42 protein-coding genes and 2 tRNA genes (2 of these 44 cut by a window edge) are annotated in these 57,671 nt (G+C 40.8%); 21 read left to right on the top strand and 23 right to left on the bottom strand.

The genetic code is table 11. The features are described from left to right. Positions 1-532 carry the 5' portion of an FFLEELY motif protein gene (locus PSYCG_RS03490; RefSeq protein WP_020442955.1) on the bottom strand. 179 nt of this gene lie to the left of the window's left edge, so only the first 532 of its 711 coding nucleotides appear in the window; it begins with the start codon at positions 530-532; the stop codon falls past the left edge of the window. A gap of 341 nt (positions 533-873) precedes the next feature. Here PSYCG_RS03490 and PSYCG_RS03495 point away from each other — a divergent pair, with 341 nt between their 5' ends. Beyond that, positions 874-2,544, top strand: coding sequence for an ATPase (locus PSYCG_RS03495; RefSeq protein ID WP_020442956.1), 1,671 nt, complete (start codon positions 874-876; stop codon positions 2,542-2,544). Positions 2,545-3,291: 747 nt separating this feature from the next. After that, the gene (locus PSYCG_RS03500; protein ID WP_020442957.1) at positions 3,292-4,899 is read left to right on the top strand and encodes an inorganic phosphate transporter; all 1,608 of its coding nucleotides are present in this window, start codon (positions 3,292-3,294) and stop codon (positions 4,897-4,899) included. A 109-nt stretch (positions 4,900-5,008) separates the two neighbouring features. On the opposite strand, the gene PSYCG_RS03505 is transcribed toward PSYCG_RS03500, so the two are convergent. Continuing rightward, positions 5,009-6,646, bottom strand: a complete 1,638-nt coding sequence (locus tag PSYCG_RS03505; RefSeq protein WP_020442958.1) for an aminotransferase class I/II-fold pyridoxal phosphate-dependent enzyme — start codon at positions 6,644-6,646, stop codon at positions 5,009-5,011. 461 nt (positions 6,647-7,107) lie between these two features. Here PSYCG_RS03505 and msrB point away from each other — a divergent pair, with 461 nt between their 5' ends. The 4 genes from msrB (at position 7,108) to PSYCG_RS03525 (ending at position 9,136) form a co-directional block, all read left to right on the top strand. Continuing rightward, the gene (gene msrB, locus PSYCG_RS03510) at positions 7,108-7,533 is read left to right on the top strand and encodes a peptide-methionine (R)-S-oxide reductase MsrB (RefSeq protein ID WP_020442960.1); all 426 of its coding nucleotides are present in this window, start codon (positions 7,108-7,110) and stop codon (positions 7,531-7,533) included. Between the two features lie 242 nt (positions 7,534-7,775). Beyond that, positions 7,776-8,702, top strand: coding sequence for an IS30 family transposase (locus PSYCG_RS03515; RefSeq protein WP_020442961.1), 927 nt, complete (start codon positions 7,776-7,778; stop codon positions 8,700-8,702). Between the two features lie 216 nt (positions 8,703-8,918). Beyond that, positions 8,919-8,994 (top strand) — tRNA-Val (locus PSYCG_RS03520). A 65-nt stretch (positions 8,995-9,059) separates the two neighbouring features. Then, positions 9,060-9,136 (top strand) — tRNA-Asp (locus tag PSYCG_RS03525). Between the two features lie 906 nt (positions 9,137-10,042). Here PSYCG_RS03525 and PSYCG_RS03530 read toward each other — a convergent pair. The 3 genes from PSYCG_RS03530 to PSYCG_RS03540 form a co-directional block, all read right to left on the bottom strand. Further along, positions 10,043-10,786 (bottom strand): siderophore-interacting protein, encoded by a 744-nt coding sequence (locus tag PSYCG_RS03530; RefSeq protein WP_020442962.1) that lies wholly within the window; start codon positions 10,784-10,786, stop codon positions 10,043-10,045. Positions 10,787-10,878: 92 nt separating this feature from the next. Next, a complete protein-coding gene (locus PSYCG_RS03535) occupies positions 10,879-12,141 on the bottom strand; it encodes an HmuY family protein (protein ID WP_020442963.1) in 1,263 nt (420 codons plus the stop codon). A gap of 90 nt (positions 12,142-12,231) precedes the next feature. Beyond that, the gene (locus PSYCG_RS03540; RefSeq protein WP_020442964.1) at positions 12,232-14,412 is read right to left on the bottom strand and encodes a TonB-dependent receptor plug domain-containing protein; all 2,181 of its coding nucleotides are present in this window, start codon (positions 14,410-14,412) and stop codon (positions 12,232-12,234) included. A 466-nt stretch (positions 14,413-14,878) separates the two neighbouring features. Here PSYCG_RS03540 and PSYCG_RS03545 point away from each other — a divergent pair, with 466 nt between their 5' ends. The 4 genes from PSYCG_RS03545 to PSYCG_RS03560 all read left to right on the top strand — a co-directional run bounded on the left by PSYCG_RS03545 (position 14,879) and on the right by PSYCG_RS03560 (position 18,963). Continuing rightward, positions 14,879-16,024 carry a ChuX/HutX family heme-like substrate-binding protein gene (locus tag PSYCG_RS03545; protein WP_020442965.1) on the top strand — a complete coding sequence of 382 codons (1,146 nt, stop codon included), beginning with the start codon at positions 14,879-14,881 and terminating at the stop codon, positions 16,022-16,024. A 270-nt stretch (positions 16,025-16,294) separates the two neighbouring features. Then, positions 16,295-17,050, top strand: a complete 756-nt coding sequence (locus PSYCG_RS03550; protein ID WP_227500755.1) for a heme/hemin ABC transporter substrate-binding protein — start codon at positions 16,295-16,297, stop codon at positions 17,048-17,050. 53 nt (positions 17,051-17,103) lie between these two features. Further along, positions 17,104-18,090 carry a FecCD family ABC transporter permease gene (locus tag PSYCG_RS03555; RefSeq protein WP_020442967.1) on the top strand — a complete coding sequence of 329 codons (987 nt, stop codon included), beginning with the start codon at positions 17,104-17,106 and terminating at the stop codon, positions 18,088-18,090. 15 nt (positions 18,091-18,105) lie between these two features. Then, on the top strand, positions 18,106-18,963 hold the full coding sequence (locus tag PSYCG_RS03560) for an ABC transporter ATP-binding protein (protein WP_020442968.1): 858 nt from the start codon (positions 18,106-18,108) through the stop codon (positions 18,961-18,963). A 929-nt stretch (positions 18,964-19,892) separates the two neighbouring features. Here the strand turns inward: PSYCG_RS03560 and PSYCG_RS03565 are convergent. The 6 genes from PSYCG_RS03565 to PSYCG_RS03590 form a co-directional block, all read right to left on the bottom strand. Then, positions 19,893-21,605: a multidrug ABC transporter permease/ATP-binding protein gene (locus tag PSYCG_RS03565; protein WP_020442970.1), complete on the bottom strand. Its 1,713-nt coding sequence runs from the start codon at positions 21,603-21,605 to the stop codon at positions 19,893-19,895. A 112-nt stretch (positions 21,606-21,717) separates the two neighbouring features. Beyond that, on the bottom strand, positions 21,718-23,910 hold the full coding sequence (locus PSYCG_RS03570; RefSeq protein ID WP_041772451.1) for a TonB-dependent receptor: 2,193 nt from the start codon (positions 23,908-23,910) through the stop codon (positions 21,718-21,720). 297 nt (positions 23,911-24,207) lie between these two features. Beyond that, positions 24,208-26,181: a Fe(3+)-hydroxamate ABC transporter permease FhuB gene (gene fhuB / locus PSYCG_RS03575; protein WP_020442972.1), complete on the bottom strand. Its 1,974-nt coding sequence runs from the start codon at positions 26,179-26,181 to the stop codon at positions 24,208-24,210. Beyond that, the gene (locus PSYCG_RS03580) at positions 26,178-27,143 is read right to left on the bottom strand and encodes an ABC transporter substrate-binding protein (RefSeq protein ID WP_020442973.1); all 966 of its coding nucleotides are present in this window, start codon (positions 27,141-27,143) and stop codon (positions 26,178-26,180) included. Before PSYCG_RS03580 ends, fhuB begins: the two co-directional genes overlap by 4 nt. Next, positions 27,140-27,904, bottom strand: a complete 765-nt coding sequence (locus PSYCG_RS03585) for an ABC transporter ATP-binding protein (RefSeq protein WP_020442974.1) — start codon at positions 27,902-27,904, stop codon at positions 27,140-27,142. Before PSYCG_RS03585 ends, PSYCG_RS03580 begins: the two co-directional genes overlap by 4 nt. A gap of 91 nt (positions 27,905-27,995) precedes the next feature. Next, on the bottom strand, positions 27,996-29,162 hold the full coding sequence (locus PSYCG_RS03590; RefSeq protein ID WP_020442975.1) for a siderophore-interacting protein: 1,167 nt from the start codon (positions 29,160-29,162) through the stop codon (positions 27,996-27,998). 367 nt (positions 29,163-29,529) lie between these two features. Here PSYCG_RS03590 and PSYCG_RS13515 point away from each other — a divergent pair, with 367 nt between their 5' ends. From PSYCG_RS13515 to PSYCG_RS13400, 3 genes are all read left to right on the top strand, one after another. Continuing rightward, positions 29,530-29,880 (top strand): IS630 transposase-related protein, encoded by a 351-nt coding sequence (locus tag PSYCG_RS13515; RefSeq protein ID WP_020442976.1) that lies wholly within the window; start codon positions 29,530-29,532, stop codon positions 29,878-29,880. A 40-nt stretch (positions 29,881-29,920) separates the two neighbouring features. Continuing rightward, positions 29,921-30,310, top strand: coding sequence for a transposase (locus PSYCG_RS13520; protein WP_020442977.1), 390 nt, complete (start codon positions 29,921-29,923; stop codon positions 30,308-30,310). 270 nt (positions 30,311-30,580) lie between these two features. After that, positions 30,581-30,757: a hypothetical protein gene (locus tag PSYCG_RS13400; RefSeq protein WP_020442979.1), complete on the top strand. Its 177-nt coding sequence runs from the start codon at positions 30,581-30,583 to the stop codon at positions 30,755-30,757. A 92-nt stretch (positions 30,758-30,849) separates the two neighbouring features. Here the strand turns inward: PSYCG_RS13400 and PSYCG_RS03605 are convergent, their stop codons facing one another. The 3 genes from PSYCG_RS03605 to PSYCG_RS03615 are packed head-to-tail and all read right to left on the bottom strand — an operon-like array spanning position 30,850 to position 34,415. After that, positions 30,850-32,472 (bottom strand): SAVED domain-containing protein, encoded by a 1,623-nt coding sequence (locus PSYCG_RS03605; protein ID WP_020442980.1) that lies wholly within the window; start codon positions 32,470-32,472, stop codon positions 30,850-30,852. Positions 32,473-32,475: 3 nt separating this feature from the next. Then, complete coding sequence (locus PSYCG_RS03610) at positions 32,476-32,988, bottom strand: Mov34/MPN/PAD-1 family protein (protein ID WP_020442981.1); 513 nt, start codon at positions 32,986-32,988, stop codon at positions 32,476-32,478. After that, positions 32,973-34,415, bottom strand: coding sequence for a ThiF family adenylyltransferase (locus PSYCG_RS03615; RefSeq protein WP_020442982.1), 1,443 nt, complete (start codon positions 34,413-34,415; stop codon positions 32,973-32,975). Before PSYCG_RS03615 ends, PSYCG_RS03610 begins: the two co-directional genes overlap by 16 nt. A 39-nt stretch (positions 34,416-34,454) precedes the next feature. Between PSYCG_RS03615 and PSYCG_RS03625 the strand changes: the two genes are divergently transcribed. Continuing rightward, positions 34,455-35,620 (top strand): IS3 family transposase gene (locus PSYCG_RS03625; RefSeq protein WP_144061748.1). Its coding sequence is split into 2 segments (ribosomal slippage): positions 34,455-34,713 and positions 34,713-35,620, totalling 1,167 coding nucleotides; the frame shifts between segments, so codons are not numbered across the junction. Here the strand turns inward: PSYCG_RS03625 and PSYCG_RS03630 are convergent. Next, positions 35,564-36,271 (bottom strand): nucleotidyltransferase, encoded by a 708-nt coding sequence (locus tag PSYCG_RS03630; protein ID WP_020442985.1) that lies wholly within the window; start codon positions 36,269-36,271, stop codon positions 35,564-35,566. The two genes, PSYCG_RS03625 and PSYCG_RS03630, sit on opposite strands and share 57 nt — an antisense overlap. A gap of 301 nt (positions 36,272-36,572) precedes the next feature. Between PSYCG_RS03630 and PSYCG_RS03635 the strand changes: the two genes are divergently transcribed. Beyond that, complete coding sequence (locus PSYCG_RS03635) at positions 36,573-38,111, top strand: site-specific DNA-methyltransferase (RefSeq protein ID WP_020442986.1); 1,539 nt, start codon at positions 36,573-36,575, stop codon at positions 38,109-38,111. Between the two features lie 3 nt (positions 38,112-38,114). Further along, positions 38,115-40,796, top strand: coding sequence for a DEAD/DEAH box helicase (locus PSYCG_RS03640; RefSeq protein ID WP_020442987.1), 2,682 nt, complete (start codon positions 38,115-38,117; stop codon positions 40,794-40,796). 490 nt (positions 40,797-41,286) lie between these two features. On the opposite strand, the gene PSYCG_RS03650 is transcribed toward PSYCG_RS03640, so the two are convergent. Next, positions 41,287-41,565 carry a hypothetical protein gene (locus tag PSYCG_RS03650; RefSeq protein WP_020442989.1) on the bottom strand — a complete coding sequence of 93 codons (279 nt, stop codon included), beginning with the start codon at positions 41,563-41,565 and terminating at the stop codon, positions 41,287-41,289. A gap of 227 nt (positions 41,566-41,792) precedes the next feature. Then, on the bottom strand, positions 41,793-42,002 hold the full coding sequence (locus tag PSYCG_RS03655) for a helix-turn-helix domain-containing protein (protein ID WP_020442990.1): 210 nt from the start codon (positions 42,000-42,002) through the stop codon (positions 41,793-41,795). Positions 42,003-42,138: 136 nt separating this feature from the next. On the opposite strand from PSYCG_RS03655, the gene PSYCG_RS03660 reads away from it, so the two are divergent. From PSYCG_RS03660 to PSYCG_RS03680, 5 genes are all read left to right on the top strand, one after another. Then, complete coding sequence (locus PSYCG_RS03660) at positions 42,139-42,354, top strand: hypothetical protein (RefSeq protein WP_020442991.1); 216 nt, start codon at positions 42,139-42,141, stop codon at positions 42,352-42,354. Positions 42,355-42,356: 2 nt separating this feature from the next. Then, positions 42,357-43,532, top strand: coding sequence for a site-specific integrase (locus PSYCG_RS03665; protein ID WP_020442992.1), 1,176 nt, complete (start codon positions 42,357-42,359; stop codon positions 43,530-43,532). A 118-nt stretch (positions 43,533-43,650) separates the two neighbouring features. After that, the gene (locus PSYCG_RS03670; RefSeq protein WP_020442993.1) at positions 43,651-46,200 is read left to right on the top strand and encodes a hypothetical protein; all 2,550 of its coding nucleotides are present in this window, start codon (positions 43,651-43,653) and stop codon (positions 46,198-46,200) included. Between the two features lie 2 nt (positions 46,201-46,202). Continuing rightward, on the top strand, positions 46,203-49,283 hold the full coding sequence (locus tag PSYCG_RS03675; protein WP_020442994.1) for a tyrosine-type recombinase/integrase: 3,081 nt from the start codon (positions 46,203-46,205) through the stop codon (positions 49,281-49,283). Position 49,284: 1 nt separating this feature from the next. Further along, positions 49,285-49,932, top strand: coding sequence for a hypothetical protein (locus tag PSYCG_RS03680; protein WP_020442995.1), 648 nt, complete (start codon positions 49,285-49,287; stop codon positions 49,930-49,932). A gap of 230 nt (positions 49,933-50,162) precedes the next feature. On the opposite strand, the gene PSYCG_RS03685 is transcribed toward PSYCG_RS03680, so the two are convergent. The 6 genes from PSYCG_RS03685 to kdpA all read right to left on the bottom strand — a co-directional run. Beyond that, positions 50,163-50,705 (bottom strand): DUF3124 domain-containing protein, encoded by a 543-nt coding sequence (locus PSYCG_RS03685; RefSeq protein WP_020442996.1) that lies wholly within the window; start codon positions 50,703-50,705, stop codon positions 50,163-50,165. Between the two features lie 75 nt (positions 50,706-50,780). Next, a complete protein-coding gene (locus tag PSYCG_RS03690; protein ID WP_020442997.1) occupies positions 50,781-51,467 on the bottom strand; it encodes a response regulator in 687 nt (228 codons plus the stop codon). A 43-nt stretch (positions 51,468-51,510) separates the two neighbouring features. Next, positions 51,511-54,261 (bottom strand): DUF4118 domain-containing protein, encoded by a 2,751-nt coding sequence (locus PSYCG_RS03695; protein ID WP_020442998.1) that lies wholly within the window; start codon positions 54,259-54,261, stop codon positions 51,511-51,513. A gap of 88 nt (positions 54,262-54,349) precedes the next feature. Beyond that, positions 54,350-55,024, bottom strand: a complete 675-nt coding sequence (gene kdpC, locus PSYCG_RS03700; protein WP_020442999.1) for a potassium-transporting ATPase subunit KdpC — start codon at positions 55,022-55,024, stop codon at positions 54,350-54,352. A gap of 21 nt (positions 55,025-55,045) precedes the next feature. Beyond that, positions 55,046-57,184, bottom strand: a complete 2,139-nt coding sequence (gene kdpB, locus PSYCG_RS03705; RefSeq protein WP_020443000.1) for a potassium-transporting ATPase subunit KdpB — start codon at positions 57,182-57,184, stop codon at positions 55,046-55,048. Positions 57,185-57,304: 120 nt separating this feature from the next. Next, positions 57,305-57,671, bottom strand: partial view of a potassium-transporting ATPase subunit KdpA gene (kdpA, locus tag PSYCG_RS03710; protein ID WP_020443001.1) — the 3' portion only. It continues 1,346 nt past the right edge of the window; 367 of the gene's 1,713 nt are visible here — the last part of the coding sequence; its start codon lies off the right edge, out of view; its stop codon occupies positions 57,305-57,307.

Raw genomic sequence — 57,671 nt, forward strand, 5'->3', positions numbered from 1 at the left:
TGCCTTTAGCCATCGCAAAAGCTTTTTTGAGCATAAATGAATTCAAGTCTTTGTCAGTACGATAGCAAACGTCTTTTAAGTTATTAATCTGTACACGGCGTTCATCAGCTTCATCAACCGTACGGTAAGCGAGTAGCATATTTTCTTCATTCACAGCTAACTCTTGTTCGAGTAACCACTGCGCCAAATGCAAGTCGAGCTCAATCGCCAATATAGACGCTTGAATGCCCATACTACCAGCTTCTAAAGATGACTCTTTGGCAAGACGCTCAAGTTTCTTGGCTTTCGGGAGAATGCGTCCCAATTGCTCTGCCAATACTTTAAATTCATCACCACCATACAGCTGCGTTAAAAAATAATCTGCCATTAGCTGGTTTTTTGGTTGCTCAAACAGCGTGCTATGCGTACGCTTGATACGGGCTTGTTGCCATGATTGCACTTCATTAAGCTTCTTATTCAATGCAGCGTCTTCATGATGTGGCAGCGCCCAAAAGCGGTCAAGGTGCTGTTGTAAGTTGGCTAAAGCAGACATGGCAAGTCATCCTATAAAAATAATAATAGTCATCAAGTTGATAATAAAAGCTGGATAATAAGGGGCTGGTTAGCGCTAAGTTTTCTACTTATAGGCAGCTATTAAACCATGCTCTTAAGATTTTGTTCACCTTAAAAGAAAATAAGACAGAATACAAATGCCAAACTGTTACATATAAAGATTGCACAGCGCTTTCAGGTAGTCAATTTCTAAGACTTTATAACACAAATTACATAGCCACGTTATTTACTAAAAGAGCGCAGTGCTATGATAAAACAACTTAGCTATTTTAGACGATTATTTTAAACCAATTATTTGATAAGACCATAGCGAGCATAAACATGAGCAAGAAAAAGAATAAAACAGATAAGTCAGCTGAAAATGTGAGCGCGCCATTTAACGAGCAAGTCGTCGAGCAGCGTCTTATGCCCAATCCTTTGAGCAAATTTTCAATGGATGAAGATGCGCTGCGATTGGCATTGGTTACAGCCCAGTTCGCTCTGCTTGCGACGCGCCAGCCAGAATCACCGAGTACTGATAAAGCCATTGGGTTATTAGTATTAGTCAATGGTATGGAGCAGGCAGGTAAGGGGACGGCGGTAACGCAATTGCGCCAGTGGGTCGATCCGCGCCTGCTTAAGGTAGAAGCGACCATTGGTTATTGTCCTTTAGCACACCAACCGATTTGGCAGACGCATACCAAAGCCATGCCGCGCCATGGTGATGTGATGGTATATTTTGGCAACTGGTATGCAGATTTATTGTATAACGTGATGCGCATGGCAAGTGCAGAGAGCGAAAAGTCAGAAAAAAATAAGAAGAATAGGGATATTGAAGCGTTACCAATTGGTCAATGGCAAGACTATTTACGCCAGCAGCTAACGGAATTGCAAGATTTTGAGCAAGACTTTGTGGCAAATCAAACGCAGCTACTAAAGTGCTGGTTTCATGTCGATATCGAGACTTTGCAGGCGAGGCTTAATGATGACGAGCCAGATCCAAAATTTCTATACCAAATTGATTGGCATGATATGACGATAGTGGCTAAGTTCAATGAAGTTGCTGCCGAATTATTACGCCAGCAAGGGGATTGGATTATCATCGATGGCGCGGATAAATCGCAAGCAGCCATACATTTTTGTCATGAAGTCTTACATGCGATGCAAAAAGCCTTAGTTAGCAGCCGAGGAGAAAACAGTGCAGAATCAGATCAAGCACAAGATTCAAAGGATACTCATAATAGTCAAGTAGAGTATCAGTCAATAAAGTTTGAGCGAGTAAAAATACCTAAGGTACTTACTGATATCGAAGATTCAGATATTGATAAATCTGACTACAATGGTGCATTGGCTAAGAAGCAGGCACGCTTGGCAGAACTGTTACGTGCGCGTCAAGGTCAGCATGTGGTGTTTGCCTTTGAAGGTATGGATGCAGCAGGAAAGGGCGGCGCTATCAAAAGACTGGTGGCACCACTTGATCCACGCGAATATCAAATTTATAATATTGGCGCGCCCATGTTATATGAGCTACAGCATCCTTATTTGTGGCGTTTTTGGCAAAAGCTTCCGAACGAGCAGACAGACCGCATCAGCCGTGTTGGTATTTTTGATCGTACTTGGTATGGGCGTGTCTTGGTAGAGCGTATCGAAGGCTTTGCGACGGATGATGAATGGCAGCGCGCCTATGATGAAATCAATCGCTTTGAAGCTGCCTTGGCAGCGTCAGGTACTTTGGTTATCAAGTACTGGCTGGCAATCGATAAAAAAGAGCAGCTTAAGCGTTTTGAGGAACGTGAAGAAACTGCATACAAACAATTTAAATTGACCGACGACGATTGGCGTAACCGTGATAAATGGTCAGATTATGTACAATCGGCGGCTGATATGCTGGCACGTACGGATACTAAGAACGCCCCTTGGTGTGTGATCGCTAATAATGACAAGCGCCAAGCGCGTTTAGAGGTGTTAGACCACGCTATCGAGCAGCTATCCGCGTTGCTTGCTGCCAGCTAAGTCATAAAGTGCTACATAGATAAGTTTTCTTAAAGCCTTGGAATGCGTAGCAAATGCTAAGCGGAAATTATTTATCTTATAGAGGTACTTTTAATCCTATTCTTAAGCAGCTACCTATTCATTTATAGCTATTAATGTCCGCTGTTATCACTTGAATTGACTATGGCAATTCAAGTGTATGTTGGCTAAAAATAACCCTATAACGTCTGATCTAAAGTGTATATTTCTTAAATCTTATATTCACAGTTACAAATCTTGTAATATCATCATGCATTATGCGTCTATATTTAATATAATAGGCGCGTAATGAGCGTTGCTATCTATTAAAATAGCTTGGTCTTCTGTTTATTTGTCTTTAATATCAATGTATTATTCACGATAAATAGCTTGTATAGACGAACGCTATTATCATAAAAACGTAAGCCGCAAGATGCTTTAATCAGACGATTTGGCAATACCACTTGCGGCTTTATGACATTTTACTTAGGCGTTTTATCTTAGTTTCTGATTGTCGTTAAGCTCAATTGCTTATTTGCAAATGGCTATAACCGCTAAGATAAGATAATGAAGAAGGTGTCAAAGCATTGAGGCAGCTGTCTCAACAAAGTATTCTAAAATTGTATTTCAAATAACCACGTTGCGCGCATGTTATTGTATTTTTGGGTGGTAATAATCACATCATTAATAGCCGCGTAATGTCATCATTTGTCAATAATTTCAATCAGCTTACGCAGGACGTATCAACGTATGGGTATTAGCAGCAGCTCTACAGAACCAACAAAATCAGTCGGCTCTATGAGAATTAATCTATTTTTTGCCATTTTAATGATTGGAATGACCGCCTACTTTTTGTGGTGGGGTCTAGATTACACCATGCACCAGCAGACGACGCTATTTATTGTCGCCACTGCTTTTGGTGTTTTTATGGCATTCAATATCGGCGGTAATGATGTCGCCAACTCTTTTGGTACCTCAGTCGGTGCAGGGACCTTAACCATCCCGCAAGCGCTAGGTATCGCGGCGATATTTGAAGTATCAGGCGCCGTGCTGGCAGGCGGTGAAGTGACCGATACGATTCGAAGCGGCATTGTCGATTTAGATGGTCTTTCAGTAACGCCCAACCAGTTCATTTATGTCATGCTGTCAGCGCTCATCGCTGCTGCATTTTGGCTGTTGTTTGCCACCAAAAAAGGTCTGCCGGTTTCGACCACACACGCGATTATTGGCGGCGTAGTTGGTAGCTCAATTGTATTGGGTATCACCTTAGGTGGTACTGAAATGGCATTGTCGACAGTGAATTGGGGCAAGATTGGCACGATCGCCATCTCTTGGGTTTTGTCACCGCTACTAGGCGGCGTTTTGTCTTATCTGTTATATGGACAGATTAAGAAAAACATCATCGAGTATAATGATAAAACAGAGACGCATATTGCTACTCTGAAAGACAGTAAAAAGACGTTAAAGCTGACGCATAAAGAGTACTTGGATGGTTTAACCGAGTCTGAGCAGTTGTCTTATACGTCAGCGATGTTGCGTGACCAAGAAATCTATAAAGATGATGATTGCGTCGTTGAAGATTTAGAGACGAACTATTACAAAGAACTTTATGAGATTGAAAACGAGCGCAGCAACCTTGATACCTTAAAAGCACTCAAGCAATGGGTGCCTATTATTGCGGCTGCAGGCGGCGCAGTCATGGCCTCTTTGGTCATCTTCAAAGGTCTGAAAAACGTCAATAATGGTATGACGACGTTGCAAGGCTTTTTAATTATGGGGATGATCGCAGCATTAGTATGGCTTGCGACCTATATTTATACTAAGAGTATCCGCGGTAAGCACAAAGAAGATTTGACCAAAGCCACGTTTATTATGTTTAGCTGGATGCAAGTCTTTACTGCATCAGCGTTTGCCTTTAGTCATGGTTCTAACGATATTGCCAACGCTGTTGGTCCATTTGCAGCGATTATGGATGTTATCCGCACCAATAGTATTTCAACAGAAGCAGCAGTACCACCTGCTGTGATGTTAACTTTTGGTGTGGCATTGATTGTCGGTCTTTGGTTCATCGGTAAAGAAGTGATTCAGACTGTCGGTACCAATTTGGCAAAAATGCATCCTGCTTCTGGTTTCTCAGCTGAGTTGGCTGCGGCTGCGGTTGTGATGGGTGCGTCGACGATGGGTCTACCAGTATCGAGTACGCATACCTTGGTCGGTGCTGTACTTGGCATTGGTATCGTCAATAGAGATACCAACTGGGCACTGATGAAACCAATTGGTTTGGCATGGATTATTACCCTTCCTGCAGCAGCAAGTATGTCTGCAATCAGTTATATAGTGCTGATAAATATCTTTTAAAAGTTGAAATCAAAGTCATTTAATTTTTGATTAATACAAATAGAAAACGCTTATCGATATCATATCGGTAAGCGTTTTTTTATAGAAAAATATAGGTGTCATCTATATATTAGTCAGTACCAAACTGCTTACGCTTCTTAGCAAAAAAGCGGTCTAAGCGATCCATGGCGTCTTCTAAATCGTGTAAATTGGGTAAAAATACCAAGCGGAAATGGTCGTTTTTGTCCCAGTTAAACCCCGTTCCTTGTACCATCAGTACGTTTTCTTCGAGCAATAAATCCATCATAAACTGCATGTCATCTTTGATAGGGTAAACCTCAGGGTCCATCTTTGGAAAGCAGTAAAACGCGCCTTGTGGCATGGTACAAGAGATGCCCTTAATTGCATTAAGACGGGTTACTGCCAACTCACGCTGCTTATATAAGCGCCCTTTTTGAGACGTCAAATCCTTCATGCTTTGATAACCGCCCATGGCTGTCTGAATCGCATACTGCCCTTGGACGTTAGAACACAAACGCATAGACGCAAGCATATCCAAACCTTCGATAAAGTCAGCCGCATGCTCTTTACGACCTGAAACCATCATCCAACCGGCACGAAAGCCTGCGATACGATGCGATTTTGATAAACCATTATAGGACAGTACCAGTACTTCGTCAGTTAAGGTGCTCATCGGCGTATGCTGCATATCATCATAAAGAATACGATCATAAATCTCATCCGCCATGATGATTAAATCATGCTCCTTTGCAACCTCAACGATTTGCATCAGTACTTCATCACTATATAGCGCGCCTGTTGGATTATTAGGGTTGATAACCACAATGCCTTTGGTTTTGCTGGTGATTTTGGATTTGATATCTTCAATATCGGGATGCCAGTTGTCTTCTTCATTACAGCGATAATGTACCGCTGTACCGCCTGCGAGATTGGCTGCTGCTGTCCATAGCGGATAGTCGGGCATGGGAACCAGTACTTCATCGCCATCGTTCATCAGCGCCTGCATGGTCATCACAATCAGCTCAGAGACGCCATTGCCGAGATAAACATCACGGACATCAACTGCTGATAGTAGTCCCTTTGATTGGTAATATTGCAGCACTGCTTTACGTGCTGAAAAAATCCCTTGTGAATCTGAGTAGCCCGTTGCTTCTGGCAAATTCATCGCCACATCACGTAAAATCTCATGCGGGGCTTCTAATCCAAAAGGAGCAGGGTTACCGATATTAAGCTTTAAGATACGCTTGCCTTCGGCTTCCATTTTATTGGCAGTTTGTAGCAGAGGACCGCGAATATCATAGCAAACGTTTTGTAATTTATCGGATTTTTTTATTGGGTTCATAGCGTGACTACTCAGCAGGTTATTTGGTAAATTTGTATGGGGGGTAGAAGAGGTTATAGCGATTGGTGTGATTTGACTGATGCTAGGAGCTTGCTCGCCTACCTTGACAGCTTTATGATTATCAGACGATATACTGTCAAAATCGACATCTGATTTGCTGTCGCGTTCAAGCTCGCCGCGTAACAAATATCCTTCACTGCAGCCTAAAATACGCGCAAGGGTGGGCAGCTTAGAGGAAACAATCCCATTCGTCCCGCGCTCCCAGTTAGAGATAGCACCGCGGCTAACTTTAGCGCCAGCAGCAGTCATCGCTTGTGCTAGCTGTTCTGCTGTTAAGCCTTTGTCACGGCGCAGCTGTACCAGTCGTTCAGCTTGTGTGCTCTTAATTCTATCGTCAGCCGTCATTGTATAAGCCCTTTTTATATTTTATAAATCTGTTATCACTAAGATAACGAAAGCAGCGCTTTTTGATGATTATCAAACCCGTACTTAAAAGAGAGCTGTTTTTAATAGATTGCTAATGCAAGATATTATTGCATATAAAAATTAAATGCAAGTTTTTTATATATCACGACTCCATCAATGCAAGATATACTTGCATTGATGGAGTCGTGATACTGTTCTTGAACAATTCAACTGAAACAGGGCTATTTAACTTGTTATTTTTTATATCAGCTGGCTGCTCATGTATGACACTGCCAATCAATGCCATTTAAGGCGCTAATTATTCTTATTAGCAGTATCTTGAATAATAAGACGCTCGCCAACAGATAAAGCGTATCGTTTTTATAAAAAATAGCGATAAAGCCTCGATAAACCATTGCTCAAGATAGAGTAGACAATCAGTTATTTCATAAGGATACGTTATGCAAGACAATCAACTGAGTAAAGAAGAAATCAGCCAATTGACCGAAGCTGACTGGAAAGAGCGCTTAAGTGCTGAGGAATATCATGTGCTGCGCGAGAAGGGCACAGAGCGACCATTTACGGGCGTTTATAACGATATAAATGACAAGGGTATTTATCGCTGTAAGGGCTGCGGTGCAAGCTTATTTGAATCAGACAATAAGTTCGATGCAGGATGCGGCTGGCCAAGCTTTGATCAAGGGATCGATAATAGCGCTATTGATGAGCACATCGATGATTCGCTAGGCATGCGCCGTACAGAAGTGACGTGTAGTAATTGCGGCGCGCATTTGGGTCATGTATTCCCTGATGGACCGCGTGAGACCACAGGCTTGCGCTATTGCATCAATTCTTTGTCTATTGATTTAGATAAGTCGGAAGAATAGCTAAAACGGCGAATATGTCATTAATCAGAGCGTATAAAGTAAGGGTAGGGAGTATTAAAGGCTTCCTACTCCTCATTTATCTTGTTACCTTCATTAATAGCTACATGGCTTTTGATTAATGATAGAATTTATTTAAAACTTAGATTAACACATGAAGTGCAATACCAAACGCGAGGTGAAAAAAAGACCTAGATGCGCTAGCATCAAAGTCTTTATCCACCGACCAAAGTGAGATTGCAACCATGAACTATACACATCTAAGCCTAGGGGAACGATACCAGATTTATGCCCTGATAGGGGCAGAACATAGTATTAAATTTATAGCTGATGCATTAGGCAGAAGTCCTAGCACCATATCAAGAGAGATCAGACGCAATAAAAGCCTTCGAGGTTATCGGGTTAATCATGCTCATAACAAGGCTTGTGCAAGACGAGCAAACAACGCCGTCACTATTATTACTGATATCTGGTGTTGGGTTACAGACAAGCTAAAAGACAGCTGGAGTCCCCAGCAGATAGCCGGAGTTCATGGTGGTATCAGCCACATGAGCATCTATCGCTATATCTGGAGTGATAAGAGTCAAGGCGGCACGTTATGGCAGTACCTCAGACGCAAAGCCAAACCTTACCGTAAGCGACTAACCGCTGAGACTCGTGGTCGTATCAATGACAGAGTCTCGATTCATGAACGCCCTTGTATTGTTGAAGAACGCTCACGTATTGGTGACTGGGAAGCGGATACCGTTATCGGTCAGCATCACAAGCAAGCGATTGTAACGCTCGTTGAACGTAAAACAGGGCTACTGAAGATGAAGCGTGTGGGTCATAAAACGGCACAGCAAGTATCAGAGGCAATGATAGGTATCCTAAAGCCTGTGAGGTTACAGGTTAAGACCATTACCTCTGACAATGGTAAAGAGTTTGCAGAACACAAAAAAGTGAAACGAAAGCTCTTTACTTCCTTCTTCTTTGCCGATGCTTATGCGTCATGGCAGCGAGGAACCAACGAGAATACCAACGGCTTAATCAGAGAGTTCTTGCCTAAGGGTTGTGACTTTAGACAAGTCTCTGATAATGAGATACAGGACATTGAGAATAAACTAAACAACAGACCAAGAAAACGCTTAGGGTTTAAGACGCCCAATCAAGTCTTCTATAATATTAATTAGCGTTGCACTTGGTGTGTTAATCTAAGAAATATAAGATGAATAAAAACAATTGCTTATAGTTTTAATGAAGAAAATTAGCAAAAATCTGTATTAAATCTTCAAATAGTGTTTGACAGCCATGTGTAAATCTATATAATACACACCCACAGCAGCAGAGCTTAGTGACAAACTTAGAGCTCAGTTGATGTTGAATAAATTGCCTAGCAATTGTTCGAAGGGTGATTAGCTCAGTTGGTAGAGCGTCTGCCTTACACGCAGAATGTCGGCGGTTCGAATCCGTCATCACCCACCACTATTTAGTATGGCATTACTCTCAAGTAGTAGGCTAAGTGGTTAAATAAACTAAGTACGACCTAAGCAGCGGTAGTTCAGTTGGTTAGAATACCGGCCTGTCACGCCGGGGGTCGCGGGTTCGAGTCCCGTCCGCTGCGCCATATTTAAAACGAATTTAAACTCTCGGGTTTAAGCAAGTTTCGCCTCAAGTATTCGTTTACTTGAGGTTTTTTTGTGTCTGTAATTCTCCTTAAAGCCTTTATCCGTAAGAGTTGGTTATTCTGTCTTTATTAACTCTTAAGAAGCAATCTACTCTTTAATAATATATTCTCTATAAGTCTGCGTGCATGTACTTTACCTTTTGAAAATCGGTGGCCAAGTGCTCGGTGACCAAACGGTGACCATTTTGTGACCAAGGTTGTTGAAAGTTGCTGACGGTAACTGATCCCCAATTTTTTATGCTTATCGATAAGTTCGGGAGCTTAAAGGATTAGCCTCAAACTAATTTTGAGATAAAGACTACAGTGTTGAATAGACGTTTTTTTAGGAGCTAGCAGCTATGCTTGCCCCTATCTGGTTCACGTTTGATATGAACTTATCATTAAATATATTCTGATTTTCTAAAGGTTGCCACGGCAGCACAATGACAAATGGCGCACCGTGTGGTTATACGTTGCTCGTGCTTAGCATGCCGCGTAAATGACTGACTAGATCTTCTATTGAGCGCTAGTCCTAATCCTGTTGGATTACTTTCACTATCATCGCCGGTACAACGTTCAGCTCCCAGTTTTGACAATATCACCTGAGTAAAGCACACCATGCAAGGAAGGTTGTTAAGACTATATTATGTATACCTCTGGCAACCTTTTGCACCAATATCAGAATTGAGTTGCTAATAATATTTAGAGGCTAAATTGATATTTACATTACCGTATTAATAAAATAATCGACGTCTAAGAGATTATAATCTAGCCTACGAATGAGTTGATGACAACGTCAGAAGCTTAATATTAATAGCCCTCAAGTCATTGTTAACACAACTCGGATTTTTGAAGGTGGATAGAATATTATTCTAGGTTTTGCGCATCTTCCTGCTTCTCAATTTTATGCTCATCCTCTGTACGCTCTACTTTCCAGTAGCTAGATATATATAAATGCGTTTTAGCTATGGACCGGTTGAATTTAAAATAGTCACGCAGTACACTCATACTATGGAATTCACAAGCAGCCCAAACAGCAGGTTGCCCTTCAAGCCAAGTAATGGTTTTAACATACTCAAGTAAAGGGCTGCTTGCGGAGTTTGGAGTAGGGTTAATAACCCAGTAAATGTCAATGTTCTTAGGTTTTTTAAGATTTTGTCGATCTGCCTCGCTGCTGATCTCAAGAATGGCATAGCCGCGTGCATCGTCAGGTAATTGTGCAAGATTGACAGTAATCGCAGGTAGTGCAGTCATATCACCTATTAATAAGAACCAATCTGCATCGCGGTTGATGAGCTTTTTTGGTCCTGGTCCGCCGACTAAAATCTGATCACCAACCTGAGTGTTTTTTGCCCACATTGATGCAGGGCCTTCAGCGTCGTGCAAGGCAAAATCGACGTCTATTTCATCCTCACGTTGACCACTGATGGTATAGGTGCGCATTAGTGGTCGAGCCCCATGGCCTTGAGGAAATATGAGTTTAATATAAGTGCTTTCTTGATCTGTTGGAAAGTCAATCAAGCCAGCACCGCCAAGCGTGACGCGGCACATATGTGGCGTGATGTATTTGGTACAAATAACATCCAGTATTCTTGGAGCAGGTTTTGCCATTTTATAAAGTGCCTTATTTTGTAGCGGTAAAGATAGTTGCTAATCAAGTCAGGATTGATACTGTCATCTTTGATTTTAGCAAAAATAAAAGATTAAGGAGCAGGCTGAATGTCTATTTTAAATTCCCATGAGGTCGCAGTCGTCGCTGAGCTATCAGGATATTTGATTTTATCCAAACGCACGCGTGCATAGCTATTGCCTTCAGCAGATCTAATGAGCGCGCCTTGTGCGCTGTCAACTGGTTTGGCATTAAGCTGATGGGTCATGCCATTGTAGGTATACCAGCCAAAGTCTAAGTTCGGGAAACTGCCGGTATAAGCAGGATTGAGATCTGAGCCTTTACTGTCAATAACCCAGCTTCTAGCACTCAGCGGTTTATCATATACAGCGGTGTTGGTAAGGTCGGCTAAAGTAGCCGCGCTACCATCGCTGGTAAATTGACTGGTAATCGGTTTACCTTGCGCATCATAATATCCGGCTGGTGTGGCGGCAAGATAACCCCCAGTTTTACCACTGCCCGAATCCCCACCATTTAAAATCACATCATTACGCTTAAAGCCAATCTGCCAAGTGCTATTTTTATCGCTACTACTTTTTCCTGTAGCTAAATCAAAATAGACCCAATTATTATTGTTTGAGGCATCGATGGTTTTCGTCTGTACCTTATTTGGTAGGGCCGTATCAAACCAGCGCAGAGTAGGGTAGCCAGAGGTGCCTGCATCATTATAGTAGTTTGTGATTTGCATGGCATAAATAGGCTGCTGTACGCTGCTGTCTGTCATGGCGCTGCTATTATCTGTGGTTACAAGATAGACGCGATTGTTCGGGTAGAGCTGATGGTTGCCTTTTAAATTGTATTCAAACCAAGGCTGTGCATCAAATATACCGCCACTACGGTCTTCATTGTAGTGCATGGTAATATCACGTTTGGTATCAGGGTCTTGAGTTGCATTGCTATAACGGCTCAAATCTGACCAGTCGATCAAACCAAAAACGCCGCCCAAACCTGCGCCAGAATCACCGCTATTTGACCAAAGCTTAACCGAACGCGCTTGGTTATCAAACTTAATATCCCATTTATCTTCAGCACACGAGCTTTCAGCTTTGGCGTCAAAGTCATAACAGGTAGCGGCCACAGGCGCTATATTGGTGACTTGCCAAGTGGCCGTTTCGCTAAAGCTGGCAGTGCTAACAGGCGGCGTGTTACCGCCATTACCAATATTGCCGTTACTGTCACTGCTTGTACCATCACTGCTGCCACCGCAACCGGTCATGCTGAGGGCTAACAGGCTGCTACTGAAAAGTAATGCCAATTTGGTCGGCTTGGTGTTAACTAATGGGATAATTGGGGTCATATCAGCTTCCTTGGTGGTTGTCGTTTTATATAAAAGGTGAAAAACAGCACTACAAATACAACTGCTTTAGAATGGTTGTGAATCAAAGGTTTACCAATGGTAGCTGGCGCCAAGTAACCACTCACGATTATCAATGGGACGATAGTCACTGGTATCAGTGACATCACGCTGCACATCAAAGATATTATTAATCGCTGCATATAAGCTCAAGTTTGCAGTTGCGTCATAATTGAGCTTGCTATCGAGTGTCCACCAAGACGGTGAATACGCCTGCTCGCTGGTACTAATCAGCTGTTTGGATTCATAGTTAAGGCGCGGGATCAGCTGTAATTTGTCATTGATTTGATAGTCTAGTGCGAGCATCGCTTTGTGATTGGGTTTATAAGTCAGCTCGGTATCCGTTACATTGTTATGCGTTTTTAAATAAGCATAGCTGGCTTGCAGTTTGGCGCGCTTATCTACTTGCCAATCAATGCCAATATCGCCGCCATAAGTTTTGGCGCTATCGACATTCATGTATTTATAAATGGCGATGTTACCGTCGAAGGTAGCGTTGTCCTCGTCGGTTTGGATCAGATCGTTCACTTCATTATAAAAACCATTGACAGTCAAATTCATGGTGTCGCTCAGTTGACCTTGATAGCCGATCTGGTAACTGGTTGAGTTTTCAGGCTGCAAGTCGGGATTGCCCATGACTTTATAACCCAAATTGCTGTGGTCAAAGACGTAGTAGCGTTCTTTCAGGTTGGGCACGCGATAACCACCGCCAATACTGCTACGAAAGACATGGTCACGACCGCTGGCATCCAAATGATTGTATTTGAGTGATACCTTTGGCGCCGTATGGCCACCAAAGTCCTCATCGTTCTGATAGCGAATACCGCTCAACACCTCCCAGTTATCACCAATCAGCCAATCATCTTGTATATACAGCTCACCGACATCGCGGCTGACGTTATCGCTGATAAGCTCGCTGAATTTATTTTTCGTTTGGCTTAACTTGTCTTGCTGAACCTGACCGCCAACTTGGATAAGATGAATGTGTTTATCGGATAGCATTAACTCAGGTAGGTCGAGCTGCGCTTGCGCCAGTGTGGTACTGATGTCTGTGTCACGGGCGCTGGTGATGGCTTGCTGTGTTTTAGTATTGGATTCGCTTTGATATTCCTCATGCAGCGCTTGAGCGGACAATCGATAAGTCTTGCTGCGATCATCGACATGCGGCGCGATATCAGCGCGTGCCCCGATACTAAAGCGCTGCTTAGTAATATGCTCATCTCTTTGCTGTGCCAAATAGCGCGGCGCGACATAGTAATTAAAACGGCTAATATCGTCTTCTTTATAGTGGCTGGCTTCTAGCCAATATTGAGAATTTTTGACCAGTCGGCTATCGTTGTGGTCATTGTTATTACCTGATGTGTCGTTACCGTCAGGGCGGTAGCTGAGGCGGGCACTGACTTGTGATTGCTCGCTGGCATCTTTTAATCTGGGCCATGCTTCATGGTCTAAGCTTAAGCCATCATTGTCCAGATACGAGCCTGATAGACGCGCGTGAAAGCGCTGGTTTTTATCCAACGCCCCTTCCACGCTGGCTTCTACATAGCGCTTATTGGCATCTAGCTTTTTACCAGATGGATTTTGCTGCCCATTGCTGGCAATCTCGGTGGTGATATGTCCTGTTGCCGCGCCAATGGGTTTGGTGATGATATTAATGACGCCGCCCATCGCCGCGCTACCAAACTGCGCTGACGCCGCTCCCTGCACCACTTCTATTTGCTCAATATCCATATTCATATATTGATTCAAATTTACTGTCGAGCCAGTGCTGGCTGTGATCGGTAAACCATCAATCAACACCAATACTTGATCACCTGTGAAGCCTTGCATGCTGACTTCGTAACCTGTCTTGCCGTGGACTTCACGTAAGTAGACATTGGGCAACAAGGCCAGCGCTTCTTTTAAAGTATGAGCATGGTTGTCATCGAGCTGTTGGCGGCTAAGTACTTGCAGGGCAACTGGCGCATCACTTAAAGCGCGCTCAGAGCGAGTCGCCGTTACCACGATAGGGTCTAAACGTATGCTTGGCATGGATGCATCGCTTGTAATGTCAATATTAGACTCTGCAAGAGGCGGCGCTGCTTGGACTGAAAAAGGAGCCAATGAAGAGACAGCTAGGGCGATACTTATGGCTAATTTACTACGGCACAGCTGTGGTGGATGGGTGTGTAATTTTGTATGAGTCAAAAGGGGTTGAGACGCTAAAATCGACATAAATAAAACAACCATCGTAAAAGTAGAAAGTAAGAAAGTCGCGTTGCTTAAAGATCTTTTGCTGCAAAAAGAGCAATCTAAAGCGACCGTGTCATAGTTTTAATTGTTAAGGATTTTGTTACTTGATTCACTATCGTCAGCAACAAAGCTCAGACATCATATTTCAAAAGATAATAATTATCAATATGCAAATGATAATTATTACTATTTACAAAGTGAAAAAATGTTGCCATAATAATTTTCGTTCAACATCACCTAGCAGGAATAATAAACGGCAGTTACGAAAAAGACGTGATGACTAATACGTTATGAAAAAAGCAGTCTCTTGATCACGTTTTGACAAGCACTGATTTTTCAAACGTCTGTCATATACTTTATCCCTGCTATTCTTAATACATTCATATTTAAGCTGACAACGCCAAGGTGATTGGTTTTTTTTATCATCGACTATTTTATGGAGCGCACTATGAGTCACCCGTTATCGTTAAGCAAAAAAAATACTGAGCTGTGGCAACAATACCAGGCATTAAAAGTAAAAATACCGATGCTTTTTCCCACAGAAGGGGCGACTGCGCTAGGTGTCAGCGAGTTTGAGCTCATGCTTGCATCTCCTTATAGTCAGTATATTGGAGATCAGTGCAAAGCCGTTTTAAAGCAGTTGGAGACGTTTGGTGACATGGAAAGCATCGTCAGAAACGAGCTGGCAGTGCATGAAAAAACGGCGCCGTATCACAATCTTAAGCTTGGCGAAAAGATGGGATTGGCACTCAATGTTGGTGGTCTAGATTTGCGATTCTTTATGTGGCAATGGCAGCATATGTTAGCGGTAACGGATACCAGCCGCGCCGATAAACCGTCTTATAGTATTCAGTTTTATAACGTCCAAGGTGCTGCTATCGACAAAGTGTATCTACGAGAGCTAAGCGATGAGAATATCAGCCGTTGGCAAGCGATGATTAAGGAGCAGCAGCAAACGGTGAGTAATGAGACGCTAGCATTAGGGGCACAGGAGCCGCTAAATGACTGGCGTTACAAGGCATTAAGTGAAGAAGAGCGTGCGCAGCTACAACAAGGCTGGCAGGCGATGACAGATGTGCATCAGTTTCATTCATTATTAAAAAATCTCGGTATCGATCGTGCTAGCAGTTACCGTCAAGCACCAGAACAGATGACGCAGCAGCTTGAGATTAGCGCTGTCGAAGCGGTTTTTGAGCAAGCGCGCGATGCCAAATGCCCAATCATGATATTTGTCGGTAATAGTGGACTCGTACAGATTCAGACAGGAACGGTACAGACACTCAAGCGTATGGGTGATTGGTTTAATATTTTAGACAAAGACCATAATGACTTTACGCTGCATTTAAAAGACAAAGCATTGGCGCAAGTATGGAGCGTTAAGCGTCCAACCAAAGACGGTATCGTGACTTGTATCGAAGGTTTTGATGGTCACGGCGTCAGTATCTTTAGTGTGTTTGGTCAGCGTATTGAAGGCACGCCTGAGCTTGAAGAATGGCAGCAGATCGTTGCCAAAGTTACCGAATCCCATTCGTATGCGGACATGATGCATGAAAAGACAGCAACACAAGTACTAACGACTGACGACATGGCATAAATTTAACGTTGGATATGAATAATTATGACTGGCACTAGAGGCGTCTATCATTTATATAAGCCTTTACGTGACAGTCGTTTTAATCATAAATAATTTGTCAATCGACAACCGTTATAAGAAATCCTTCAAAATTATGACCAAGGAACCGTTATGTTCTCTCAGCTATTAAAACAAAACAAAAAAAACTTAAAATTCGAAAAACTATCAACGATACATATATCTTTTAGAAGAAGTGCCATAAGTATATCTACCATTATTGGAACATTTGCCGTGCCTTCGCTTTCTGCCCAAGCTTATGAACGTATCGTTGCGATGAGCCCAGATGTGGCAGATGTGGTCGTGGCCCTAGGAGCGACCAATAAGTTGGTTGGTAAAGATGCGACCAATAATAATCCAGCGTTAAAGAATGTGCCAGCCGTGGGTATGCATCGTAATATCACCGCCGAGTCAGTGTTGGCCGTCAAGCCAGATTTGGTGCTCGGCAGTTATATGGTACAGCCGGTGAGCATTTATCAGCGCTTAAATGGTCTAAAGGTTAAAGCCGTCAATGTAGCGCCTAAAGAAGAAGTAAATACCTTTGCCCATAGTATTAAAACAATTGGCAGTTACGTGGATAAAAAACCTGAAGGGTCGCAGCTTGCTAAGCGTTGGAATGCAGGGATGATCCCAATGGCAAAAACCGGTAAGCGCTATTTATTAAGTTACGATGGTCGTATCGTTGCAGGTAAGGGCACGGTAGGCGATGAGCTGATTCGCCGTGCTGGTGGAATCAATGCGGCAAACGTATTGGGGTTAAAACCCATGTCACGTGAAGGCTGGCTGGCAGCCAAGCCCGATGTCATCATTATTGCTGATCATAATCAGGCAGTGGTTGGCGGGGTCAGTAAATTTAGCAAACGTCAAGAGATTGCGGCAAGTGCTGCTGGTAAAAATGGTGGCATCCACTTTTGGCCAGCCGATGACTTTTTACGTTATGGCCTGAACTCACCACAAGTCTTAGAAAAGCTGAATGCTGTAGCAAAATAGCTCAAGCAATATATAGCATAACCTCTTTTATATTCAATAAAATGATATCTCACATGGCAAATACGATTTCCGCTTCTATCCCTATACAAACTGGAAGACACAAACATAGCATCTATTATGTTGCCGCCACTTTCGCATCTGTGCTGCTAATTTGGTTGGCGCTTGGTATTGGCTTTGGCGAATGGTCAAGTCCCAATTATCTTGATGATACCATCTGGCAGCTGCGTTATCCGCGCGTGGTGACGGCATTACTGGTTGGTATGGCGTTGTCAGTTAGTGGTGCAGCATTACAGGCTTTATTTGAGAATCCTTTAGCTGACCCAAGTTTAATCGGTACATCAGGTGGCGCGGCGCTTGGTGTTGTTTTGGTTCTGGCATTGGGGTTTGGGGGCATTGGGATACCGCTTGCTGCGTTTACTGGAAGCGTGCTGGCCTGTTTATTTATTCTCGCTTGTCATCGGTTTTTAGGTGGCGGGCAGATGGGCTTGCTGATATTAGGATTTGTCATCAGTGCTTTTTGTGCTGCGGTGGTCAGCCTGATTTTATTCATGTCTGATGACATGGTGCTGCGCTCGGCGACCATTTGGCTGTCAGGCAGTATGGCAGAAGCGGGCTTTGTGCCGCTGCGTTATTCGATTGTCTCTATGTTATTGGGGTTGGCAATTTTATTGCCATTAGGTCGGCAGTTGGACGGGTTGATGTTAGGTGAGGCAGCCGCTAAATCCTTAGGTATCAAGGTGGGTGTGGTTCGTTGTTTGGTGGTGATTGCTTCGGCATTATTGACAGGGGCAGCGGTGTCTTTAGCAGGCGTCATTGGTTTTATTGGCATGATGGTGCCAAACCTGCTGGCCATTCTGTTTGGTGGCGGACGTATGCGCCTCATGATTTGGTCTGGCTGGCTTGGGGCGATATTATTACTCGTCATTGATGGCACGGCGCGGCATGTCGCTTATCCAGTGGATGTACCCGTTGGCATTGTTTTAGCGTTGCTTGGCGGTCCATTCTTTATTTGGCTGTTTGTGCGTAGTAGCCGCCGTTAATCAAAGAGAGTGTTTATGTTTCATTCATTTTTTACGGATATATCAAAGACATCGCTAGTAAATCGAGAAAGCAATATAGATAGTAGTAATATCAAGAGTAGTAATGCAGGGGAGCTGTTGTCGATGCAAGATATTCATATCTCGCACGGTCATAAAACATTGTTAAGAATAGACAAGCTAACAGTGCCAAGCCAAAAGCTGGTCGCCTTTATCGGACCAAACGGCGCAGGTAAAAGCACGTTGCTGCACACGGTTTTGGGTCAACACACAGGAACTGCGCTTAAAACAGATGGCCACATTACGATTTACGGTCAGCCGGTCAACGAGGTCATGAATCATGGACATATCGCTTGGGTTGGACAACATGAGCGTTTTGAGCTGCCGTTAACGGTACTGGATTATGCGCTATTGGGCGTTTCACCTAATCTTGCATGGTATCAGCGCCCAAATAGCCATCATGTTGAGCGCGCACAAAATTTACTACAGGATTTTGAATTATTAAGTTTGGTCAGTGCTCGCGTGCAAACCTTATCAGGCGGTGAAAAACAGCGTTTGGCTATCGTACGGGCGCTGATGCAAGATACCGATATTATGATGTTTGATGAGCCGACCAATCATCTTGATATTCGTCATCAGCGTTTCTTACTTAATTACTTGCATAATCTGGTGCAACAGCAACGCAAAAGTATCTTGGTTGTCCTCCATGACTTAACCCATGCACATCGCTATACTGATGAAGTGGTATTATTAAATGGGGGAGAAGTTGTTGCGCAAGGAACGCCCAGTGAAGTGATGACACGCCCGCAATTAAGCGATGTTTATGATGTTGATATAAAGGTGCATCAAACTGAAAATGGCTTGGTGTTTGTATAAAATTTCCAGTAGAATTATTCGTTTATTTTTTATAAGAATTTAAGAGACTTTTCTACATAACTAGGACATATCATTAAACCCTAACAATATCATCTAAAATTAGCTTAAGTTATAGTTTGCACAATATAGTCTGCAAACACTTTAATGATTAAATGGCATTAATATTTTACTCATAGTTACTGATAAATTATAATGTTTATAGCACTCTGATAGCAGGCGAGTCGACACTTAGTGTTTCAGTATCTAACACGTTAATATTGTATTATTCCTATTGGTTCAGCTAGATATCTGGAACTTTTAATAAATATAATCGGGTCAAGAACTACCTAAAGAAAGCATTGGTCTAACTGTTTAAGTAGGATTCTTTATGCTGATTCCAAAGCCTGATTACAAGCCTCAGCCAAATAAGGATCAAACCCCGACTTTCACAAAGCCACCTGGCAAATCTCATTATTAGTAATTTGTATTGGAAGCATTGTGAGTACTGACTTAGAGGTTTTATCAGTATAGTGTGTTCATATTTTGGCTGATAATCTATATCTATAAATGATATCTGTAGACCCGTAATATTGTAGGTAATGGTATCTAGTAATACTTAACTCATAGATATGAATTAATTCTGTAGAAGCTTATTATTTCAAAACAACTTTGCCAGCTGCACTATCCATTCGATAGTTTTTAATGTTCCCAGCGATAACCAAGTTAATTGCTTTTTCGATCTCATGAAGGGGGGGGATATTGAACCATTCTGTCGCCTGAGATATCAATTACGTCGAGTCGTTAGAAAAATCTGCTGCTTCTCAAAAAAGCTTGATAACAACATTAAAACGTTCGACTTGGTGTTCTTTTATATCAATTATGGCTATGTCTGATGACAGCATGCTTTTTAGAACACCACCAGATTTTTTAATGATACGACTTATGATTACTCACTCTAACATGGCGATGGCGTCCGCACTAGCGCGCTTGCGTTCTTCTGCATTTAACTCAGTCAGTTTTCCTTCTTTCATCATCAGCAGACGGTCAGCATGCTCAAAATAACCGTCATCATGACTGATAATAAACAGCGTTTTACCCATAGATCTTAATTCAGGAATCAGCGTTTGATAGAACACTCGGCGAAAAGCGGGGTCTTGGTCAGCGGCCCATTCATCGAGTAGTAAGAAGTCCTTTTGTTCGGCGACAGCGAGCAGCATGGCCAAGCGTTTGCGTTGTCCTTGTGACAGCTTGTCGGTAGACAATCGATGGTCAGTTACAGTCAATTTATCTTGTAAATTTAATTTACGCAGCCACTCAGTCACTAAAGACATATCAGGGTCATTGTCTTGACTGCCGATTAATTGTTTAAAAAGATATTGATCACTAAAAATGGCAGAAAATAGTTGTCGATAATTGGTAGTGTTATCCGAATCAATCGTCTGTTCATCTACTTTTATAGCGCCTGTCGTAGGTGTAAAAATGCCAGTAATTATTTTTGCAAGGGTGGACTTGCCGCTGCCATTAGACCCTATCAAAAACACCACTTCGCCACGCCTCAAGGTTAAATTGACTCCTTTTAAAATGTCATCAGTAAGCGTGTCATTTTCAGCCACAACTTCTGGTGTATCGTGCTTTACACCTTGATAGCGATAACTTACATTGTCCAACGTGATGGTCTGCCAATCATTTGCTGCTACATTGGTTAAAAACGCTGGCTGATAATCAGTAAGCGCCAAAGTCTGTATTTTATCTAACGCGACTTGCGCCGTTTGTAAAGTTGGATAAGCGCCAACGGCTTGTAGTAGCGGCGATTGCATAAATAGAATGGTTAAAGAAAAAGTAGTGGCAACGCTCATGGGTATATTGAGATAGTTTGAGACCGCAAAGACGACGCCAATCGCTGCAAACATCATAATGTTCGACCAATTCACTGCTGATAAGTGAAAGGTATCCGCTTTAATGACACGCTTTTTATAAGACTGGGCGTGGCTCAAAAAATCGTTAGTATATAGTTTTTGCGCGCGGTGCTGATTGAGCGCAAGCTCTTTTCGACCTTCAATAATAGATTGATAATCTTGATACAAAAGATCATTAATCTCCCTTAATTCTGTTAAATGACTGTAAACATGCTTTACCAAAATGGTGCTTATCCAAATCGTCATCACAATCCAAACCATGATGATCAGCAATAATGGCAATGACAACCAACCTAAATATAAGGCGACTGCACTAGATAAAATAACCCCTTGAACCAATTCTGGCATACGAACAAAGGCCACGGTGATCGATTGGATATCGGTAGATAAACTGGCGAGTAGTTGGGCGTTTCCTAACTGGTCAATTTGCGGAACGTTGGTATCGATGATTTGTTTTACCAGCTTGGTTCTTAGCTCATAAACAAATCTATGACCCAAGCGGGTTAGGGCATACTGTGATAAAAAAGTCGTGACTAATAGTAGTATGACTAGGCCTGAAAAATAACCGAGGCTTAGCCATGATAAGGTATTAAAAACAGGCTGACTGATAAAAGTGTGGTTAATATAAGCAATAATACCCACACTAACAGCGGCATTGACTAAGTTAAGCAAGATGACTTTGAGAAAAGGCAGGCGATAATGCGACCAGATCATATGATATAAAGAAGCTGTAGCGCGAGAGGACATAGTGACTCAATAATAAAATGAATTTTGCATATTTCTAAATAGCATAAAAGGGAGTAGGTGTTGCCTAATCCCTTTTGTTTAAATTTTATAACTATAGTTTAATTTGCGTGGTTTAGAAATCAAACGTCGCTGAAACTTTTAACGCAGTGAGTTCGCCTGCATTTAAATAACCAGCATCTGCATAGCCACCTACTGATTGCCAATAATCTTCGCCCGTGACATTGGTTACCATTCCTTTTAAAGTGACATTTTGTCCTGCTAGCATAGTTTTATAGCGAGCACCAAGATCTAACGTCGTATAACCGTCAACTTTTAAGGTGTTGGCATTATCAGCATAACGTGGGCCTGTATGAATGATGTCACCTGTTAAGGTGAATCCTTCAAGTGCCGCAACATCATATTCTAGATTAACGTTACTTTGTAAGGTAGGAAGACCGATGACTTTATTATCATCTAGTGCCGCATTACCGGTGTCTTTTTGTTTGGCACTTAAATAACTCACGCCAGCATTTAGGCGCATATTTTCGCTAGGGCTACCAAATACGGTCAGTTCTACGCCTTGGTGACGGTTTTTACCAACAGATATAAAGGTGTTTGAATCATCGATATAGTCACGAGCGGCATCAGTGCGGTACACAGATAAACTACTGCCAATAAGCCCGTTGTCATATTTCACGCCAATTTCGGTTTGTTCACTCACGTAAGGGTCCAAAGCTTGACCCGCATTGGTGACAGGGGCATTGTTATTTGTCTGAGGGGCTGTTTTCCCTGGTGCTAAGCTTTCGATATAGTTACCGTAGAACGACCAGTCCATGCTCGGTTGATAGACAATACCGATACTTGGTGTCCACTCACTTTTATCGTAATGACCAGTTTCCGCCTGGGTATTGGCATCATAGCTAGTCGTTTTTATATTCTGATGACGCACCCCTAACGTGGTTTTAAGCTTGTCATCAAACAGTGATATGGTGTCTGCTAGTGCAAAGCTTTGAAACTGCTTTTTGTTGGTTAATTTTGGATCGTCTAAGTTACCACCGAAGGTGGCTGTACTTGTAAAAGGAACCTCAGTGTAGTCGGTAGGACGGTACAAATTGGTCGTAGGTTGATTGCCAAAATCAAACGCGAATGCACCTTTTTCTTCTTGATCATACAGGTTTGCTGCCAATACCAAATTATGAGCCACTTCACCCGTTTGTAATTTACCACGTAGACCAAGTTCGGCACTTTGTACCAAATCTTTTCTAGAATTATCAAAACGATAAATCGTGCCCGCACCATCAGCATTGTTGACGGTTAAGGTGGCTAATGAATTTTCTTCCTCGCTATTTCGTACGCCGTAGGCGCCATAAGCGGTGAGATTATCATTAAAATCATATTCTCCTCGAATGGTACCAAAGACATCTTTTTCATCTGAATACGTCCAAGGCTGCGCCCAGTTTTTTGAGCCGTCTGGCGCTTTTGGTATGCTAGAAACACTACCAAGATTGACACTAGGGCGAGTTTCTTTAAGTTTGTTATCTTGCCAGCCCAAATCTGCTGATAATCGGTATTGCTCGCCTTTATAATCTAGCCCAAGCGCTGCTAAACCTAATGTTGAAGATTCATCATCGATGGCACTATCACCATCTTGATAAGCGGCATTAAAGCGAACGCCAAAAGCATCCTCCGTACCGAAGCGATCACTGACGTCTATCGCCACTTTACCTTGATTACCTTGACCATAACCCAAAGTCAATTGACGCAGTGGATCATTACTAGCGCGCTTGGGTAATAGGTTAATCGTACCACCAGCATTGCCACCACTGGGCGCAGCACCATTTAGCATGGCAGAAGCGCCACGTTGAACTTCCACACGCTCGAATAATTCGGTGGCGATATACTGTCTAGGCAGTATACCGTATAGACCGTTAAACATCGTATCATCTGATGTGGTGATAAAGCCACGCATAAAGTAAGCTTCTTGGAAGTTACCAAAACCCCTTGCCACGCGTACGGTTGGGTCTTTTTTAAGCAGGTCGCCCACACTCTGTGCTTGTTGATTGGCGATATATTCGTTAGTGTATGACGTTGTAGAGAATGGCGTATCCATAATATCTTGATTGCCTAAAATTCCCACACGGCTTCCCGTCGCGACTTGACCACCTTCATAAGCATCTGGCAATCCATCCGCTGACGCATCAGCACTACTGGTCACCACAATAGTATCAAGCACCACGCTTGGAGTATCAGATTGAGCGTCGACACTTAAATCCGTTTGTGCCCATGCTGCTTGGCTTGCACCCAGTATGATGACTGAGGTAGACAAACAAGAGTAATATACGGATTTTAATGACAAAGGGTGATGAGACAAATTTGATGGGTTAAGGCGAAACAAAGCGGAGTATAAGCGAGACAGTTGCATCAATATTTCCAGCGCATAAGTTAAATGCTTATTATAATGATAATCATTTTCATTGCAATATATTGCTGCCTTAATGCTAAATATAATTGTGAGATTACATAGGGTTGTCCATCAATCTTAAATAGTTATCAATAGGACTGATGAATATCAGTCCTATAATATAGTTTGAAGTTAGCTAGTATTTTTACCAATCTAGGCGCATTAAGCCTTAATACGCCGCATCAAATATAGAAAATAAGCTCCGCCAATAATAGCAGCAATGGTGCCAGCAGGTATCTCATAGGGAAATATGAGATAGCGCCCGATCCAGTCTGCTATAACCATTAAGCCTGCGCCTAAGATGGCAGACAATTGAATTTGACGTTTGAGCTTTACCGCGCCTAATGTGCTGGCAAGATGAGGGATCATTAAACCTACAAAGCTGAGCGGACCCACTGCCAACGTTGATATCGTACTAAGTAATGCTACAAGAATGAGTACCAAGCTTTGATACAATCTCAAAGATACCCCAAGCTCACGGGCAATCCCACTACCTAGGCTCAATATTTCTAATGGTTTTATCACCATAAAGCTTGATAGGAAAAGTATAAAAGCTAACCCTACTAAAATCCATGCCGTTTCTGGACTGGCAAGATACGTAGAACCTGATAGCCAGCTTAGCACCGCTTGTACCCGTTGATCGCCAGATATTTTTACCAGACTTAATAAACCGCCCATCAATGCGGCAATGGCAACACCAACTAATAATAAATAAGCCGGATTGATACGACGGGCAAGCCATAAGATCAAACTGAGCACGATAAAAGCACCCAACAATCCTGATAATATAATGCCTGTGTAGCCAAAACTGGGTAGGAAAACAAATGCCATTACCACACCTATCGCTGAGCCTGAGCTAATACCGAGCACTTCAGGACTGGCCATCGGGTTGCGTGTCAAGGTTTGTAGCAGCACGCCGGCAGTGGCTAGCATTATGCCAGTGGCGGCTGCGCTTAAAGTGCGAGGCAATCTAAAATCAACAATTAAATGTCCTAAGGTACTAAGCTGCCAGCCATTTGAAGTAGCCGTAAAGACCAGCACACCTACTATCAACAGTATTAAGGCGATTCCCCAACCCGTTAAGTGAGTGTCACGGCGTTCTGAAACCAAGGTAGGTATAACCTCATCGGTATATTGGCGACTTTGGGTCATGATTAACCATATTACCAATGGCGCACCAAGTATGGCAGTCATTGCATCAGCAGGAATATTTAGGCTTAGATAATGTTGTAACAGCGTCGTGGCATTACTGGTGATCCATAGTAACAGTGCCCCAAACACATAACCTAACAGCAGGCGGTAACCAATACGCCGTACCGAAAATACATTAACGAGTGTGGCAGCACCCAAACCAATAAAACCAATAGGGCCCACACGACTGACCACTAGGGCAGTCAGTAGAGCCACTAGTCCCACCACTAATCCACGAATGAGATTGATAGGAACGCCCAAACTTTTGGCTTGCCTATCATCTAAGCTCATTATTTCTAATGGCTTTAATAAAGGCATTAAGCTAATAAAGGCGACCACACTAGTGATGATTAATACGGCAGATACTTGCCAGTTATTCTGAGTGAGGCTGCCCGCAGCCCAGACCATAACGTTTAAGGTTTCTTCAGCATAATAAATCAATAATAAGGCAGTAATAGCGCCCAATAAAATATTGGTAACCAATCCTCCTAGCACTAATACCAAAGGATTCATGCGGCTAGGCGCAGCTAGAAGAAAAACAATCGCCATACTACCAAGCGCGCCAACAAAGGCGACCCAAAAACTTCCTCCTAATGCCAAACTAGGCAGGAATAACGTGACAATCAACAGTGCCATGTTTGCACCGCTACCGACTGCCAATGTCGTGTCTGAGGCCAGTGTATTTTTCACCAGCTGTTGTAATAAAACACTGACCAATCCTAAAAGACCACCAGAAGTCAATGCTACCAACATAGTCGGTAGGATTTGTAGCTGGATACTCATGTTCGAAAGCGACAGGTCAAATGAGGGTGTGAACAATTCTAAAAAAGCTAGAGGCCATAGTTGATGTACGACTGCATAACTGCTTACTACTGCTATCAGTATTAAAAAAACAATCATCATATAAATACGGTTAGCAGACAGAAAATTTGTTTTATTCATCATAAATCGGTATTGCCTACAAAAGTGACATTCTTTAAGCGCTCGGCTAAGACATTCATAGAAGCCACGCCACTATTGTTCCATGTCGCAGGCAGCAAGGTGATGCAGCGGCTTTTTTTGTTAGATGGATGCTTTTGATCAAAGGAATAGCCCAAGCGCTGCCAGACTAAGCTGTCTTCTAATTCAAGTTTGAGAAGATCACTAAGAGGTTCAACGACTACAAGGCAGGTATCGTCATCAAGCTGTGCTAAGTCTCCTAGCATAATGGGCGTAAACCCCCACTCATTGCCCTCTGACAACGCCATTAGCTGTAGTCCCATCGTCTCTAAAGCAGGTTGAAACAAACTGTTATACGAAAACATACGCAAATTATTGGTATCGGCAAATTGCACGACAGCCAATTTTTTGATATGAGGATAACGCGCATGAAAAGTCTGTCCTGCTTGTATGATTTGTTTCTTACTGGTGTCTAGGTAATCTTGCGCGGCTTGGGGTTTATTGATAGATCGGCCCAATTCTAACGTGGGTTCTATAAAGTCCTCCCACTTTGCAATTTTGTTAGGACTGGTCAATTCAATAGAGTGGATGGGCAAATCGCCGTACATAGGACGCAGGTGCGCATAAAAAGCGTTGTCTATTACCAAATCCAAGTCTAGCTGAGAGAACATTTCAGGATTGGGTTGATAGCGTGTTCCCACGTCGAGAGTCGTATCGGGTATAAGAGGCTTGCCGACCCATTCTCTATAGAAAGGTTTATCGCCCATAGCAACTGGTGGGTATCCCATGGCAGTCAGCGTCGCCGCAATGCCCCAGTCAGGGGTCATTACTTTAGGCGATGTTTGATTTTTTGGAGAAGACAATGCTTGTGGTGCTTGTGGCGTAGCGTCAGATGACTGGCAACTGCTTAATAATAAACTTGAGCATAATGCCACACATAGCTCGAATGAAAAGGTGAGCGCTTTCATATAACTGCGACTTTATGAGTAGTGGTAGGATGGGTTAGTAGGGTAAAATCGACACCAAATATCGAGCGCAGTACATCCTTTTCCATGGTGTGTTTGACATCACTCATATGGCACAGCTTGCCTTTTTTTAAGGCGATAAATTCATCACAAAATCTTGCCGCTAGATTTAGGTCGTGCAGGATAATGACAACACCTAGGCCTTGCTCATCGACCAATTTACGAATCAATTTTAACACTTCTATTTGATAGACTACATCCAGCGCCGCTAGTGGCTCATCTAATAACAGATACTTTGTCTGCTGGGCAAGACACATGGCCAACCATACACGTGCGCGTTCACCACCAGATAATGTAGATACTTGACGATTTCTAAAAGCGTCAACTTGAGTGAGGGAGATGGCTTTTTCTACTTGTTGATGATCATCAGCATTTGGTTTTTGCAGCCACTTTTGATGAGGGTATCTGCCCAACATCACAAGCTCATAGACTGTAAAAGCGCCCGCATCAGGTAGGTTTTGCGGTAAATAGGCAAGATGCGTGGCCAGTCTTTTAGCAGAAAAACTTCGCAAATCTTGTCGTTCTATTTCAATGCCACCTTGCGTGGGTGTCATTTCTCCTGCCATGGCTTTTATAAGGCTAGATTTTCCCGAACCATTATGCCCAATGAGCGCATACAGTTTATTTGGTTCGATAATAAAAGAAGTAGGATGAAGCAAAATTTTTTTTTGACGTATTAAGCTTAAATTATTGATGTGCATCATAGTGAGCAGTCGAAAGTAAATGGGGATTTTAAAGAAAAGTAGATGGTTAATGCAAATGATTTTCATTTTATTTATGAATATGCAGCAATTATTAAGCACGCCAATAGACTTTTATGACCATATCTTGACGGGATAGCCCAAGGGTTGCTTTTAATTGTTGTCTTAATGATTTGATGTCTGCCGCTTCAAGAGCACCCCATACCTTGCCAATCTTAAGAGGCAAGGTTGTTAATCTTGCATGTAATAAGCTTATGATTTGTTCAGGAATTTCGGTTGTCGGCGTCTTAATGATGTGAAGTAGATTGTCTTGTAGAAAATGCTCATCATGACCTAAGTGCTGACAAAGATTTAGAGTATGTAAATAACTGATGTCTTTTGGATCTTCAGTAATAGCAATGACAAGGGGCAGCAACGGATTCTGCCAGTTTTCTAATAGGTTAGCGATTGTAGGCAGAGAAGTTTCATCGCAAATTAATAAGCATTGACCTTCGGTGAGGTGTTCTATTTTCTCTGGATAGTCGCGCACTGTTTTTATTGGCATACCGCAGCTCAGAGAACGGGCCCAATTGCCACCTGGCGTGTCGCCATGAATATAAACATCTATCCAAGCTTGAACAGACGAGCTGATTGGATCTCGCCATGCTTTTCGCAGGGTATAGTAGCGCTGTAAAGGCTTATCATTATTTTCTGACTCATTGTTTATGGTAAATAAAACGTCAGGATTTAACTCAAATAAATAAGCGTAGCCGGGATGATTGAGTGGGATATTATCGGGTGCTGTGACCACCAGTCGATACATATTAGGACTGACATAGTAACCATCAATCACGCTAAAGTGATGTTCTTGAAGTTTGATCGTACGCTTACCAAGCTTAGTAGCGGATGACTGCAATAACGCTATATATTGTTCATGTAGTGTCTCAGCGTCGCTAATAGGCACAAAAAAGTTGATAAAGTATTGATGATTAATACTAGAAATTTTTTCAGCGAGGCTGTTATCTGTAGAACTGCTATCTTTTAACGCATTAGAGTTATTTTGATAGCGATTCATCGTCATAACATCTAACAGAAGGCCGTCAGGATATAATTCTTTTATCGATACTATATCGTACTCGCCGACTGAGGCAGAGGTAAAGGCATTGATAAACATCGCAAGTTCATCTTGATGCTCTTCATTGAGATGATGAATGAACATGGCTTTATCAGCAATGGCTAATGGGGTTTTATCGGTATCATAACGAGTAAGCGTTTCAGCCATAAAGGGTCATCCAAGCCAAAAAATCATATAACGGTTACTTCATATAACCGTCAAATAAATGGCATCTGAAAATATAAGGTAGCAGAAAATATAAACAAAAACAGCAAAGGTTTAATTGATGAGTATCAGTAGTTGAGTAAGGTGATAGAAATATATAAATCAGTATACAAATTGAAAATATAAGGATGTTACTGATAATCATTAACATCTAGATTATTATTACGTTAATTTGATTGTATGTCAATGTATTTATAATCATAAGCGGACTATTGTCATAGGATTCTTGATATTTTCCTTTCGATGATATAGTAAATCTTATATAAAACCGATACAATATTTATAACTAATTCATTTAATGAAATAAACGATGACCTATTCAATCGACTTTCGCAAACAAGTACTGCGTAGCATTAAAGACGGCACGACCATTCGAGAAGCTGCTAACTTTTATCAGCTTAGCACAAGCTCGATTCACAGCTGGCAGCAGAGCTTAGCTCCTAAAATAACCAGAAATAAAGCACCGACTAAAATATCAAATGAAGCTTTATTGAAAGATGTTGAGCAGCATCCAGACGATTATATGTACGAGCGAGCACAGCGTTTAGGCTGCAGTAAATCAGGTATAGAAGCCGCATTAAAACGCCTAGGTATCAGTCAAAAAAAAGACCTTAGAACATCCAAAAGTATGCCTGATAAAAAGAGCGGCTTATCAGAGTAAACTTAATAGCTTTATACAGCAAGGCTATCCCATTGTTTATATGGATGAGAGCGGCTTTGAGGCTGAAAGTATAAGACCTTACGGCTATGCACCGATAGGAAAACCCTGTATCGACAGCTACAACTGGCAAGCAAAAAAGCGAACCAACGTCATCGGTGCTCTCTATGAAAAGATGCTGTTTGCCCTAGATTACTTTGAGCAGAACATTAATAGCACCATATTCTATCACTGGTGCAAACACACATTAATGCCAAGCCTTAAAAGAAAATGCGTGATTGTTATGGATAATGCTCGATTTCATAAACATAAACGCGTTCAAAAGCTACTTAACAGGCATGGTCATCGTATTTTGTGGCTACCACCGTACAGCCCTGATTTAAACCCTGAGCGAGGAGAAAATAAAGCACTGCTTTGCCCGAGCGCAAGATGAGAGCTGTGCTCGAGTGGGAAAATAAGTGGGCACAAACTAAGTTTTTACGCCAAGGGTGGAGAATAATCTACCTAGACTGTTCCATGATATGGGCTGTTCCAGTTTTATTGTGGATTGACTATATTTGATTTGAGAGAAATGCGCAAAATAGTAAAGCTAATAATTGATTGAGGTGCAAATCCTAGCGCTAGATATGATTGGAGTGGCATCGACGGATACACTTCATTCTTACTAGCCTGCGAGCTTAATGAGGATGAACTGGTCACTCATATGCTAAATAACGCTACTGAAGATTCAAAAGATGACATTATTAATACGGTATATAGGAATCGTAGAAATGGTCAAGGTGTGAGCTATGAAAAAATCTGTCAGCACTTTAAAGCTGATGATGCGATGGATGTTGTAGACAGGAGTTTAACTTTAGCGAGTAGTGATAAAGTGAATTAACTTCATTAGTATAATCTTTTAATATAACCTGATAGCTATAGGGAAGTACTCTTGCCTTCAGGTTATATTAGATCAAATATACGCATACCACTCTATGGCACACATTCAACGACCGTAGTATTCCCATCATTGTATATTCTGAGCTTAGGCTCCATCATGTCGGTTCCATAGTCATAGACTGTAAATTCAGGCTGAAATCTATCTACAGCTTGACCAATATACACACACGCTGCATTCGAAGCACAGACTAGTAAATGCACTTTTTCTATACCATGTATTTGGTTCAAATTGGTAAAAATATCCTTAAGCCTACTAGCTAGTTTTTCACCTTCAAGTGGATGTGCTATGGCACCATTACCGTATCCATAACTTCCAGGAGGATATATGTTTATTACTGGGAGCTTGTTTTGAGCTTGTTGATTCAGATGGTCGATTGTTGAATCAATCATCGCAGCGGGAAAAGTTAATTTAATGCTAACAATAACTTCTGAGTGCTCTGAGTCAATATCTGGTTCGTCAATAATAAATGCATCTTCTCTAGGCTGCACTCCAGGCCACATCCAACTACTAGCATCTCTGTAACGCAGCATTGGCATTAATTTCGACTTATTACCAAACTTCGCGCCAAAGCCTATTAAAGCAAAGCTTGGTCCTAAAGCAAATACAGCTGCGCTACTACCTTTAGTCCAGGCTTTTATTTGGTTAACACAGTTTTCTATATGCTCAGAACTTCTTCTATGAAACTCATAAGAATTCTGCATTGAATCACTTACACCCCATTCCAGAGGAGTTAAATCGTGTTTAGCTCTACAATTGACTACGCTCAATGATTTCGAAATTGATATAGGGTTTGGCATTTCTATACTTTGTCCATTTATGCTCCACGGAATGAAATATATTGGAACAGGGGTATAACTCAATGCGTTGAGCAGACTGTTGCATAGCTGAACATGGATAGTTCTCATGTCCTGTAATTTAGATGCGGGATAATCTAAACTGGCTATTCGATCTATTAACCTGTGGTGAATATCACACAACAATAGAACATTACTTGGCTCGTCAGCCAGATTTTTTGATAAGTATATTATTCCTCTAGGTCCACTCTCAGAAGCTGCAATGTTATGAGCCATATAACCGAAGTTACCTCTATGTCCTGATAATGAATCAAAATCTAATCTTGAACCACAGCCAGAAAACATGCACCTACCATGACTCTCTTCCATAACAATGCGTTTAGTAGATTGACTGAATTTGTTTCCTCTTCCTGTAACTTTCTCTCGACCTAAACTCCATCGTTTGAATAACTTAGTAGTTTCTTTGGCGTTGAGCTTATTAGAGCTAATTCTAATTTCATCCCATAGCTCCTTAAAACTTTCTAATGTCTGAAAATCTTCTAAACCAAACTCTTCCTTTTCGGAAACTCTTAACCTTGTGTTTATTACATAGCTATCACTTATGTATGAAACCAAATTTTCATTATCGTCACGCTGAAGAGAAAATCTAAAAACATCAATTAACTCACCGTCATTAAACAGTAATGTTATTAAATTATGATAGCTTGCGTCGGAAAGGAAGCCAACATGATCCCATTGTATTCCTGTACTTTTAAGATGGTCGAGATATTGTTTGGCCGAGTCAAGATCGGTAAATATAGTCTTGTTTAGGGCTTGATCATGCGAGGTCTGAGTTCCCACAGATAGATAATCTTTAGTCATTATTTAATTGTCCTTATCATAAAAAGGTAAATAGCCTAAAAAAATTTTAGAGTTTTGAGAGTAGGCAATCCAAAAGCCAATATGACTAGTACCAACGATGACATACAAAATGCGTTCTGATAGGTATTTAGAGCTAGTAAATTGACTAGCTAAATCATTTAAGTCGGTATTAGATGGATTAGGTTTTGGCTCAGGGTGTGTATGCCATAGCCCTAGAAGACCACCATAACCCTTAGTTTCTTTCCAATATTTCTTAAGAGCTTTATCATGAGATGTGGAACGAAAGAAAGTGGTTCGAGTACGTCTATCTCTGAACATTGGCGTCGTTAAGTCGTCTACTACTATTGTATGACTGTCTGGATAATAGCTACCTAATAATATACCGCCTGCTTCCTTAGATTTGGCTTGTGATTGTCTAAAGTCGAACCATGTGGCTATGACAGACTCTGCTATTGCGCCATCGTATGCTTTATCATTTTCTTTCCATACGATGCTGTTATTTAGGTACTGCAACATGAGCAACCTGCAACTTTGATAGCATTTAATGGTTGTGAATAATAGCCACCATTTTGTAGAGTCAATGCATGGTGTTTAGTAGCCTTCAAGTTATAGTCAATCGGTAACTTGTTAGTCGCACACCATGATTGCAATCCAGTTTTATTCTCAATAACATACTCAGCCATTATTACTGCTGTTTTCATAGCATGGACTGAACCATATGCTGTGAACGCTCCAGCACATCCAGTGATGTTTTTTGATAAAACTATGCCTGAAGGATTACTAAACAAACTGGTCTTTATATAATTTGAAGAATTGCCATCGTCATCATAGTAAAGACATTTCAAACAGGCGTCCTCGTTACTTCTGAATCCTAGAATATGACCACCCAATCCGTAAGCCTCTAACCAACCAGATACTACGTGGACACTAGTTTCATGAGTGTATAAGCGGCGACAAACTTCCAGTTCTGTTGGAGGATGGCCAGTAGCTAATACTATGGAGTGGATTTCAGATAAGTGTTCGTCATTCTGGCTATTAAGCCAGTTTAAGATGTTAGTTTTATAGGCTACCACTTCTAATTCAGGTATGTTTTTCTGCAGGCGATTTTTAAGGGCACTAACCTTAGACTGATTTACATCTTGTATTCCAAGGTAATGCCGCATAACGTTGTCAGTTTTCATATCATCATAATCAACAAGTATTAGCTTATCGATATTTGACTCCGCCAGTATCTCTGCAACTCTTGATCCAACTGAACCACAACCAGCTATTACGACTGTTTTTTTATTAGAAGATTGAGACTCAATACCAGTACGATTCAATAAGTACTCGCGCCAGCCACGCTGTAAGGTTTGAACCTTAAAATTACGATATCTATTTGAGGTCATATCCTGATAGTAGGAAATGACTAAGTATGTATGCATTTTGGGTGTGGGTATCTCTAAGAGAATAATTTTAAAATTACTTTTCTTCTGTAAGTTATCCAACTGATTTTCATTGAATTTTGATATTTGTTGCTTCCACCAGTTTTCATCAAAGGATGTAAAAAGATCAGGAATAACAAAATCCTCGATACGAGGCAAGGATATCTTAGTTACCTTTATAGCAGTATAGGGGCTAAAGCTAGGTGGATGTTGGCTAGCGCCATCTACTAAATATTTAATGTGATAAAACTGAGGTGTATTACGTTGTCTCGTACAATTAATACACCACGCATATAAAATGTTAGACCGATTTGGATTGTGTATCGCAACAATAGTAGGTGCATCTGATACGATTGTCTGGTTATAACCATCAATTTCTTCGTATAAAGCAATCCTGTTACCAGCTTGATATGACTTAAGGGAGTTCGTAAGAATGTCTATAGCAGTGTCTACAGCATACTTAAAAAGACCAAATAAGTCATCGCTATCAAACTGAGCTATGCTGAAGAAACCGTACACCTAAACTTGGTAAACTAAGCGTATTAATCGGAGTTTATCATGACCAAGAAAATAAGAAGCTACAGTGACGAATTTAAAGCCGAGGCCGTCAAGAAGATAGCAGACAATAATGGCAATATCACAGCGACCGCAAAGCAGCTTGGCATCGCCATGCAGACCTTATCTAATTGGCATAATAAAGCCAATCAAGGCAAGCTTATCGGCACAGAACAATATGATCCTGATCTTATGACGGCTCTTCAGGAAATAAAGCAGCTCAAACGACAGCTTAAAGTAGCCGAAGAGGAACGAGAGATATTAAAAAAGGCGACGGCGTACTTTGCCAAGCACAGTTAGTGAAGTACGCCTTTATCAAAAACAACGATCTCTTCTTTAGTATCACTACTATGTGTCGTGTACTAAAGGTTAAGCATTCTAGCTACTATGACTGGCTGAGTCGTGATATCAGTGAGCAACAGATACACCGTAACCAGTCTGAGCTACTTGTCAGAGCGGCACATAGTGAAACAAAAGCACGTTATGGTGCTGATCGACTGCACGCAAAGCTGATAGAGCAAGGGCACGATATTAGCCTATATATGGTCAGAAGCATTAAAGAAGAACATGATATCAAATGCCGTCGTCACAAACGCTTTAAAGTCACTACTGACTCCGATCATAACAAGCTCGTTTATCCAAACGTGCTAGATCAAAAATTTAATGCTAAGCATCCTAATGAATCGTGGGTCAGTGATATTACTTATATTTGGACCAATGAGGGTTGGTTGTATTTAGCTGGAGTCAAAGATTTATACACCAAAGAGCTGGTCGGGTATGCTATTAATAAGCGAATGACCGCAGATTTAGTATGTCATGCACTCAATATGGCAATCAAAAATAAACGTCCAAGCCAAGGACTGATTGTGCACTCTGACAGAGGCAGCCAGTATTGTAGTCATGCCTATCACAAAATCATCAAGCAGCATAATTTCAAAGGCTCAATGAGTGGTAAAGGCAATTGTTTCGACAACGCACCCATAGAAAGCTTCTGGGGCACATTAAAGAATGAGCTAGTGTATCACCAAGACTATAAAACAAGGTTTGTAGCCATCAGCGATATCATTGGCTATATTGAGCTGTACTACAACCAAACGAGGATTCAAAAGAGTTTAGGCTATAAGTCGCCAAGACAGGTGTGGTTTGACTATTATCGTCAAGCTGCTTGATTCAAATCTCCCAAGTTTAACTGTACGGATTTGACGGCAGGGGTCACATCTACGAAACTGTTTACGTTGGTCAGAACCGTTATCTTCATAGATATCATTATCTTTATATAAATCATTTATTAGTGACGTCATACCCTCAGGATCAGACTCCTGCCAAAATCGCTTGTCTTCAGTTAGACCTTTTTTTCCTTTAGCTAAATAGTATGTATCATCATATTCATTGTTGGATTTAGCATATATTGGTAAATCAACATGATAATCTGGTTCGCCATCCTTCATATAGGTCACTGTCACACATGAGCGGCTCACATTCACATCACGATTAGTATATTGAATACATTCGGCGACCAACTCTTTTAGCTCAACAGGTTTATATTCCTCTTTATGGCAGTCAAGAAGTACGCCAACATCAATATCGTAGTCGCCAGTTCTGATAGGTTTTATTCCCGTATTTAAAGCGTAGCTTCCTTGGTTAAAGCGTTTGACAAATTGAGGATAGCCTTCCTCTTCTTTAGCTTTTAAACTTGCTTTAAGCTGATTAATTATCAAGTCACGTTTTTCACGTAATACACCATTCGCGTGTTTACCTTCATAAGTACCTAGTTTAATTTCAGCATGAAATGCTAAAAACTGTGTCTGTAAATCTGCCATGTATGTTACCTCTCAATAATTGTTAGGTTTTAATTCTCATAGAATATATCAACTTCCGATATCAATTGATAGGTAGTAGCTATATGATGCGACAATGTGTGTCGCAAACAATGTAATTAACTATGAAAAACATCCAACAATAGCTTAAAGTGGCTCTGCCAGAGCAAACGCCTAAGATATCGTATTACAGGTCGATATCTGGTGAGAGCAATCGGGTTATATGATAAATTACCACTCAGAATATTAAGCACTGAACATGCTAGCCATTTACTGCTGAAAATAAAGAAGGAAGTGAGGCGATATGCCTATATTGAACTGGTTGAATAAAGAGCAAGCGTTGACTACAGCGCGTAACTGTCCGTATCGTTTGGTGGAACTAGTGCCAGAATTATCGTATGGCGAGTCAGATACTGACAATATGCTCATCCAAGGCGATAACCTCGATGCATTAAAAGCACTCATTCCTACGCATTCAGGAAAGGTAAAGTGCATCTTTATTGACCCACCTTACAATACCAAAAGTGCCTTTGAACACTATGACGATAATTTAGAACACAGCAAATGGCTATCGATGATGTATCCACGCTTAGAGCTATTGCATCAGATACTATCGGAAGATGGTTCAATCTGGATTACACTTGATGATAATGAAATGCATTATTGTAAAATAATTTTAGATGAGATTTTCGGAAGGGGTAACTTTATTGCCTCTATGGTTTGGGAAAAAAGAAAAACTAGAGAAAATAGAAGAGTCTTTTCTTTTAATCATGACCATATCTTAGTTTATTCCAAAAATAAATCGCGTTTTGAGTCTATTAGAAACCCTTTATCTATAACGGAAGAGATTAGAAAAAGGTATAAAAATCCTGATAATGATGAAAGAGGACCTTGGCAATCCATATCTGCTCTAGCGCAAGCAGGTCATGGAACTGCAAGTCAGTTCTATGATATCACTTTACCTTCTGGAAGGGTTTTAGGACCAGCGAAGGGTAACTGTTGGCGTTACTCAAAGCAAAGAATGCAGGAGGAGATTGCAGATAATAGAATATGGTTTGGTAACACTGGTAATAATGTGCCTAGAATAAAGAAGTTTCTTTGTGAATCTAAAAGCAAAGGGGTAACTCCAGAGACACTGTGGAAAGCTAATGATGTAGGTACGAATGATAGTGCGAAAAAGCACTTGAATAGCATTCTTTCAGATAAGGTTTTTGATACCCCTAAACCAGAAGAGCTTATAGGTCAAATAATTCAGATCGCATCAAATGAAGGCGATTTAGTGCTTGATTCATTTCTAGGCTCTGGAACAACTGCTGCCGTATCAATGAAAATGAAACGTAAATTTATTGGTATTGAGCTTGGAGAACATGCAGTCACTCATGCTCAACCAAGACTAAAAAAAGTAGTTGATGGTGAGCAAGGTGGTATTTCTGAAGACGTCAACTGGACAGGTGGTAGTGGCTTCAAATTCTACTACTTAGGTGAAGTCATATTTAATGAAAATGGCTCTTTAAGAGAGGGTATCAGCTTTGATGCACTTGCTTCGCACATTTGGTATGGCGATACTAGGCAAGCACTACAGCAGTCGGCTAAGTCCCCGCTACTTGGCGTCCACAATGGCGTGGCTTACTACCTACTTTACAACGGTATTTTAGGTGATAAACGTCCTGACGGTGGTAACGTACTCACATCGAAAGTGCTGTCAATATTACCACCACATCCTGAAGATCCAGAAAAAGGTAAAAAAGTCATCTATGGTGAGACGAGCCGAATGGGAGAAGCCCGTCTCAAGAGTGAAAATATTATATTTAAGCAAATACCATACGATGTGAAAGGAAGATAAGCGATGTTTGAACTAAAGAGCTATCAGCAAGGCGCACTTGACACACTTACGAGTTTTTTTCAGCGTTGCCGTATGGATGGTGACATTGACACAGCTTTTGAGCAGACACTACAAGATAACAATTTTGTAGAAACTCCTTATCGTGCTTACTCTTTTGATGACACGCCTTATGTCTGTATTCGTATTCCGACAGGGGGCGGCAAGACTGTGCTAGGCGCTTATGCGGTATCTACAGCTGCGACTCATTATCTATCGCAAGATTTTCCCATTGTATTATGGCTAGTACCGACTACTACCATTCAGCAGCAGACCGTTTCGGCGCTCAAGAGCAATCCAGACTATACCGATCATTTAAACCGCGCATTTGCCAATCAAGTCAGTGTCTACGATATTGCTGATGTCAATCAAATCCGTGCGCAAGATATTGGCAACAGAACAATTATAGTCGTCTCTACGATCGCCAATTTGCGAGTAGCTAAGACGTCTGATCGCAAGGTCTATCAGTATCATGAAGACTTTGAACCGCATTTTGCCAAACTAAGTCGTCAGCATCCTTTTTATGACAAGCTAGAGACTGTCAGTGAAGATGACGTTTCTGAAAACGGTTTGACCGTCAATGATATAGGCAAGATAAAATACTCTTTTGCCAACCTACTAGCGCTTTACAACCCTTTAGTAATCGTCGATGAAGCTCATAATGCTAGAACCTCATTAACCTTTGATACCCTAAAGCGCGTGCACCCTGCGGCTATTATCGAATTTACCGCTACTCCTAATACCTCAACGACCAATGGTAGCAATATTTTATATCATGTCTCAGCGGCGCAACTAAAAGCTGAAGAAATGATCAAGCTACCTATCATTTTGACCGAGCATATTAATGGTTGGGAAGAAGCGGTACGTGATGCTGTATTGACCCGTGCTAGATTAGCGCTTAAAGCACAAAAAGATATCGACTATATACGTCCTATCGTCCTACTGCAGGCAGAGAATAAGAACGGCAAGGTAACGGTTGAGGTACTCAAAAAGTGTCTAATTGAAGATCATGGCATTACTGAGGATAAAATTGCGGTAGCCACAGGGACACAGCGAGAGCTAGATGGCATTGATCTTTTTGATCCTAACTGTCCTATCGAGTACATCATTACTATAGAAGCTTTAAAAGAAGGCTGGGATTGCTCATTTGCCTACGTATTCTGTTCAGTCAAACAGGTGTCTTCTAGCAAAGATGCGGAGCAGTTATTGGGGCGAGTATTGCGGATGCCTTATGCAAAACGCCGCGTGATAGAAGACTTAAATAGAGCTTATGCCCATTTGGCCACCACAAGTTTGGCACAGGCAGCAAAGGAGCTAACAGATAAACTTATCTCAATGGGTTTCGAGGAGTTGGAGGTAGCCACGTTCCTTCGACAGCAAGATGCCAATCAAGGTGATTTATTTGGTCAGGTAGATAAAGATGACGCTGTAAACTCGAAACCTAAGTTGACACCACCTTCTCTGATGGTTGAGGTGCAGGATACGATAGATACTACCAAGTTATCAGAAGAAGAACGCAGTAACATTAAAATATCTGAGGTAGATGGTCGCCAAGTAGTTACGGTTACGGGTAAAGTCTCAGAGCCGTTGAAAAAAGCCATTACTAAAGTGGCCGTTGAAGATAAAAAAGAGATTGAGACTTCAGTTGATAGGCATAACCTCAGTGTACATGCCGCTTTGTCACCAGCAGAGAACGGAGTGAAATTTGCTCCGCTACCAAGATTATGTGTCATGGTTCAGGGTGAGCTTGAACTGGTTGAGAAAGAAGTATTCTTAGATATATCAGGTTGGAATCTATTAGATTATCCAGCTAAGCTCGACTACCAGCCCACTGAAGAGACGACAAGCTTTCTAGTCGATGTAGAAGGCAAAAAAGTTAAATACAACCTTGCTCATGAGTCACAAACTTTAAATCTAAACCTGGCTAATACCGAAGTGACCCAAGATGAACTTATAGGCTGGCTAGACCATGAATGCCGTCAAAGTGATGTCACCCAGCGTGAGATGACGAGTTTCTTAACTCAGGTAATCAACCAATTATTGCAAATACCGTCACTGACACTCACTACTCTCATACGTAATAAGTATCCACTTTCTCGTTCTATACAGGAGCTGGTATCTGCATATAGACAGCAAGCAATGACTAAAGGATATCAGCAAACCTTATTCGCAAATGATGCTGACGTGCTTACGACTTACGATTTTAGTTACGAATTTAAAGCAGATAATTATCCAACGCGACCACCTTACTATTCAGGTAGTTATGCATTTGACAAACATTATTATCCGCAAATCGAAGACATGAAATCTGCAGGTGAAGAGTTTGATTGTGCTCAGACTATTGATCTACTACCTCAAGTGAAGCATTGGGTGAGAAATCTAGTTAGACGAGGAGAAGCATCGTTTAGCTTGCCACTGGCACATACCAACTTTTATCCTGATTTTATCGTTGAATTGCAGGACGGTCGTATTTTGGTAGTGGAGTATAAAGGCAAGCCTTACGAAACCAATGACGATTCAGCAGAGAAACGCATAGTAGGCGAACTTTGGGCAAGTCATAGCCAGGGTCAATGCTTATTCTTAATGGCGGTTAAAAAAGACGATAAAGGTCAAGACGTGCGACAGCAGATACTTAATTTGATTAATTAAACTAAAGGCAATCTCTGTGCTTCGTATTATGCTTAGTCTGTAAATATCTTTGATATTATTAAGTCTTATTTTAATAAACGATATAAAAACAAAAAGCCAGATAGTCGAACTATCTGGCTTTTGAGTATAATTAAATTACTACCTACCAACCGTAAGCTGTCCGCCAGAAAAACTGATACATGATTCGCAAAACCAAGATGATTGTTTTCTGATATAAGGTATATCCGCTGGTACATCAAGTTGATACGGCCGTCCACAGTACTCACAGTGCACATCATCCAAGTAAGCCTGACACTCCGCTAACACACCAAATAAAATATGATAATCGATATGGTATTGTTTGCAGAGTATTTCTATATGCTCTACATACCGCCCATCATGGCCGTATGCCCAATAGTCTTCACATAGTTGTATGTCGGACTGATCTGCATTAGCGCTAAAAATAAGTTTTAAGCTCATGGTTATCTCCAAACCAAATAATTAACGTTAATCACAACGAATAAGAAATCTCGTAATGATTCATAATGGCCAAAAATTTGGTCTCAAGATTCATTAAGGTATAACGATTCAGTCCTAACTCTTCATTTAGCTCTCGTTGCACCCATATTCTAATCGCCTCATCATTATAAAATATCGGATTGACGCCTAGCATCTTTGCTAACTGTGAACCCTGTTGTATCTGCAGATTTACCATAAGCTTGGTAGATAGCGATATCGCTTCGGCGCTTAACCAAATTGAAGCATGCGGCGGTTTGATAAATGCGTTCATGTATAATCTCCTATAGATTAATATTTCTTTCTGTTGGTTGTAATGACTTCCTACAGTTGAAATTATACATACATTTTGAGCTATTGCAACTTAAAATAACCTTCTATAGAACTTTTTATTACTTAATAGAACGTTCAAGCTATTTGAGAAACTATAGTTTGCTGCATATTATTTGGTGTAATAACTGATAAGCGCAGCGTTATCTTGGATTCTAAAAGAAGAGAGGTTTATTGTTCTTCCTTAACTATCTCATAAAGGTCGCCCACTTCAATATCCAAATATAAACATAGCTTCTCGACAACTTCTAGATCCACTCTTGTGGCTTCTTCGTTATACATGCGTGTGATTGTGCCTCTATTGACATCAGTATCTCTAGATACATCAGCAATCTTTAGTCTTTTCTCACCCATAATTCTAGATAAATTGCACTTCACCATAACCTCCTCCATATTAAAATAATCTACTATAGATAAAAATGTCTTGCAAAAGATTATTTTTAGTGTAAATTATGTTCTATAGCAGGTCATAAAGCTATCAGATAATAACACTTTAATCTTTAGTAAGGATTTTACTATGAGTTATACCTATTTAACAACCGAAGAGCTGTCACAACGTATTAAATATGACAGCAAGACCATACGCAACCAGCTTAAGGATGCGGTATTCATTGAGGGCGTTCATTACATCAAACCATTTGGAGGTAGAAAAATCCTTTTTATATGGCAAAAGATTGAAGAGCTGATGCTGACAGGCTACGACGATACCATTCCATTTGCAGCGGGAGCGTAATCATGGCGAGTATCAATAGCCGTAATGGCAACTTGTATGTAGATTTCCGATACATAGGTCAACGTTGTAGAGAGCAAACCTTACTGGCAGACACTAAGCCCAATCGAAAGCGTCTAGAAAATTTCGTTAGCAAAATGGAGGCAGACATTCAATTAGGTAGTTTTCGATATGAAAACTATTTTCCGCAAAGTAAAAAGCTTGAGCAGTTTCAAAGCTTAGAGCTGATGAGGTCAACGAATAGTCATAAGGACTCAAGCTCAGGCTTTGATAGTTTTAGCAAAGTTTGGCTAGAGGAGAAAAAGCCGGAATGGCGGGACTCTCAAATAAGTAATGTGGAAGATATATTTAGAATTTACCTAATTCCTCATTTTGGTAATGTACCGCTAAATACCATTAGCAAAGCCAAAATCATGAATTTTCGAGGCAAGTTAGTCAAAGATGGTAATAACGGACGAACTTTATCAGCGTCTCGCATTAATCATATCATGACGCCATTACGTATGGTGCTGACCGAAGCGTCTGAGCGTTTTGATTTTGACAGCCCTTGGAAGAATATAAAACCACTCAATGAGCCTAAAAGTAATGTCAGTCCTTTTACTCTAGAAGAGGTCATGCTGATTATCAATAACGTGAGAGCAGATTATAAGCCTTACTATATCGTACGATTTTTTACAGGTATGCGTACAGGTGAGATTGATGGCTTGCCTTGGAAGAATATAGATTTTGAGCGCCGACAAATCATCATTGATCAGGCAGTTGTTAATGGTGTCATAGGCGAAACTAAAACCTCAGGTTCGAATCGTATCATTCAGATGAATCAACTGGTTTATGATGCGTTAATTGGTCAGCAGAAACTAACTAAACATCAAAGTGAGTTCGTGTTCTGTACAAAAGCAGGTACTCCTTTAAATCATCGTAATGTGACAAAGCGAGTTTGGTATCCGTTACTACGATATTTAGAGCTTGATAAGCGAAATCCTTACCAAAGTAGACATACAGCCGCGACGTTTTGGCTTGCTGCTGGTGAGTCGCCTGAGTGGATTGCTGCGCAAATGGGTCATAGCAATACAAAAATGCTGTTCACAGTGTATTCTCGATATGTGCCCAACCTAACTCGTCAAGACGGAAGTGCTTTAGATAAGCTACTGATAGCACGAGGAATACTACAAAACGTATGAAAAAGCCTGTATTTAACAAAAAGACATCCAAACAGGTGTCTTTTTTTTGTTTTATAGCTGGATGCTTTGTATAAATGCAGCTACAGTGATTGAAATAGCTTGTAAAGGATGCGTAGCAATGGATACAGGGATTAAAGCAGCTTGTAAAATCGAAGATTGGTTACAAGAAAATATTATTGTTTGGTGTAATGTACAGGAAATTCCGAAATTACTCATTGAGCTAGAACTTCTACAACATACCTTACCTGAGCAATTTAGACTAGTGATGGAAAGTGAGTATCATGCTTTATCTGAATGGATAAAAACAAAGAAGATAGATTCTACTTTAACTGGGTCAGAGAAACTCCATATCTACGAAAGCGGTATTGACCAGAGAAACTTCCTCAAAAACTTAAAAACACGTCACAAGTATCTCAAAAATCTCTACCTCATTACTTTTTTAGTCAGTCGCTCAGACTCACCAAAGATAAATAGCATTCGTTCTCTCTACTTTTTTCTCTGTCTTAAAATGGTTGAGCTGACTGACTATGATAGTAGGATTGAAACCACACTTGATGAATGCCGATTTTTAACTAATAAAACCCGTGAGTTTTTGATCCCTTTCTTACCTGATTTAACGGAAATGGATAGCTTGGAAGATGTTCAGGATAACCTTATCCAAGCTCAAAATAACGACAATTATACCAGATGGCTTAATAACTCCCCTGATACCTTTGAGTCGGAAATAAAAAGGTATGGAAGCAAGTTACTGGATAAAAACACATTATGTCCTTCTAGCGATGCTAGAAATGATATTAATGAGCGTATAGCCCAATATCTTTACGAGTATATCCTACCGATTGAAAACTTCTTCAAAAATGTTTCTGGTATTACTCGAATAACCAGCACTACTTATCAGATTGTTAGTGGTCCCTCATATTATGACGATACGACAGGAAATACGTTTAGTGACCTAGTAAATATCTTTGAATCTACAAGCAATACAGATGCTTTTGAAGCTGGTGAACGCCAAGATAATGAGCAAGAATCCTTTGAGCAAGTAACTATAGATAACCCAAGCAACTATTATTTAGATCTAGTAAAAGCAGAGGGCCAATCAAACAGTCGTCGAAAAAATGCTATGAATCAGGTCACTGATGTTAATACAGCACATGAAGATGAAATAAAAAGATTGGTCGAATATATAGCTAGCAAACTAAGCAGACTTGATTTTTTATCTATTGGTAAAGAGTACGAATATGAGCATGAGTATAAAGAGGGAAAGTTTAAATTCAATATATCTGATCAATCCGCATTATATCTATACATGCTCTTACTGACAGGTATTCATGACATATATACTTCCGAACAGTTAAAGCTTGGATCTAACGGTTATCGCTACCAACTCACGTTTTGTCCAGCACGTAGCCATATTGATGATGACTGGGATAAATCGTTATGTGCCTATAAATCAAATAAATTGAATAAGCCAGACAGGCTATATGTTTTTATGCCGTATCCGTTAGGTGCGATGCACATTGAAATGGTTGAAAGTATTGATGATAAAATAAAAGACTCTATTCATGAAGAAGCAAAAGAGGATCTCCGTAAACTCAATAAGGAGTTTGGAATAAGACTGAGTATAAATAAGGTTAAAAACTATTTGCCTCACTATTTAGCTCAAACCAATATAGATAAAGCGCTTATAGAAGTATTGACTAACTGTGCTGTTCATCACCTCTCAGCACTACCTTATTATAATGTCAGTCAATATGATTTATTTCGATGCCAACGGGACTATATGGATCACTTGATAGCGCTACTTGAAAATAAGTATGAGCCAAATCAAACTAAACTATATATGCTTTTCGAGCTACCCGATGAAACATTAACAGATTATTGGGATAAGACTATAGGGAGTGCATTAGCTGTTAATGAATTTAGACTAGAAGAGATTGTGGTTAAACTAAGACAAAAAGTGGAAGCCGCCACTGCAGGTTTAAAATTAAGTAGCTTGAGTTCATTGGTTTGTCTTCATAACAGCTTTATGGACTATCTATATGTTTTGATGTCTATTGCAAGTGGTTATAGACCTGTTACTGAGCCATTTGGTAGATTGTCAGATATAGATACCAGAACTGGAGTCTACTTTATTAGCGATAAGGAAATGCAAGATGACACTATTGGCAGATTAATCTATCTACCACACACCGTATGTCAGCAAATCAATGAGTATGAAAAATTTATTAAAACTAATGGCATTCTCTTTAATAAATTAGGAATTAATATTGGTCAAATATACATGGATATTTTAGATAGCCGTATTGGACTGATAAATTATCTAAAATTAGATGAGATAACTAATACAGTTATTCAGTTGAAGTTAAACAAAGTATTCATAAAAGAGCGTATGTCACAATATATATCGCTACCTCTTAATTGGCATCGACATTTTATACGCTCGCTAAAAAATATACACATCGGCAAATATTCATACAACTCAGACTTCAGTGAAAGACCCATTGGATATGACGTTATTAGTGCTTGGATGGGACATTCTGATGAACTAGGATTCAGCTTTTACGACCCTTTTAGCGGTTTGAAACGATCTGAACTTAGAGAGTTTGCAAATACACTAGATGAGCTTGTCAAAGGTATTGGCTTTACAGTCATTCAATTGGAGCGCTAAAGATGGCACGTCAAAAATCTGGTATTAAGATACGAGAAGAAAAACGAGATAAACTAGAAGAAAAGCGCTTTTCGTTAGCTTGCGAACTAATAGACAAACACATCGACCTGACAAAAATTGCAGCTTCTGAAGATAAACAGCGATCGTTTGACTTGATGTGGCTAAAGTTTGATACTAATTTATCCACTAATAAATATTTTAAAGATGTTAAAAAATATTCTAGCTCATATAATCACGCCGTAAAATACTGTCAAAGTCGAATAGAAGATGAAAATATTGATATAGGTTTTCCTAAACTTATCATTCAATCATTTCGTGCCAAATCTTTTCGTACACAAGAATGGTTCAATGACGGCAAGCGCGTGCTAGATTTTTATTTAAACTGGGCTAAAGGTTTAGAAACTAAAAAAACTGTTGATATAACTGTAAGTGATATCTTATTCACTCTAATCTTTCACAGTGCAATCCTAAAGGCTCCTGTACTACAGGAGATATTGGATCAAGTAATTGGGAAACGTTTAAAAATTGAACAAATTTCAGGTTTGCCAACCATCACTGTGATCGTCAAGGACAAGGCTTATCATACAAATACTTATAAAGCGTCAGAAGCGGTTCATCAAGCACAGGTTTTTATTTCTCCACTATCAGCTCATATTATCCAGTCTTATAACAAAGAGCAGAAAAATACCGTTATCGATCGTGATAGAAATCTCACAATATACAAACGGTATCAAAGCATACAACTGATACAAGCAAATCAGGGGAATAATATAGAACTTGGTTTGAAACGTTTTTTGATGGGTGCAGTCTATGTGCTAGAAAATCACTTCCTCTTCGATCTCCCTGAACATACTTGGTACATTATAACGGGTAAAGAAAACACCTATAGCTTGGCAACATCCAATTGGCAGTCTCTGATTTATAACATTCAACATAATGAAAATCAGAAACAAGAAGAATTTAATAGCAATTTGACTAACATGGACAGTGATAGTCATTTAGAAGGCAGTCCTCGCTTAGTAGTAGAGATAGCGAAGTTACTTAGAAAAGATATTAAAGACAACAATGCTAAATTATCTGAAAAGAAAGTAATCGAAGAGCTAGATGAAATTTATAATCGATTAAAAAGTGGTCAAAGCTCTTTACAAGAAAAGGCAATAGTTGGCTGGCTATTATTAAAAGCACGTACCTGTAAAGTAAGCAGTGTTCAAACCTATAGTAATACCATCACTAGTCGCTGGCTAGCACTTACTCAAAACACCACTCTAGGAAGTTATCAAGAAGAAGATTTTATAACGCTATACAGTGAGATGATTGAACTCAGTAAGACCACGAAAGCAAAGAATTCAGTCGCTACATTAATTAATGAAATACACCAATACATGGTTAAACACTACCATACAAAACCTATAGCTCCATTGATTACAAGCGATAAACCCCATCATAAAGTTGGTTATATATCAGAGCAGATGTTCCAAGCTATACTTGATAAGATTAATAGCCTTACTACAAATGTAGATGAAAAACAGGCTTTGAGCTTAGCGTTAATATTAGGACATCGGTGCGGGCTGAGAATTGGTGAAATAGTTAAAATAAGATTGCGTGATGTAGCCGAAACTCAGAATTATCTAGAGATTAGAAATAATAAATTTGGAAACAATAAAAGCCTCTCTGCTTTACGTCGTGTATTACTTGCACAACTGTTAACAGAGTCTGATATTAAGTTAATTAAGCGTGTTTACATCAAACGTTCAGGCGATAAAGGTCAAACGCTTATAGCCAGCCAAGATGGGATGTCTTACAACGCTCAAACAATATCAAAAATGCTTACTCATCTTATAAAAGAGGTTACCGGCTTAAGCTATCTTACTACACATCATCTACGTCATAGTTGTCTAACTAATTTTCAGTTAATGTCATTTTTATACGATAAAGACTATCAATTTAATGGCCATCCAAGTGCAACGTTTTTAAAAGGCTTGTTACCCTACGAATCAGCTCAAGCTGCTAGCATCGTCAATCATTTTGAAACCAATCTTGCATACAAGAAAATATATGCTTTGGCAGGAATAGCAGGGCACGCTACCCCTAGTACAACATTTTCATCATATGTACATTTTACGGACATTCAGGTGGGATTATTATTATGGCAGACCAATTTTAAGATATCTATGAAGCACAATCAGATACTAAAAATACCGAGAAGACAAAAATTTGAAACTGAAAATATGCATTTAAGCATAAATGAATATCTCATTGATAAGCTTAAACTGCCTTATTTTCCGGAACCTATGCACAGTAAAATACTTAATGATGAGTTTGATGAAAAAATTGTAAAAGTTAAGAAATATTCTTTCGATGAAGTACATCAAATTCTTGAAGCTTATACTCAGAAAGGTGATTATGAGAACCTCATGCATATCTATGATGTCAGTCAAGAAACTGTTGAAACATGGCATCATAATGCAAAGCGACTAAGAGACGAGCCAGATTTTCAAACTAGGAAAGGTAACCCTAGGTTATTTGATATCAATGATAAAGGAGGCTTATTACCTGTTAAGGACAGATATGATGATGATAGAAAAATCATGATGCAAATGACGGAAAAATTTCGTAGCCTTTACTTAGAGAGTGAGGACAAAAAACATATCCATCAATTTATATATCATACACTTACTCACTCTCAATATAATAAAAATTTTATTATATTTAACTGCGCAGTAGACCTCTATAACTACCTTCAAGTTATTCGTAAACTAGTCTATAAAAAAGATATTCGACTGAGCTACTACAACTATGCACAAGCTGCCGAAAAAGATCAGAATAATTGGAACGACGCTTTAAAAGATATACCTATTTCACAGAGAATAAATATGGATAATGAGCAAGAAGAGAATTTTTGCCAAAATCGAAGGCAGATCCGAGTAGAGCTCTCACTCGCTAGTCAGACTGAAGTTACAAGAATTCAAAATAGGGCAAACTCTGTTATACCTATAAAGCAGTGGAATGTGAGGACAATACAAATATTTTGTCACTATGTATTCATTATGATGGGTGACAGAATTAATAAGGAAGTAGCGTAATATGAAACTATCTGCTAAAACGATTAGTTTAAATAGCAACTCAATCGTAAAACTCCATCCTTTAGCCAGTAGGCTTCATCAAGTACTGATCAAAGCCTATATTAGTAGTGATAAGAGTACCTATCTCAAAAACGTACCTAACTATTTTGGCTGCAGAGTTGACATACCTATTCATAATATTTCTGTCATATTTAAAGACGGTTTATACGAAATCATCGGGGGCTGTTTTTCTCCTATATTTGATCTAAATGACATTTCTAATGAAAATACTGTGATTCTAAGTTATACAACATCTCAAGGTCATGATACAAAGAATAAAACTGATGAACAGATAAACAGAGTAAAAAAAAGAATTCAAGATAAGTTTGACCAAGACGTAATAGACTTTATATATATGGATTATATTAGGGCGATTTCTATTCTTTCACTTTCAAAACCAGGTGTCATGTATTCAGAAATTAGAGAGTTATCACAGGCTAAAGGCAAATATAGTAGCGCTATTTGGAACGAAATATTTGGTAATGAAGATGAATCGCCAATAAACTATCTTAGTCAGAAAGATTTTTCAATGCTTATCGATAAGACTCGAGGTACTGTGAATAATCATAACAAACTTAAAGGTTTCACATACCAAGCAAAGGATTCCTGAATTACTGCCAGATGTATTATTAATGGATACATTGCTACAATCTTTAGTAATATTAAAATAATGAGGTCTTTTGAACATGCCTAAGTTCAGGTTAGAACAGAGCTATCAGATGAATCGTTATTGATCAAATGGACAATTTAAAGATAAAGAAGGTCACTTTTAAAATGTATTTTTGTGTTCCACTTTATGAGTTAACGAACGATATACATTGAATATAAAATGATTTTTTATCAGTGCATAACTGGTGTCCCTTGCGTGTTAAAAGCAAAAGCTTTATTACTAAAATTACCAATCATTACCGCCTCAATCACTGGTTTAACCGTATCATCTAAAGCTTCAACCTCAATGATAAAGTCTGCACCAGGACCCCCTTTATTTTCTTCTTTTTCAACGATATAGTTGAGGGTTGCCATAGGTGGTAGCTTAATTGAGTTCTTGATATAGGACTTTATTAGCTCTCCATTAGTACCGTAGTAATCAATTTTATTGATATATAGTGATTTTTCTAATGTGGTATTACGAATACTCAAAGTCGCCGATAGCAATACTTTTTCATTGTACCTATCAATATAAATGTCTGAATAAGTGGGCACATAAAAGGTTTGTTTATAATTTAACTGACGGGAATCGACGGTAGAGGTTGTTTCAAGCTCTTTAATAGGATCTTTATTATCTTCTGAAAATACTATATTGGGATCTTTTATTGATTTATCACAACCTGATAACAGCATCAATATAGCAATGGCTATGGCGGACATACTGAGCTTGTTCATGATGTTTCCCTCTTTTTTTGCATCTTACCATCAGCTTAATATTCTAGTTAGGAGACTAAATACATTCATGTATTGTCAGTCTTTAGGGATATGTAGCTTGTAGCCGACACCGATTTCGGTTAAGAAGAAATTTGGTCGAGAAGGATTATCTTCTAGTTTCTGGCGTAAATTTGACATAAATATGCGAACATAATGTTCTTGATGATTATGACCTTTACCCCAAACTTCATTAAGCAGTTGTTTATGGGTCAGTACTTTTTCCGCATAACGGATCAGGACAGTCAGCAAGCGATACTCAATAGGTGTTAAATGGACGTCTTTACCATTTTTCTTGACTTGTCTCTGCGTCAGATCGATGCTGACATTGCCAAGCTCTATCTGACTAGGTGCTTCGTAGCCAACCTGCCAGCGGCGCATATGTGCATTAACACGCGCAACCAATTCGCCCATACTAAAAGGTTTCACTAAATAATCATCTGCACCTAAATTGAGCGCTTTTATTTTATCCTGTTCATCACTGCGAGCTGATAATACTAAAATAGGTAATGAGGACCACGTCCTAATATCTGCAATGACGTCACAGCCATCACCGTCAGGTAAGCCAAGATCTAATATAAGTAAATCAGGACGGCGCGTTGCAGCTTCTATTAAGCCCCTGTGCGAGCTATCAGCGATATAAACTTGATAGCCTTCTTGCTCCATCGCTGTTTTAATAAATCGCGCAATATGGGCTTCATCTTCGATAATTAGTATGGTCTTCATTAGTGTGTTTTTCGCTATTAGTATTAACCTTATGATATAGCACTTATCGTGCTAAGTTTGCTGAATCAATGTTTGGGCTGCTTGCTATAAAGTCGTCACTCAATAAATCTTGTTCAGGCAAAGGTTGCCAAGGTAGCGTTATAATAAATTGTGCACCGTGAGGTTGTATATTATTAGCGCTTAACGTGCCACCCAGATGCTCAACTAAATCTCTACTCAAAGCTAAGCCTAAACCCAATCCCGTTGTAGTACCTTCCGAATTCCCTCGAGTAAAGCGCTCAAATATTTGCGTCTCCATACCTACAGGTAGACCTTCTCCTGTATCTGTCACCGTTATCAGGTATTGCCGATTATTATCAAGCATTGCTTTGATGCAAATACAGGCATTGTCTAGGGTATAATTGATTGCATTGGTTATTAAGTTATTTAAAATACGCGACAAAATCAATTCGTCGGTATAAATAAAGTCAATATTATGGGGAATGTCTATTTCTATCTGGCGCTCTTTTAAATAGTGCTCAAGCTGACGGATATTACTACCAACGATTTCTTCTAAGCTCACCCATTGCTTGTTTAGTTTCATGCCGCCAGACTGTAGCGAGACGTAATCTAAAATATTAATGACTAAACGCTGAATGACGTTTGCTTGCTGCTCAATATCGACTGCCAGTTGCTTCTGCTCACTTGCCGTTAAACTCTGGATAGCAAGAGAAGACGCTAAACCAGATAATACCGTTATTGGCGTTCGGATATCATGAGACAGGGCCGATAATAAAGTCCCACGCAGCCGCTCTGATTCTACCTTTATGAGCGCGGTTTGAGCCACTTTTGCGTAATATACCCGCTCTAAGGCTAGCGTTATTTGGGCAATGGCCATATCAAGGGTTCTTTGTTGTTCGGGTTGATTGAAACTCTCACTATCTGTAGGCATCAGTGCTAAAACACCGAGCACCTGATTTGATGTAGCGAGTGCCCGATAGTGCATCGTATTGGCGGTAAGCGTATTAGTTCCTAGTCCCGCGCTTTCGTTATGATCAAATACCCATCGGGTGACAACCCAATTGAATTCTGCAGGTATCGTACAATCCGTCATAACGATCAGCTTATTGTTCGAGTCGGGCATTACTACGATTGCGGTGCTAGCAATATGCTGCGTTAGCCATGCTGCAGCTTGGCTGATGATGTCATCGTTTTTACGAGCCGCGCTCAGACTTTGAGCAAGATAGCTCATGGATATGGCCTGTTGTTCACGTTTACGGGCAGCTTGTGCCTGAAATCGCAGGCCAACTGCTAGGTTGTTAATGATTAAAGAGACGATAAGCATAACGGCAAAGGTGACTAAGTATTGGACATCACTGACATTAAATGACAGCTTAGGTTCAACAAAAAATAAATCAAAACTTAACACACTTAAAAAAGCAGCCAATATGCCAGGCGCGCGTCCAAAGCGTACTGAGATAAAGACTATCACTAATAAGTACAGCATGACAACGTTGGCTAAATCAAACCAGCGCGTGAGGGCAACTAGGGTAACGGTTACCAATCCGCATCCCAAAACTGCCATAAGATAGCCATTACGGTTATCTACCGATGATAATTCTGCCACGTTCCAAGATGGGAATTGACGCTCATTAGTGGTTTTGCTTAACTGCTTAGTTTGATTAACCAATATCAAATCTAAATTAACGTCTTGCTGTGAGATGCGCTTTACCAGCGACTGACCCCAGTGATACGGTCTAGAACGGTTAGCATGGTTTTGTCCAATAATAATACGGCCAATATTGAATTGATGGGCATAGCTGGTCAAACCCTCTGCCACGGTAATGGCACTAATCACTTCGGTTTTTGCACCCAAATCATCCGCTAAACGCAATGCCTCCAAAACTTTCTGCTTATTATTAACTGAACGACTTAAACCGCGTGGTGTATCGACATGCACCACATACCACTGTGAATGTAGACTACTGGCCAGCCTAGCAGCATGACGAATGAGGCGTTCGCTGTGCGCCCCCGTACTGATTCCTACCAATAGCTGATCTGCAGTATTCCAAATAGGTGAAATTCGAGCTTGGTTACGATAATCTTGCATATCTGCATCGACCAAGTCTGCGGTTCGGCGTAATGCCAGCTCTCGCAGCGCGATCAAATTACCTTTACGAAAGAAGTTATTAATAGCGTGTTTGGCTTGGCTTGGAATGTATACTTTACCTTCGTGAAGACGCGCCAATAATTCATCTGCCGGTAAATCAACCAATACCACTTCATTTGCCTGATCAAAAAACCAGTCAGGCAAGGTTTCTTGAACCACCACTCCGGTAATTTGATTGACAACATCATTTAAGCTTTCTAAATGCTGAACGTTTAGGGTCGTGTAAACACTGATACCTGCTTTTAGTAACTCTTCAACATCATGCCAACGTTTAGGATGGCGAGACCCTGCGATGTTACTATGTGCCAGCTCATCAACCAGCAAAATATCTGGATGACTGGCGAGAGCGGCATCAATGTCAAACTCTTGTAACATCTGTCCACGATATTCAATCTCGCGTCGCGGCAATACTGATAGCCCTTGTACCAGTGCTGCTGTCTCACTGCGACCATGGGTCTCTACAATGCCAATCAATACATTACGGCCATGCGCTTGTGCTTGGTGGGCAGAGGTCAGCATGTCATACGTTTTACCAACCCCGGCCGACGCCCCAAAAAATATCTTTAACTTACCTCTATTGACCGTATACTCTTGCTGCTTGATTTGCTGCAATAACGCATCTGGGCTAGGGCGGTTAATATTCATAATGACCCTCGATAGCTCTTCAATAAAAGTAATTTAGGTAAGGTAGCGGCTTTTGGTTAATCCGATAGTGTTGGCTAATACTGTCTTACTATTTAACCGAGAGAGTAGATATCTCGTCTAAAGTTAAGTTAACTGCCAGCACATTGACACGCGGTTCGCCAAAGACATTAAACTGCTTACTATCGGTATTATCATTGATCGCTTTTTGTACTTGTTCGATACTTATCCCGCGTATACTTGCCACTCTATTGGCTTGCCACTGTGCCGCCGCAGGTGAGATATGTGGATCTAAACCACTTCCCGACATGGTCACCAAATCAATCGGTATCGGCGCTTTGTTCTGTGGATCAGCCGCCTTAAGCTTTTGCACTTGCGCCTCAACATTGCTGGCAAGTTCAGAATTTAAAGGTCCCAAATTACTACCTGAAGATTGGGTGGCATCATAACCGTCACCCGCAGCAGAAGGTCGTGTCCATATATATTGTGGTTGGTCAAACTGTTGACCGATGAGCACAGAGCCAACCAGCTGCCCCTCTTTTTCTATTAAGCTACCATTTGCCTGATTGGGCATAGTCACTTGCCCGACGCCAGTCATCAGTAATGGGTAGCATAACCCTAAAATGATACCTAATAGTATAAATAGTAATATAGCAGGTTTGAGCATTGGCATATGAGTAGCAGCGTTATCTAGTGCGTTGCTGCTACCTATTGTATCTTGTAGTGATGGCTTAGAGTCAGTATCTGGATGAGAATGAGTGTACATAGTAATATTCCTTATGAATGATTAGACCAATTGCAATACGTTAATGAGCATATCGATAACCTTTATTCCCACAAACGGTAGCAGTAGTCCGCCCAATCCATATATCAAGAGGTTCCGGCGCAATAGGTTAATAGCAGAGTCTGGACAATACTTGACCCCTCGCAGCGCTAGTGGAATTAGAAATACAATGATTAAAGCATTAAAAATAACCGCTGATAAAATAGCGCTCTTTGGGCTGCCCAAATGCATAATATTTAAAACGTTTAAGGCGGGATAAGTACCAGCAAAAGCTGCTGGAATGATCGCAAAGTATTTAGCGACGTCGTTAGCCAAGCTAAAAGTCGTCAGCGCCCCACGGGTCATCAGCATCTGCTTGCCGGTTTGCACCACTTCAATAAGCTTGGTCGGGTTTGAGTCCAAATCCACCATGTTTGCCGCTTCTTTGGCCGCTTGAGTCCCACTATTCATAGCAACGGCAACATCAGCCTGGGCAAGTGCTGGCGCGTCATTGGTACCATCACCAGTCATCGCCACCAGCTTACCTTGGCGCTGATAACTACGAATCAATTCAAGTTTTTGTTCTGGGGTAGCCTCCGCCATAAAGTCATCAACCCCAGCTTCAGCAGCGATAGCAGCAGCCGTTAAAGGGTTGTCACCAGTAATCATCACGGTAGTAATACCGATTTTTCGCAATTCAGCAAAGCGCTCTTTGATACCAGATTTCACCACGTCTTTGAGCTCAATAACGCCTAATATCTGCTGACCATCTGCAACTAACAGTGGTGTACTACCACGGCGAGCAACTTCTTCTACTTGTTGCTCTAGATTATTAGGCAGCGTACCACCTTGTTCTGTCACCCAATTTACAATGGCGTCATAAGCGCCCTTACGGATGCGGCGTTGCTCAATATCGGTACCACTCATTCGAGTTTGTGCCGTAAATTCGATAGTTTCAAATGGCTTTGATTTCCAGATATTCTCATCAATATCAAAACGGCTTTGTGCCAGTTTGACGATACTGCGACCTTCGGGCGTCTCATCGGTTAGCGAGCTAATCAATGCCACTTCAGCTAGCAAGTTCTCGTTAATACCGTTAGAAGGCAGAAATAAAGAAGCTTGACGGTTACCATAAGTAATAGTGCCGGTCTTATCGAGCAATAGTACATCGACATCGCCAGCAGCTTCTACTGCTCGTCCAGAGGTCGCAATGACATTGGCTTGCATCATGCGGCTCATGCCTGCTACCCCAATAGCCGATAATAAACCGCCAATCGTTGTTGGAATAAGGCAGACCAGTAATGCGACTAAAATCACAATTGGGATGGGTTCGCCTTGACCTGATGCGAGTACCGCAAACTGAGAGAATGGCAACAGAGTGACGCAAACCATTAGAAATATCAGGGTTAATGCAATAAGCAAAATAGTCAGTGCAATCTCATTAGGCGTTTTAGTACGTTTGGCACCTTCTACCAAGGCAATCATACGATCCAAAAATCCTTGCCCCGGCGCTTGAGTAATACGAATCACCAACCAGTCAGACAAGACTTTAGTACCGCCGGTGACCGCGTTAAAATCACCGCCACTTTCACGGATTACAGGAGCGGATTCACCAGTAATGGCTGATTCATCGACTGAAGCAAGACCTTCTATCACCTCACCATCCGCTGGAATGATTTCTCCCATTTGCACTAATACAATATCGTCTTGATTGAGCTCCGTCGCCTGTACCATAGTAGCGGCGGATAATCGGTCGCTACCAGCAAGCTTACGCGCTTGCACATCTTGACGTGCTTGTTTAAGACTCGATGCTTGCGCTTTACTGCGACCTTCTGCTAAGGCTTCAGCAAAGTTAGCAAACAATAAGGTAAACCATAGCCAAAACGTAATTAACAATGTAAAGACCAGTCCCGTTTGACCTTGAATTACCATATTGATGGCTAATATGGTCGTCAACCATGAGCCGATATAAACGACGAACATCACGGGATTACGCCACTGAACGCGAGGATCAAGCTTGAGTAGCGCATCTTTTAGCGCCGGTTTAATCAACGTCGGATCTAGGAGGCCTTGTGAAGGTTTTTCGGGTAAATCAGAGTTATCAGGCTCTTGTTGAGGGGGCACATCTAAGTCTTTATTATTAGCATCTATTGAAACATTCATGGTCTTTATTCCTAACATAATCATAAAAAGGGAGCAATTCACCACTAAAAAGGCAAGTGCCTATTTATCAAATCTATCGACTTTGCCAAATTTTCTGAGGTCTAGACAAATAGGCAGCGGCTAACCTTTCATCATCCATATATGCTCTACAATAGGTCCAAGCGCTAACGCAGGAATGAAAGTCAATGCGCCAATCATCAGCACAGTTCCGACTAATAGACCCACAAATAATGGCGTGGTCGTCGGTAAAGTACCGCTATTGACTTCAAGTCTTGGTTTTTTCGCCAACGATCCTGCCAAAGCCAGTACTGGAATGATGACCCCAAAACGCCCAACCACCATAGCAAGCCCAAGCATGGAGTTATAAAAGACCGAATTGGCCCCCAACCCTGCAAAAGCAGAACCATTATTATTGGCAGCAGAGCTAAAGGCATACAGCACTTCACTGAAACCATGGGCGCTAGGATTAAAAATCCCTGCTTGACCA

Origin of the sequence: Psychrobacter sp. G (genome assembly GCF_000418305.1) — a bacterium.
GTDB classification, from domain to species: domain Bacteria; phylum Pseudomonadota; class Gammaproteobacteria; order Pseudomonadales; family Moraxellaceae; genus Psychrobacter; species Psychrobacter cryohalolentis.

What these genes read in the sequence shown, in the direction of transcription:
- PSYCG_RS03495 (WP_020442956.1), top strand. Translation starts at nt 874, where the DNA reads ATGAGCAAGAAAAAGAATAAAACAGATAAGTCAGCTGAAAATGTGAGC.
- PSYCG_RS03500 (WP_020442957.1), top strand. Translation starts at nt 3,292, where the DNA reads ATGGGTATTAGCAGCAGCTCTACAGAACCAACAAAATCAGTCGGCTCT.
- PSYCG_RS03505 (WP_020442958.1), bottom strand. Translation starts at nt 6,646, where the DNA reads ATGACGGCTGACGATAGAATTAAGAGCACACAAGCTGAACGACTGGTA.
- msrB (WP_020442960.1), top strand. Translation starts at nt 7,108, where the DNA reads ATGCAAGACAATCAACTGAGTAAAGAAGAAATCAGCCAATTGACCGAA.
- PSYCG_RS03515 (WP_020442961.1), top strand. Translation starts at nt 7,776, where the DNA reads ATGAACTATACACATCTAAGCCTAGGGGAACGATACCAGATTTATGCC.
- PSYCG_RS03530 (WP_020442962.1), bottom strand. Translation starts at nt 10,786, where the DNA reads ATGGCAAAACCTGCTCCAAGAATACTGGATGTTATTTGTACCAAATAC.
- PSYCG_RS03535 (WP_020442963.1), bottom strand. Translation starts at nt 12,141, where the DNA reads ATGACCCCAATTATCCCATTAGTTAACACCAAGCCGACCAAATTGGCA.
- PSYCG_RS03540 (WP_020442964.1), bottom strand. Translation starts at nt 14,412, where the DNA reads ATGTCGATTTTAGCGTCTCAACCCCTTTTGACTCATACAAAATTACAC.
- PSYCG_RS03545 (WP_020442965.1), top strand. Translation starts at nt 14,879, where the DNA reads ATGAGTCACCCGTTATCGTTAAGCAAAAAAAATACTGAGCTGTGGCAA.
- PSYCG_RS03555 (WP_020442967.1), top strand. Translation starts at nt 17,104, where the DNA reads ATGGCAAATACGATTTCCGCTTCTATCCCTATACAAACTGGAAGACAC.
- PSYCG_RS03560 (WP_020442968.1), top strand. Translation starts at nt 18,106, where the DNA reads ATGTTTCATTCATTTTTTACGGATATATCAAAGACATCGCTAGTAAAT.
- PSYCG_RS03565 (WP_020442970.1), bottom strand. Translation starts at nt 21,605, where the DNA reads ATGTCCTCTCGCGCTACAGCTTCTTTATATCATATGATCTGGTCGCAT.
- fhuB (WP_020442972.1), bottom strand. Translation starts at nt 26,181, where the DNA reads ATGATGAATAAAACAAATTTTCTGTCTGCTAACCGTATTTATATGATG.
- PSYCG_RS03580 (WP_020442973.1), bottom strand. Translation starts at nt 27,143, where the DNA reads ATGAAAGCGCTCACCTTTTCATTCGAGCTATGTGTGGCATTATGCTCA.
- PSYCG_RS03585 (WP_020442974.1), bottom strand. Translation starts at nt 27,904, where the DNA reads ATGATGCACATCAATAATTTAAGCTTAATACGTCAAAAAAAAATTTTG.
- PSYCG_RS03590 (WP_020442975.1), bottom strand. Translation starts at nt 29,162, where the DNA reads ATGGCTGAAACGCTTACTCGTTATGATACCGATAAAACCCCATTAGCC.
- PSYCG_RS13515 (WP_020442976.1), top strand. Translation starts at nt 29,530, where the DNA reads ATGACCTATTCAATCGACTTTCGCAAACAAGTACTGCGTAGCATTAAA.
- PSYCG_RS13520 (WP_020442977.1), top strand. Translation starts at nt 29,921, where the DNA reads ATGGATGAGAGCGGCTTTGAGGCTGAAAGTATAAGACCTTACGGCTAT.
- PSYCG_RS13400 (WP_020442979.1), top strand. Translation starts at nt 30,581, where the DNA reads ATGCTAAATAACGCTACTGAAGATTCAAAAGATGACATTATTAATACG.
- PSYCG_RS03605 (WP_020442980.1), bottom strand. Translation starts at nt 32,472, where the DNA reads ATGACTAAAGATTATCTATCTGTGGGAACTCAGACCTCGCATGATCAA.
- PSYCG_RS03610 (WP_020442981.1), bottom strand. Translation starts at nt 32,988, where the DNA reads ATGTTGCAGTACCTAAATAACAGCATCGTATGGAAAGAAAATGATAAA.
- PSYCG_RS03630 (WP_020442985.1), bottom strand. Translation starts at nt 36,271, where the DNA reads ATGGCAGATTTACAGACACAGTTTTTAGCATTTCATGCTGAAATTAAA.
- PSYCG_RS03635 (WP_020442986.1), top strand. Translation starts at nt 36,573, where the DNA reads ATGCCTATATTGAACTGGTTGAATAAAGAGCAAGCGTTGACTACAGCG.
- PSYCG_RS03640 (WP_020442987.1), top strand. Translation starts at nt 38,115, where the DNA reads ATGTTTGAACTAAAGAGCTATCAGCAAGGCGCACTTGACACACTTACG.
- PSYCG_RS03650 (WP_020442989.1), bottom strand. Translation starts at nt 41,565, where the DNA reads ATGAACGCATTTATCAAACCGCCGCATGCTTCAATTTGGTTAAGCGCC.
- PSYCG_RS03655 (WP_020442990.1), bottom strand. Translation starts at nt 42,002, where the DNA reads ATGGTGAAGTGCAATTTATCTAGAATTATGGGTGAGAAAAGACTAAAG.
- PSYCG_RS03660 (WP_020442991.1), top strand. Translation starts at nt 42,139, where the DNA reads ATGAGTTATACCTATTTAACAACCGAAGAGCTGTCACAACGTATTAAA.
- PSYCG_RS03665 (WP_020442992.1), top strand. Translation starts at nt 42,357, where the DNA reads ATGGCGAGTATCAATAGCCGTAATGGCAACTTGTATGTAGATTTCCGA.
- PSYCG_RS03670 (WP_020442993.1), top strand. Translation starts at nt 43,651, where the DNA reads ATGGATACAGGGATTAAAGCAGCTTGTAAAATCGAAGATTGGTTACAA.
- PSYCG_RS03675 (WP_020442994.1), top strand. Translation starts at nt 46,203, where the DNA reads ATGGCACGTCAAAAATCTGGTATTAAGATACGAGAAGAAAAACGAGAT.
- PSYCG_RS03680 (WP_020442995.1), top strand. Translation starts at nt 49,285, where the DNA reads ATGAAACTATCTGCTAAAACGATTAGTTTAAATAGCAACTCAATCGTA.
- PSYCG_RS03685 (WP_020442996.1), bottom strand. Translation starts at nt 50,705, where the DNA reads ATGAACAAGCTCAGTATGTCCGCCATAGCCATTGCTATATTGATGCTG.
- PSYCG_RS03690 (WP_020442997.1), bottom strand. Translation starts at nt 51,467, where the DNA reads ATGAAGACCATACTAATTATCGAAGATGAAGCCCATATTGCGCGATTT.
- PSYCG_RS03695 (WP_020442998.1), bottom strand. Translation starts at nt 54,261, where the DNA reads ATGAATATTAACCGCCCTAGCCCAGATGCGTTATTGCAGCAAATCAAG.
- kdpC (WP_020442999.1), bottom strand. Translation starts at nt 55,024, where the DNA reads ATGTACACTCATTCTCATCCAGATACTGACTCTAAGCCATCACTACAA.
- kdpB (WP_020443000.1), bottom strand. Translation starts at nt 57,184, where the DNA reads ATGAATGTTTCAATAGATGCTAATAATAAAGACTTAGATGTGCCCCCT.